General features: G+C 68.2%; 49 protein-coding genes and 1 riboswitch (2 of these 50 only partly in view). Of the genes, 15 read left to right on the forward strand and 34 right to left on the reverse strand.

What is annotated here, in order from left to right:
* A protein-coding gene (gene tsaE, locus BM198_RS13435; protein WP_074970538.1) for a tRNA (adenosine(37)-N6)-threonylcarbamoyltransferase complex ATPase subunit type 1 TsaE crosses the window boundary here: on the reverse strand, positions 1–282 show its 5' portion. It extends 186 nt beyond the left edge of the window; 282 of the gene's 468 nt are visible here — the first part of the coding sequence; it begins with the start codon at positions 280–282; its stop codon lies beyond the left edge, outside the window.
* Entirely contained in the window at positions 270–1769 is a 1500-nt protein-coding gene (locus BM198_RS13440; RefSeq protein WP_074970541.1) for an NAD(P)H-hydrate dehydratase, read from the reverse strand. Before BM198_RS13440 ends, tsaE begins: the two co-directional genes overlap by 13 nt.
* Before the next feature lie 69 nt (positions 1770–1838).
* Here BM198_RS13440 and queG point away from each other — a divergent pair, with 69 nt between their 5' ends.
* The gene (queG, locus tag BM198_RS13445) at positions 1839–2909 is read left to right on the forward strand and encodes a tRNA epoxyqueuosine(34) reductase QueG (protein ID WP_074970543.1); all 1071 of its coding nucleotides are present in this window, start codon (positions 1839–1841) and stop codon (positions 2907–2909) included.
* Between the two features lie 4 nt (positions 2910–2913).
* Here the strand turns inward: queG and orn are convergent, their stop codons facing one another.
* Together orn and BM198_RS13455 are read right to left on the reverse strand one after the other, a co-directional pair.
* Positions 2914–3456 carry an oligoribonuclease gene (gene orn, locus BM198_RS13450; RefSeq protein ID WP_044401136.1) on the reverse strand — a complete coding sequence of 181 codons (543 nt, stop codon included), beginning with the start codon at positions 3454–3456 and terminating at the stop codon, positions 2914–2916.
* Between the two features lie 41 nt (positions 3457–3497).
* A complete protein-coding gene (locus BM198_RS13455; RefSeq protein WP_074970546.1) occupies positions 3498–4280 on the reverse strand; it encodes a class I SAM-dependent methyltransferase in 783 nt (260 codons plus the stop codon).
* Positions 4281–4365: 85 nt separating this feature from the next.
* Between BM198_RS13455 and rsgA the strand changes: the two genes are divergently transcribed.
* Positions 4366–5397 carry a small ribosomal subunit biogenesis GTPase RsgA gene (gene rsgA / locus BM198_RS13460; protein WP_044401129.1) on the forward strand — a complete coding sequence of 344 codons (1032 nt, stop codon included), beginning with the start codon at positions 4366–4368 and terminating at the stop codon, positions 5395–5397.
* Positions 5398–5449: 52 nt separating this feature from the next.
* Here rsgA and motB read toward each other — a convergent pair whose 3' ends face one another.
* Together motB and motA are read right to left on the reverse strand one after the other, a co-directional pair.
* Entirely contained in the window at positions 5450–6511 is a 1062-nt protein-coding gene (gene motB / locus BM198_RS13465; RefSeq protein ID WP_074970548.1) for a flagellar motor protein MotB, read from the reverse strand.
* 13 nt (positions 6512–6524) lie between these two features.
* Positions 6525–7376: a flagellar motor stator protein MotA gene (gene motA, locus BM198_RS13470; protein ID WP_074970550.1), complete on the reverse strand. Its 852-nt coding sequence runs from the start codon at positions 7374–7376 to the stop codon at positions 6525–6527.
* A gap of 117 nt (positions 7377–7493) precedes the next feature.
* Between motA and BM198_RS13475 the strand changes: the two genes are divergently transcribed.
* The 5 genes from BM198_RS13475 (at position 7494) to BM198_RS13495 (ending at position 14907) form a co-directional block, all read left to right on the forward strand.
* Positions 7494–9017, forward strand: coding sequence for an HDOD domain-containing protein (locus tag BM198_RS13475; RefSeq protein ID WP_074970552.1), 1524 nt, complete (start codon positions 7494–7496; stop codon positions 9015–9017).
* Between the two features lie 46 nt (positions 9018–9063).
* Positions 9064–9879: a thiosulfate sulfurtransferase gene (gene rhdA, locus BM198_RS13480; protein ID WP_074970554.1), complete on the forward strand. Its 816-nt coding sequence runs from the start codon at positions 9064–9066 to the stop codon at positions 9877–9879.
* Positions 9880–9903: 24 nt separating this feature from the next.
* Positions 9904–10767 (forward strand): archaetidylserine decarboxylase, encoded by an 864-nt coding sequence (gene asd / locus BM198_RS13485; protein ID WP_074970556.1) that lies wholly within the window; start codon positions 9904–9906, stop codon positions 10765–10767.
* A gap of 192 nt (positions 10768–10959) precedes the next feature.
* Positions 10960–12774, forward strand: a complete 1815-nt coding sequence (locus tag BM198_RS13490; RefSeq protein ID WP_074970558.1) for a molecular chaperone — start codon at positions 10960–10962, stop codon at positions 12772–12774.
* Between the two features lie 63 nt (positions 12775–12837).
* Positions 12838–14907: an EAL domain-containing response regulator gene (locus BM198_RS13495; protein WP_074970560.1), complete on the forward strand. Its 2070-nt coding sequence runs from the start codon at positions 12838–12840 to the stop codon at positions 14905–14907.
* A gap of 62 nt (positions 14908–14969) precedes the next feature.
* Here BM198_RS13495 and serB read toward each other — a convergent pair whose 3' ends face one another.
* Positions 14970–16184, reverse strand: coding sequence for a phosphoserine phosphatase SerB (gene serB, locus BM198_RS13500; protein WP_074970562.1), 1215 nt, complete (start codon positions 16182–16184; stop codon positions 14970–14972).
* Between the two features lie 133 nt (positions 16185–16317).
* On the opposite strand from serB, the gene BM198_RS13505 reads away from it, so the two are divergent.
* On the forward strand, positions 16318–17844 hold the full coding sequence (locus BM198_RS13505; protein ID WP_074970564.1) for an AhpA/YtjB family protein: 1527 nt from the start codon (positions 16318–16320) through the stop codon (positions 17842–17844).
* 23 nt (positions 17845–17867) lie between these two features.
* Positions 17868–18416 (forward strand): metal-dependent hydrolase, encoded by a 549-nt coding sequence (locus BM198_RS13510; RefSeq protein ID WP_074970566.1) that lies wholly within the window; start codon positions 17868–17870, stop codon positions 18414–18416.
* 72 nt (positions 18417–18488) lie between these two features.
* Here BM198_RS13510 and BM198_RS13515 read toward each other — a convergent pair whose 3' ends face one another.
* The 9 genes from BM198_RS13515 to BM198_RS13555 all read right to left on the reverse strand — a co-directional run bounded on the left by BM198_RS13515 (position 18489) and on the right by BM198_RS13555 (position 27709).
* Positions 18489–19205, reverse strand: a complete 717-nt coding sequence (locus tag BM198_RS13515; protein WP_044401095.1) for a PqiC family protein — start codon at positions 19203–19205, stop codon at positions 18489–18491.
* Between the two features lie 157 nt (positions 19206–19362).
* Entirely contained in the window at positions 19363–21621 is a 2259-nt protein-coding gene (gene parC, locus BM198_RS13520) for a DNA topoisomerase IV subunit A (protein ID WP_074970568.1), read from the reverse strand.
* Positions 21622–21628: 7 nt separating this feature from the next.
* Positions 21629–22153 (reverse strand): retropepsin-like aspartic protease family protein, encoded by a 525-nt coding sequence (locus BM198_RS13525; protein ID WP_044401089.1) that lies wholly within the window; start codon positions 22151–22153, stop codon positions 21629–21631.
* Complete coding sequence (locus BM198_RS13530; RefSeq protein WP_074970570.1) at positions 22150–23133, reverse strand: esterase-like activity of phytase family protein; 984 nt, start codon at positions 23131–23133, stop codon at positions 22150–22152. The genes BM198_RS13525 and BM198_RS13530 overlap by 4 nt, the downstream gene beginning before the upstream one ends.
* Positions 23130–25019 carry a DNA topoisomerase IV subunit B gene (gene parE / locus BM198_RS13535; protein WP_074970572.1) on the reverse strand — a complete coding sequence of 630 codons (1890 nt, stop codon included), beginning with the start codon at positions 25017–25019 and terminating at the stop codon, positions 23130–23132. Before parE ends, BM198_RS13530 begins: the two co-directional genes overlap by 4 nt.
* A 14-nt stretch (positions 25020–25033) precedes the next feature.
* The gene (locus BM198_RS13540) at positions 25034–25651 is read right to left on the reverse strand and encodes a YqiA/YcfP family alpha/beta fold hydrolase (RefSeq protein ID WP_074970574.1); all 618 of its coding nucleotides are present in this window, start codon (positions 25649–25651) and stop codon (positions 25034–25036) included.
* Between the two features lie 59 nt (positions 25652–25710).
* Complete coding sequence (gene cpdA, locus BM198_RS13545; RefSeq protein ID WP_074970576.1) at positions 25711–26526, reverse strand: 3',5'-cyclic-AMP phosphodiesterase; 816 nt, start codon at positions 26524–26526, stop codon at positions 25711–25713.
* A 119-nt stretch (positions 26527–26645) separates the two neighbouring features.
* A complete protein-coding gene (locus BM198_RS13550) occupies positions 26646–27101 on the reverse strand; it encodes a DUF1249 domain-containing protein (RefSeq protein WP_069560628.1) in 456 nt (151 codons plus the stop codon).
* The gene (locus tag BM198_RS13555) at positions 27092–27709 is read right to left on the reverse strand and encodes an NUDIX domain-containing protein (protein ID WP_074970578.1); all 618 of its coding nucleotides are present in this window, start codon (positions 27707–27709) and stop codon (positions 27092–27094) included. Before BM198_RS13555 ends, BM198_RS13550 begins: the two co-directional genes overlap by 10 nt.
* Positions 27710–27889: 180 nt before the next feature.
* Here BM198_RS13555 and BM198_RS13560 point away from each other — a divergent pair, with 180 nt between their 5' ends.
* On the forward strand, positions 27890–28639 hold the full coding sequence (locus BM198_RS13560) for an RsiV family protein (protein WP_074970580.1): 750 nt from the start codon (positions 27890–27892) through the stop codon (positions 28637–28639).
* On the opposite strand, the gene cytX is transcribed toward BM198_RS13560, so the two are convergent.
* Positions 28608–29897, reverse strand: coding sequence for a putative hydroxymethylpyrimidine transporter CytX (cytX, locus tag BM198_RS13565; protein WP_074970684.1), 1290 nt, complete (start codon positions 29895–29897; stop codon positions 28608–28610). The genes BM198_RS13560 and cytX overlap by 32 nt on opposite strands.
* 131 nt (positions 29898–30028) lie before the next feature.
* Positions 30029–31912 carry a phosphomethylpyrimidine synthase ThiC gene (gene thiC / locus BM198_RS13570; protein WP_074970582.1) on the reverse strand — a complete coding sequence of 628 codons (1884 nt, stop codon included), beginning with the start codon at positions 31910–31912 and terminating at the stop codon, positions 30029–30031.
* A 90-nt stretch (positions 31913–32002) separates the two neighbouring features.
* Positions 32003–32109, reverse strand: a riboswitch (TPP riboswitch).
* 207 nt (positions 32110–32316) lie between these two features.
* Between thiC and BM198_RS13575 the strand changes: the two genes are divergently transcribed.
* Positions 32317–33753: a TolC family outer membrane protein gene (locus tag BM198_RS13575; protein ID WP_074970584.1), complete on the forward strand. Its 1437-nt coding sequence runs from the start codon at positions 32317–32319 to the stop codon at positions 33751–33753.
* A 53-nt stretch (positions 33754–33806) separates the two neighbouring features.
* Here the strand turns inward: BM198_RS13575 and BM198_RS13580 are convergent, their stop codons facing one another.
* From BM198_RS13580 to BM198_RS13635, 12 genes are all read right to left on the reverse strand, one after another.
* On the reverse strand, positions 33807–34517 hold the full coding sequence (locus tag BM198_RS13580) for an NAD(P)H-dependent oxidoreductase (RefSeq protein ID WP_074970586.1): 711 nt from the start codon (positions 34515–34517) through the stop codon (positions 33807–33809).
* The gene (locus tag BM198_RS13585; protein ID WP_074970588.1) at positions 34514–35734 is read right to left on the reverse strand and encodes a pyridoxal phosphate-dependent aminotransferase; all 1221 of its coding nucleotides are present in this window, start codon (positions 35732–35734) and stop codon (positions 34514–34516) included. The genes BM198_RS13580 and BM198_RS13585 overlap by 4 nt, the downstream gene beginning before the upstream one ends.
* A 15-nt stretch (positions 35735–35749) precedes the next feature.
* Positions 35750–37369, reverse strand: coding sequence for a 5-guanidino-2-oxopentanoate decarboxylase (locus BM198_RS13590; protein ID WP_074970590.1), 1620 nt, complete (start codon positions 37367–37369; stop codon positions 35750–35752).
* A 32-nt stretch (positions 37370–37401) separates the two neighbouring features.
* A complete protein-coding gene (locus BM198_RS13595; protein ID WP_074970592.1) occupies positions 37402–39489 on the reverse strand; it encodes an acetate--CoA ligase family protein in 2088 nt (695 codons plus the stop codon).
* A gap of 10 nt (positions 39490–39499) precedes the next feature.
* Positions 39500–40660: an acyl-CoA dehydrogenase family protein gene (locus BM198_RS13600; protein WP_074970594.1), complete on the reverse strand. Its 1161-nt coding sequence runs from the start codon at positions 40658–40660 to the stop codon at positions 39500–39502.
* A gap of 17 nt (positions 40661–40677) precedes the next feature.
* Positions 40678–41466, reverse strand: a complete 789-nt coding sequence (locus tag BM198_RS13605) for an enoyl-CoA hydratase/isomerase family protein (protein WP_074970596.1) — start codon at positions 41464–41466, stop codon at positions 40678–40680.
* Positions 41467–41718: 252 nt separating this feature from the next.
* Complete coding sequence (locus tag BM198_RS13610; protein ID WP_074970598.1) at positions 41719–43146, reverse strand: amino acid permease; 1428 nt, start codon at positions 43144–43146, stop codon at positions 41719–41721.
* A gap of 329 nt (positions 43147–43475) precedes the next feature.
* Positions 43476–45689: an ATP-binding protein gene (locus BM198_RS13615; RefSeq protein ID WP_074970600.1), complete on the reverse strand. Its 2214-nt coding sequence runs from the start codon at positions 45687–45689 to the stop codon at positions 43476–43478.
* Entirely contained in the window at positions 45686–46453 is a 768-nt protein-coding gene (locus tag BM198_RS13620) for a substrate-binding periplasmic protein (protein WP_074970602.1), read from the reverse strand. The genes BM198_RS13615 and BM198_RS13620 overlap by 4 nt, the downstream gene beginning before the upstream one ends.
* A 2-nt stretch (positions 46454–46455) precedes the next feature.
* Positions 46456–47190, reverse strand: coding sequence for a response regulator transcription factor (locus BM198_RS13625; protein WP_107331359.1), 735 nt, complete (start codon positions 47188–47190; stop codon positions 46456–46458).
* A 173-nt stretch (positions 47191–47363) separates the two neighbouring features.
* On the reverse strand, positions 47364–48761 hold the full coding sequence (locus BM198_RS13630) for an APC family permease (protein WP_074970604.1): 1398 nt from the start codon (positions 48759–48761) through the stop codon (positions 47364–47366).
* Between the two features lie 52 nt (positions 48762–48813).
* A complete protein-coding gene (locus BM198_RS13635; RefSeq protein ID WP_074970607.1) occupies positions 48814–50223 on the reverse strand; it encodes an aminotransferase in 1410 nt (469 codons plus the stop codon).
* Positions 50224–50370: 147 nt separating this feature from the next.
* Between BM198_RS13635 and BM198_RS13640 the strand changes: the two genes are divergently transcribed.
* The gene (locus tag BM198_RS13640; RefSeq protein ID WP_074970686.1) at positions 50371–51177 is read left to right on the forward strand and encodes a helix-turn-helix transcriptional regulator; all 807 of its coding nucleotides are present in this window, start codon (positions 50371–50373) and stop codon (positions 51175–51177) included.
* A 21-nt stretch (positions 51178–51198) separates the two neighbouring features.
* Here BM198_RS13640 and BM198_RS13645 read toward each other — a convergent pair whose 3' ends face one another.
* Both BM198_RS13645 and BM198_RS13650 read right to left on the reverse strand, forming a co-directional pair.
* The gene (locus BM198_RS13645; protein ID WP_074970609.1) at positions 51199–51834 is read right to left on the reverse strand and encodes a TetR family transcriptional regulator C-terminal domain-containing protein; all 636 of its coding nucleotides are present in this window, start codon (positions 51832–51834) and stop codon (positions 51199–51201) included.
* Positions 51835–51877: 43 nt separating this feature from the next.
* Positions 51878–52417, reverse strand: coding sequence for a helix-turn-helix domain-containing protein (locus BM198_RS13650; protein ID WP_044401059.1), 540 nt, complete (start codon positions 52415–52417; stop codon positions 51878–51880).
* Between the two features lie 136 nt (positions 52418–52553).
* On the opposite strand from BM198_RS13650, the gene BM198_RS13655 reads away from it, so the two are divergent.
* Both BM198_RS13655 and BM198_RS13660 read left to right on the forward strand, forming a co-directional pair.
* On the forward strand, positions 52554–53336 hold the full coding sequence (locus BM198_RS13655; protein ID WP_044401056.1) for an aldolase: 783 nt from the start codon (positions 52554–52556) through the stop codon (positions 53334–53336).
* 48 nt (positions 53337–53384) lie between these two features.
* Complete coding sequence (locus BM198_RS13660) at positions 53385–54269, forward strand: dihydrodipicolinate synthase family protein (protein WP_074970611.1); 885 nt, start codon at positions 53385–53387, stop codon at positions 54267–54269.
* A gap of 37 nt (positions 54270–54306) precedes the next feature.
* On the opposite strand, the gene BM198_RS13665 is transcribed toward BM198_RS13660, so the two are convergent.
* Both BM198_RS13665 and BM198_RS13670 read right to left on the reverse strand, forming a co-directional pair.
* Positions 54307–55098, reverse strand: coding sequence for a class II aldolase/adducin family protein (locus BM198_RS13665; RefSeq protein ID WP_069564105.1), 792 nt, complete (start codon positions 55096–55098; stop codon positions 54307–54309).
* 68 nt (positions 55099–55166) lie between these two features.
* The gene (locus tag BM198_RS13670; RefSeq protein WP_394328344.1) at positions 55167–56129 is read right to left on the reverse strand and encodes an ABC transporter substrate-binding protein; all 963 of its coding nucleotides are present in this window, start codon (positions 56127–56129) and stop codon (positions 55167–55169) included.
* Between the two features lie 261 nt (positions 56130–56390).
* Between BM198_RS13670 and BM198_RS13675 the strand changes: the two genes are divergently transcribed.
* Positions 56391–57550, forward strand: partial view of an oxidoreductase gene (locus BM198_RS13675; RefSeq protein ID WP_074970615.1) — the 5' portion only. The gene runs 790 nt beyond the window's last position; 1160 of the gene's 1950 nt are visible here — the first part of the coding sequence; its start codon is at positions 56391–56393; its stop codon lies beyond the right edge, outside the window.

Here is a 57550-nt window from a genome sequence, read left to right on the forward strand (position 1 = left end):
ACCGAGGAATTCCAGCTCCTCGGGGTCGACCAGGCGGTACAGGTCGAAGTGATAGACCGCGACCCCATCGATCTCATAGGGCTCCACCAGGGTGAAGGTCGGGCTCTTGACCGCACCGGCATGCCCAAGTCCCCGCAGCAAGCCGCGCGAAAGGGTCGTCTTGCCCGCGCCCAGGTCGCCATGAAGGTAGATCACCCCCCGCCCACCGCTGACATGCCCCAACCGGGCCCCAAGGGCGGTCATGGCGTCTTCTCCCTGGGCGAACAGCTTCAGCTCAGGCACGGCGAATACTCCTCGATCAACTGACGAATGGTAGGTATCAGATCGCTGGCCGCCAGGCCGCGTCCTTTGAGCCCCTGGCGTTCCCCGGCCACGGCATGCAGCCAGGTGGCCAGGGCAGCGGCCTCGAAGGGTGACAGGTGCTGTGCCAGCAAGGCGCCAACCAGCCCCGCCAGGACATCCCCGAGCCCGGCGGTGGCCATGGCCGGATGCCCCCGGTCACAGAGCGCCAGGCGGCCATCGGGCGAGGCCACCAGGCTGCCAGCCCCCTTGAGCACCACCACGGCGCTGTAACGCCGGGCCAACGCCAAGGCAGCGGCGGGTCGATCAGCCTGAACCTGGCCGACCTCTACACCCAGCAGGCGCGCCGCCTCGCCGGGGTGGGGCGTGATCACGCAATCGGACGGCAGTTGAACAGCACCCGCAGCCAGCAGATTCAGTGCGTCGGCATCCCAGACCTGGGGCAGTGCAGCGGCCGACGCAACGCTCAGCAAGGCCCACCCCCAGGGGCCCTGCCCGAGCCCCGGCCCCACCACCAGCACATCGGCACGTTCCACAAGCGGCCGCAGCGTACCCGTCGACTCGACGGCCACGCTCATCACTTCAGGCACCCGCGCCAGGGCAGCGGCCAGGTGTTCGCCCCGGGTCGCCAGGGAGACCATCCCCGCCCCGCTGCGCAAAGCACTCTCGGCACTGAGCAACGCTGCACCGCCGGTACCACGCTCGCCGCCCACGACCAGCACCTGCCCGTAGCGCCCCTTGTGAGCTGTGCGCGGCCTCGGCAGCAGGGATGGGAGGCCGCCGAGCGCCAGCCTGCGGGCCAGGACCGGATGAGCGGCGACCACTTCCGGATCCGCCTTGAGGTCATCGAAAACCAACGCCCCCACATGATCAGGAGCCTGGCCGGTAAACAGGCCGAGCTTGAGGCCGATGAACGTCACCGTCATCGTCGCGACAACCGCCACCCCAAGCACCTGGCCGGTGTCCGCACTGAGTCCCGAGGGAATATCAACGGCCAGCACCGGCAGGCCGCTGCCATTGATCTGGCGGATGGCTACGTCATAAGGCGCGCGCACCGGTCCGGAGAGGCCAGTGCCGAGCAACGCATCCACCAGCACGCCGCGCAGGGGCTCCTCGGCGTGCCAGGCAATGATCGGAACACCTGCTGCCTGGGCCTCATCCCGGGCCAGCGCCGCATCACCCGCCAGCGCTTGGGGCTCCCCAACCGCCAGGACGCGCACCTGCCAACCTGCACGAGCCGCCAGGGCCGCCAGCAGGTAGCCATCCCCGGCGTTGTTGCCGCGACCGGCCAGTACAGTCACTTCGCCAGCCTCTGGCCAATGGCGACGCAGGGCCCGCCAGGCGGCATGGGCAGCCCGCTGCATCAGTTCGAAGCCGGGGGTACCCGCGGCGATCAGGCGGGCATCGAGTGCGCGCACCTGCTCGGAGGAATAAAGCGACAGCGGCAGATCATCGACAGGATCGGACATGCGATTCGGTAGTTCAGGCAGGGGTCTGGCAGAATTATACGCACCTCGCCACTGTTTCCCTCTCTCCCAATGCCCCTTTCCCCGCAGCAACTCGACGAACTGGCCGACGCCATCAAGACATGGGGGCGCGAGCTCGGCTTCCAGCAAGTGGGCATCAGCGATGTCGACCTCGGCGAGCACGAGGCGCACCTGCAACGCTGGCTGGAGGCAGGCCACCACGGCGAGATGGACTACATGGCCGCCCACGGCAGCAAACGCTCGCACCCGGACGAACTGGTGCCCGGCACCCTGCGGGTGGTGTCGTTGCGCATGGACTACCTGCCCGGCGACACGCGCATGACCCAGGTACTGGCCGAGCCCGAAAAGGCCTACGTCTCCCGCTACGCCCTGGGCCGGGACTACCACAAGCTGATCCGCAAGCGCCTGCAGCAACTGGCCGACCGCATCCAGGCGGCCATCGGCCCCTTCGGTCATCGCGCCTTCGTCGACAGCGCCCCCGTGCTGGAGAAAGCCATCGCCGAGCAGGCAGGCCTCGGCTGGATCGGCAAGAACACCCTGGTGCTCAACCGCAAGGCCGGCAGCTACTTCTTTCTCGGCGAACTGTTCGTCGACCTGCCGCTGCCCGTGGACGCGCCCCACGGCAGCGAACATTGCGGTCGCTGCACGGCCTGCATGGACATCTGCCCCACCGCCGCCTTCGTCGCGCCCTACCAGCTGGACGCGCGCCGCTGCATCTCCTACCTGACCATCGAGCTGAAAGGCTCCATCCCGGAAGCGTTGCGCCCGCTGATCGGCAACCGCGTGTTCGGCTGCGACGACTGCCAGATCGTCTGCCCCTGGAACCGCTTCGCCCGCCCCAGCGACCAGGGCGACTTCCAGCCGCGGCACAACCTGGACAACACCGAACTGGCCAGCCTGTTCGCCTGGACGGAAGAGGAGTTCCTCAGCCGTACGGAAGGCTCCCCGCTACGCCGGGCCGGCTACGAGCGCTGGCTGCGCAACCTGGCCGTGGGCCTGGGCAATGCCCCGAGCACCGTGCCGGTCCTGGAGGCGTTGCGCGCCCGGCGGGATCACCCGTCCGAGCTGGTGCGCGAGCACGTGAGGTGGGCCCTCGCCCGCCACGGTGCGAGCGAGGCCTGAGGGATCACAGCTTGATGAAGTGATCGCGGTAGTGACGCAGCTCCGCGATGGAGTCGCGGATATCGTCCAGGGCCAGGTGGCTGCTGCTCTTCTTCACCCCATCGCGAACGTGAGGCGCCCAGCGCGCGGCCAGCTCCTTGAGGGTGGACACGTCGAGGTTGCGGTAGTGGAAGTAGGCCTCCAGGCTCGGCATCTGCCGATAGAGGAAGCGGCGATCCTGGCAGATGCTGTTGCCGCAGATCGGCGACTTGCCCTTGGGCACCCAGTGTTCGAGGAAGGCCAGGGTCTGCGCCTCCGCCTCGGCGGTGCTGATGCGGCTCTCGCGAACCCGCTGGGTGAGGCCGCTCTGGCCGTGCTGACGGGTGTTCCACTCGTCCATGCCGGCAAGGATCTCGTCGCTCTGGTGAATGGCCAGCACCGGCCCCTCGGCCAGCACATTGAGGTGGCTGTCGGTGACGATGGTGGCCATTTCGATGATGACGTCGTTGTCCGGATCCAGCCCGGTCATTTCCAGGTCGATCCAGATGAGGTTCTGAGGGTTCTGCATGTCGGAAATGCTCTCTAGGGACAGAGCGCAATTCTAGCGGATTACGCACGCCCCATCGGCCAGAAAAGCAGCGCCGTCTGGCGCCCGACCATCACGGGCAGGGAATGCTGCGGCGCCACGCCCGGCACCTCGAAGGTGTTGCTGACCAGCCAGCTGCCACTGCGCATCTCCCCAAGGGCCTTCTCCCACAGACGTGGCATGGGCTCTGGCGAGAGAAAGCAGTAGGCCAGGTCAAATGCCGCCAGGTCGATGCGCCACAGGCTCTGGTAGCGCACGCTGCAATTGCGCAGCGGCAGGCAGCGCAGCCAGGCGAGCAGGAACAGCAGCGGCGCGGTCTCCACGCCGACGAAGTGCCGCTCCGGGAAGCGCTGCGCCAAGCGCACCAGCAGGCCGCCGGTGCCACAGCCCAGGTCGACGAAGCGCAGTGCCTGTGGCTGCCCATCCAGCCAATCGCCCAACAGCTGAACAGCCCGGTCGCCACTGAGGTAGAGCGGCACGCGCTCGAACACGCTATTCCAGTTCACCAGCGCCACCAGAACGAAACCCAGCAGGAACAGCCAGGGCGGCAGCGCCAGGTGCTGGACCAGCAACAGCGCCGGCAGGAACGCCAGATTGATCCACACCCACCAGCGGGACAACCCGAGCCTTTGGCCAATGCCCGCCGCCAGGCCACCTTCCAGCAGCGCCAGCGCCCACAAAGGCAGGCGCTGCCCCAACAGCCAGGCGAGCGCATACACCAGCAGCGCCAGCAGCATGACCGCCGCCCCGTGTGCCAGGAGCGCACGCCCCAACGGCCGACCGAACAGGCCCAACCCCGACTTCATCCACCTCTCCCAACCGTGTTCAGCAGCCGCCCATGCTAGACTCGCCGCGCCCAACCCGCACGAAACTCTACCGACCCGGAAGCCCATGGCCAAACGCCACCTCAGCCGCCGTCAAAGCTGGCGCATCGAAAAAATCCAGGAAGAACGCGCCGCCCGCGCTGCCAAGCGCGAATCGCGCCTGGTCGATGAATTGGAAGGCGGCGACCTCGGCCCCGAGCAGACCGGATTGGTCATCGCCCACTTCGGCGTCCAGGTAGAAGTCGAAGCCCTGGAAGGCGAACTCGCCGGCCAGGTCGTCCGCTGCCACCTGCGCGCCAACCTGCCCGCTCTGGTTACCGGCGACCGCGTGGTCTGGCGCCCCGGCAACCAGGGCAGCGGTGTGATCGTCGCGCAACTGCCGCGCACCAGCGAGCTGTGCCGTCCGGATATGCGTGGCCTGCTCAAACCGGTGGCGGCCAACGTCGACCTGATCGTCATCGTCTTCGCACCGCTGCCCACGCCCCACGCCAATCTGATCGACCGCTACCTGGTGGCTGCCGAGCACGCCGGCATCCAGCCGCTGCTGCTGCTGAACAAGTGCGACCTGGTGGATGACCAGAACGGCGCGATGCTCGACAGCCTGCTGGAGGCCTATCGGCAACTGGGCTATGCGTTGCTGGAGGTCTCGGCCCATGGCGGAGGCGGCATGGATGACCTGCGTGCGCGCCTGGATGGCCACACCAGCGTCTTCGTCGGCCAGTCCGGCGTGGGTAAATCGTCCCTGGTGAACAGCCTGCTGCCCGGCGTGGATACCCGCGTCGGCGCGCTGTCGGAACTCACCGGCAAGGGCACCCACACCACCACCACCGCCCGGCTGTTCCACTTCCCCGGAGGCGGCAACCTCATCGACTCCCCCGGCATCCGCGAGTTCGGCCTCGGCCATGTCAGCCGTGATGACGTGGAAGCCGGCTTCATCGAATTCCGCGACCTGCTCGGCCATTGCCGCTTCCGTGACTGCAAGCACGACCGCGAGCCGGGCTGCGCCCTGCTCCAGGCACTGGAGGAAGGCCGCATCCATCCACAGCGGATGGGCAGCTACCGGCACATCATCGCCAGCCTCCCCGAGCCGGAGTACTGATGCAGAAAGGCCACGCAATGCGTGGCCTTTCTCATTCAAGCGGCGAGCCCAGTCAGGGCTGCTTCTGCGAGTCCATCTTCAGCACCCCATCCTCGAAGATGTTCAGCTTCTGCTGCAGCTCCTTGGGCTGCATGGGTTCCGTCCCTGAAGCCGGCTGCCCACCGGCGGGTGCAGCAGCGCCGGGCGCTGATGTCGGGGCATTGGCGGGCGCGCCCTCCTTGCTTTGCTGGGGTTCGCCCTCGATGTCGCGCTGTGCACGCTTGGTCAGGACGATGATGTCGATGCGACGGTTCACCGGGTTGAGCGGGTCCTTGCGGTCGAACAGGGCCGACGAGGCATAGCCCACCACGCGCGCCACCTGCTCATCCGGGTAACCGCCCGCAACCAGAGTGCGCCGCGCCGCATTGGCACGGTTGGCGGACAGCTCCCAGTTGCCGAACTCGCCATTGCCGGCGAACGGCTTGGCGTCGGTGTGGCCGCTGACGCTGATCTTGTTCGGCACGGCCTTGATGGTCTCGGCCAGGATCAACAGGATGTCCTCGAAATACGGCTGCAACCGCGCGCTGCCCAGGTCGAACATCGGCCGGTTGGCGGCGTCCATGATCTGGATGCGCAGGCCGTCCTGGGTGATCTCGAAGAGGATCTGGTCCTTGAACTTGCGCAGTTCGGGGTTCTCCTCGACCTTGTTCTGCAGCTCCTGCAGCAGCATCTCGAGGCGCTCGCGCTCAACCTGCTCGGCCAGGTTCTCTGCCTGGGTCGGGTCGACCTGGCGGGTCTGGATCTGCTCGTTGCTGGAGGAGTCGACGGACTGTTCCTGGGCGTCGGGGGCGTCCTTCAGCTCGGGGTTCAGGGTGCGGTCGGGTGCGGGAGTCGGGGTACCGCCCAGATCGATGACATAGGGGCTGGCGCTCTCAGTGAAACCGATCGGGTCCTGGAAGTAGCCGGAGATCGCCTTCTTCTGTTCAGGCGTGGCTGACGACATCAGCCAGAGCACCAGGAAGAACGCCATCATCGCCGTGGCGAAGTCGGCGAAGGCGATCTTCCAGGCGCCCCCATGGTGGCCGGCTGCGCTCTTCTTGACGCGCTTGACGATGATCGGCTGGTTGTTGTCCATGCTCGGTCTTCAATCAGCTGCCGCGGACGGCCTGTTCGAGCTCGCTGAAGCTCGGGCGGTGCGCCGGGAACAGGACCTTGCGCCCGAACTCGACAGCCAGGGACGGCGGCATCCCCGACGCGGAAGCCACCAGGGTGGCCTTGATGGCCTCGTACAGGTTCAGCTCTTCCTTCGCGTCGTGCTCAAGGCTGACCGCCAGCGGACCGAAGAAGCCGTACGCCGCGAGAATACCGAGGAAGGTCCCCACCAGGGCCGCCGCCACGTGCTTACCGAGTTCTGCCTGGGCAACCTGCCCCAACAACGCCATGGTCACCACGATGCCGAGCACCGCCGCCACGATGCCGAAGCCCGGGAGGCCGTCGGCGATCCGGTTGACAGCATGGGCCGGATGCTCCAGCTCTTCCTTGAGGCTGTTCAGTTCCATGTCGAATAGGCCTTCCAGCTCGTGGGGCGCCATGTTCCCGGAAGACATGATGCGCAGGTAGTCGCTGATGTAGGCCACCATCCCCGCATCCTTGAGGATGGCCGGGTACTTGCTGAAGATCGGGCTCGCGTTGGGGTCTTCGATGTCGGCCTCGATGGCCATCATCCCTTCACGGCGGCTCTTGTTGAGGATTTCGTAGAGCAGGCGCAACACTTCGAGGTAGAACGCATGGGTGAAGCGCGAGCTGAACATCTTCAGCGACTTCTTCAGCACGTGCATGAAGGTGCTGCCAGGGTTGGCCTGGAGGAAAGCCCCCAGCGCCGCACCGCCGATGATCAGCACCTCGAACGGCTGGATCAACGCGGCGATCTGGCCGTGTGAAAGGACATAGCCACCGAGCACGGCGGCGAAGACGACGATGATGCCGATTATCTTTGCCATAGAGAGAAGGGAGTTTCCGGGTGAAAACAGGGCCGCGAATACAGCCCTTCTAATTATCGGAACTTATGCGCCAGACTATAGCCAGTTAAGGCGAAAAGCCAGTTCGGCACAAACCTCATGAAGACCTCAAAGCCCGTCCCCACAAGCCTCGAAGGCTGGATCAAGCAGCTCGACGGTGTTCGCCTGCCGATCCCTGCCGCCAGCCACGAGCGGGTGCGTCGGGCCCTGGGGGACAGCCGCCGTTCGTTGCGCGACATCGCCGACATGATCCAGGACAGCCCCGCCCTTGCCCTCAGCCTGATGCGCGAGGCGAACCGCACGGCGACAGCACTGGGCGGCCCGGCGGAAAGCCTCGAGGTAGCCCTGACCCGCCTCGGCCTGAAGCGCTCCGAAGAGTTGCTCAATCGCCTGCCCGCCGTTGCCGAACACGACATTCCCCTGCCCCTCCGCCAGATCCTGTTGATCAGTCAGCACGCATCCCAGCAGGCCAACGGCCTGTTCGCCGCCCGACTGGCCAGGCTGTGGCAGGAGATCCACTGGAACAGCCTGCTCTTCCTCTCGCCGCTCTGGCCGCTGCTGGCGCTCTATCCCGAGCTGTTCAGCGCCTGGGAAAAGCGCGTACTGGTGCGCGGCGAACCCGCCCGCAAGGTCGAGCGCGACCTGCTAGGCGTTCCCGTCCTGCGCCTGTGCCAGGCCCTTGCAGAGCATTGGCGACTGCCCGAGTGGATCACTGAAGGCTACCGCCTGCTGAATGCTCAGCAGAGAATGCTGGTCAAAGCACTGCACATTGCCCGCGACAACGAACATCCGCTGCACCAGCAACAGCTGCTGGATGCCGATACCGACCTGCGCCGCTGGCTGACCCAGCCCGCCAACACCGTGCTGCTGGCCAACGGTCTGGCCATCTCGGCCCACAACTCCTGGACCTGCGACCACAGCCTGCGCTGGCAGCGCCTGACAGGGCTCTACATGCAACTGCCCCTGGCAGACGTGCAGCAGCTCGTCCACCAGCAGGCCGTGGAAAGCGCCCGCCACCACGCCACGCCCGAGCTCTGGCATCCGGCGCAAGGCCTCATCTGGCCGTGGGGCACCAGCCGCTGGCCGGCCGACGCGGCCAAACCGGCACCGCCGCCCCCGGCCGCCCTGCAGGAATGGCGCACCCTCTGCACCCAGCTGCTGCAAGAGCCGAGTACCTTCGCCAATATCGTCCAGCTCACCGCCTGTGCCCGCGATGCGCTTGCCGCCTGCGGCATGCGCCGCAGCCTGCTCCTGCTGGTGGACAAGACCCAGACGCGCCTGATGGTCCAGCAGAGCGGCGGCCTGCCCAAGGAGGCAGCCGGCCTGCAGCTGGACCCGGCCCAGAGCCAGGTCCTCAAGCGCCTGCTTGCCCAGCCGGGTCAGCTGCGCCTGAGCCCGGAGAACGCGGCGCAGTACTCCGCCTTCATCCCCGGCAACCTCAAGGCCCTGTTCCCGGCCGATCACCTGTTGCTGCGCTCCGTGGCGGCCAATGGCCGGGTGGTGCTGCTGGTGGTCGCCGACCAGGGCGGCCAGCCGTTCTCCGACATCGGGTTGCAGGCCTTCGGAAAGACCATGCAATGCATCGAGCGCGCCCTGCTTGGCTTTGCCAGTCGCGGGCGCTGACCTTTCCGCTACAATCTCCCGCTTTCCGCCCTTACCGGAGCCCGTCATGCCTGCCTTTGCCGGCCTGCCATTGGTCATCGAGCCCGCCGACCTGGCCGCACGCCTGGATGCCCCTGAACTGATCCTGGTGGACCTCACCAGCGCCGCTCGCTATGCCGAGGGCCACATCCCCGGCGCCCGCTTCGTCGACCCCAAGCGCACCCAGTTGGGCCAGCCACCTGCCCCCGGCCTGCTGCCGGCCAAGGCTGACCTCGAGGCACTGTTCGGTGAACTGGGCCATCGTCCCGACGCGGTCTACGTGGTCTATGACGACGAAGGCGGCGGCTGGGCCGGGCGCTTCATCTGGTTGCTGGATGTGATCGGCCACCCGCATTACCACTACGTAGATGGTGGCCTGCATGCCTGGCTCGCCGACGGCCACGCCACATCCGGCGATACCCCCACACCCGCCGGCGGCCCGCTGCCCCTGGTGCTGCACGACGCCCCGACCGCCACCCGCGAGTACCTGCAGAGCCGCCTCGGCGCAGCCGACCTGGCGATCTGGGATGCCCGCAACCCCGCCGAGTACGCCGGCACCAAGGTGCTGGCTGCCAAGGGCGGACACATCCCCGGCGCGGTCAATTTCGAATGGACCGCCGGCATGGACCCGTCGCGCGCGCTGCGTATTCGCCGCGACATGCCTGAAATCCTCAACCGGCTGGGCATCACCCCCGACAAGGAAGTGATCACCCACTGCCAGACCCACCACCGCTCCGGCTTCACCTACCTGGTGGCCAAGGCGCTCGGCTACCCCCGCGTGAAGGGCTACGCCGGCTCCTGGTCGGAGTGGGGCAACCACCCGGACACGCCCGTCGAGGCCTGAGGCCCCGGAACCCAAGGAAAGACCATGAAAGAACGCCTGTTCATCATCAGCCAGTACCTGCTTCCCCATCACCTGCTCTCGCGCCTGGCCGGGTGCGTGGCAGAATGCCGCATCCGCTGGTTCAAGAACGCCTTCACCGCCTGGTTCGCCCGCCGCTACCAGGTGAATATGAACGAAGCGCTGGTCGAGGACCTCACCGCCTACGAGCATTTCAACGCCTTCTTCACCCGCGCACTCAAGGACGGCGCCCGCCCGCTGGACAGCACCCCCGGCGCCATCCTCTGCCCCGCCGACGGCGCGGTCAGCCAGCTCGGCCCGATTGAGCACGGCCGCATCTTCCAGGCCAAGGGCCACAGCTTCAGCGTGCTGGAGCTGCTGGGCGGCGATGCCGAACGCGCTGCGCCCTTCATGGGCGGTGACTTCGCCACCATCTACCTGTCGCCCCGCGACTACCACCGCGTGCACGCCCCGCTGGCCGGCACCCTCCGCGAAATGGTCTACGTGCCGGGGCGCCTGTTCTCTGTGAACCAGAGCACCGCCGAGAACGTGCCGGAGCTGTTCGCCCGCAACGAGCGCGTGGTCTGCCTGTTCGACACCGAGCGCGGGCCGATGGCCGTGGTACTGGTGGGCGCGATGATCGTCGCCTCCATCGAAACCGTCTGGGCCGGCCTGGTGACACCGCCCAAGCGTGAACTCAAGACCTTCCGCTACGACGAAGCCGCACGCGCCCCGATCAGCCTGGAGAAAGGCGCCGAACTGGGTCGCTTCAAGCTCGGCTCCACCGCCATCGTGCTCTTCGGGCCCGAGCAGATCCGCTGGGCCGAAGGCCTGGCCGCCGGTAGCGCGGTGAGCATGGGCCAGCTCCTGGCACTGCCGAAGGAAGCCTGACCGCAAGGCCCTGGGACGTTGAACGCGCGGCCACCCGGCCAGGTCCAACGTCCCATAAGCCCGCTCGACACGCCTGTCCGCGCGATACCGCCACCGGCCTCTCGTTAGGCTGCGGCGACCCGATGATGCTGCTAGAGTGCGAGAGACCGTTCCCACACGCCTGGCCCGTTGCTGTTGGAGTACCCGAGTTACATGGACAAGCAGAGTCCCCACCTGTTATTGCGTGTTCCGACTCCGAGCAAGCAGAGCCTGTCCCTCTGTGAAGCTACGCCCCGCGATATCAAGCGCTGGATCTCACTGCTGCCCAAGGCCAACATCGGCGAGACTGCCCGTCAGCTCTACCAGGCGCTGGTGGAGCTGAACCAGCTCATCACCCCCAGCGACAACCGCCTGCACCTGCTGGAACTGATCCGCCCCGAGGTGTACTTCGTCTGCCAGCACCTCGAACGCCACTTCCTCAACCAGGCCATCGTCCTCGACGAACGTCCGCGCAAGGTGGCCAACCTGTGCCAGGCCCTGCAGAACCACCTGGCCATCGGCTACAAGCAGATAGTCGTGCAGGAAGCCCAGCGCCAGGCCCGTGACGGCCAGCAACTGCTGACCATCGCCCTGCAGCGCGCCATGCACAGCCTCAACTCCGCCCTCATCCGCGCCAGCCAGCTGTACTGCCCGGTGCCGGAAGGCCTGTGGCTGGAACTGCACCAGCTCTACCAACTGGCTAGCAGCCGGCAGGTTCACCGCGTCGTCGTGCGCGACGGCCTAGCCCGCCACACCGAAGGCCTGAGCGTCGAACAGAACTACCTGGTCGCCCTGCTGCTGGGCTGCGCCCGCTGCAACCAGATGCGCCAGAACAACATCGCAAAGCTCGCCGAAGTGCTGGAGCCCTGGAGCGCACTGGTCCGCCTGCAAGGCGCCGAACTGGCCTCCAGCCTGTTCGCCGTCGCGCCGCAGGTCGACGGTCCGCCCCGCTACAAATCGCTGTTCCAGGCCAGTGAAATGGCAGGCCTGCTGGGCATCGACCCGCTGCCGCTGGTAGATGCGATCAAGCACTACCTGACCCTCGCCACCGAAGACCGCGCCCAGGCGCGTCTGCTGGTACCGGAAGGCATCAGCGTCGACCTCCTGCAGCACCTCAGCTCCGCCTGGGGCGACATCTCCGAGCGCACCTTCCAGCGCACGCCCGGGCGCGGCGCGCTGACCCTCTGCATCGGCATGAGCGCCCTGCACTTCTTCCTCTCCGGCAAGCAGCCGTTCGGCGCGATCCTGAAGATCAAGGAAGCTGGCCAAGCGGTCTTCAAGCCGATCAACAAGGACGAAGGTGACGTCTGGAACACCGCCTTCGACGCCCAGCCGCAGAACTGGGACGAAGGCCTGCCCTACGAGGAAATCCAGTACAGCAAGCCGGTCACGCCCGGCGATACCAGCCCCCAGCCAGAGCCCCCGGCCAGCGGCGAGAACTACCCGACCTTCGAACTGACCATCGTCAACCACAGCCCCGGCGGCTACTGCCTCAGCTGGCCCAAGGAAGTCCCCAGCCAGCTCCAGGCCGGCGAACTGCTCGGCGTGCAGGACGCCCCCAGCCAGGGCTGGAGTGTCGCCGTGGTGCGCTGGATCCGCCAGGTACGTGGCGGCGGCACCCAGATGGGCATCGAGCTGATCGCTCCCCACGCCCAGCCGTGCGGCCTGCAGCTGCTGCGCAAGGCCGACCAGCACAGCCAGTACCTGCGGGCACTGCTGCTCCCCGAGATCTCGGCCATCTCCCGCCCGGCGACCCTGATCACGCCGCGCCTGCCGTTCCAGGAAGGCAACAAGGTGCAGATCAACATCCACGGCGACGAACGCCGTGCCGTCCTCACCAGCCGACAGACCTCGACCGGCAGCTTCAGCCAATTCGAATACCGTCCGTTCGAGCAGCCGACGGAGCAGCACGGGAAGCCTGTCACAGCTTCGGGAGAGCGCGGATCGGGTGGGGACGAAGACTTTGACTCGCTCTGGAAGTCGCTGTAGATTCCCCAGCCACTCCCATTTGTCGCCATTTAGCGCCCGTTCGGCGCGGTCTAAGCACACGCCATGGCAATCGAGAAGAAAACCATCCGTCTGCTGATCCTGGAAGACTCGCAGAACGAAGCCGAGCGCCTGGTCAGCCTTTTCCGTAACGCCGGACGCGCCACCCGCGTCCATCGCCTGGTGTCCAGCGAAGACCTCGCCGAAGCCCTCCAGCAGACCTGGGACCTGCTCATCGCAGCCCCCGAGAGCGAGAACCTCTCCCCCGGCGAAGCCCTCGGCGCGATCCGCCGTCAGTCCAAGGACATCCCCTTCATCCAGCTGGTGCAGGACAACGACCCGGACCTCGTCACCGAAGCCCTGGCCCTCGGCGCCCAGGATGCGGTGCCCCAGGGCGAGGATGAGCGCCTGGTGCTGGTGGCCAATCGCGAACTGGCCAACCTCGAGGAACGTCGCGCCCGCCGCGCCGCCGAGGTGAGCCTGCGCGAAGCCGAGAAGCGCTGCCAGCTGCTGCTGGACAGCTCCGTGGACGCCATCACCTACGTCCACGACGGCATGCACATCTATGCCAACCGCGCCTACGTCGAGATGTTCGGCTATGAAGATGCCGACGAACTCGAAGGCATGCCGATGATCGACCTGATCACCGGCGACGACCAGGCCGCGTTCAAGGACTTCCTCAAGAACTACCGAGACGGCGAAGGCAACAGCGAACTCACCTGCTCCGGCTGCAAGGTCGACGGCCAGGCGTTCCAGGCCCGCATGAGCTTCTCCCCCGCCACATACGATGGTGAGCCCTGCATCCAGGTGGTGATCCGCGCTGAAGTCGCCAGCGCCGAACTGGAAGAGAAGCTGCGCGAGATCAGCAGCCAGGACCTGGTCACCGGCCTGTTCAACCGCAACCACTTCACCGAGCTGATGGATGCCGCCGCCGAGCGCGCCGTCAACGCCGGGCAGCCCGCGAGCCTCGCCTACATCCGTGTCGACCGCTACTCCGCCCTGCAGGCGGACATCGGCATCGGCGGCAGCGACCTGGTGCTGACCGACCTGGCCAACCTGCTGCGCACCCACTTCCCCGCCGACGCCCAGCTCGCCCGCTTCAGCGACGACGTCTTCAGCGTGCTTCAACCCGGCCTCAACCCGGAGCAGGCTCGCGATGGCCTCCAGGCCTTGCGCAAGAAGGTCGAAGGCCACCTGTTCGACGTGAGCGGCCGCACCGCCCAGCTGACCCTGTCCATCGGCGTCGCCGGCCTCAACGAGACCACGCCACGGGCGGAAGAAGTCATCGACCGCGCCCACCGGTGTGCCGACGAGATCACCGACGGCAACGACGTGCGCCTGTACGACCCCGCCAGCGAACTGGCCGCCGCCGCCAGCCGCGGCAACCTGGTGGCCATGGTCCAGCAGGCGCTGGAAACCAACAGCTTCCGCCTGCTGTTCCAGCCCATCATCAGCCTGCGTGGCGACAGCCACGAGCACTACGAAGTGCTGCTGCGCCTGCTCAGCCCCCAGGGCGAGGAAGTGCCGCCGGCCGAGTTCCTCGGCGCCGCGCGGGAAGCCGGCCTGGCCGAGAAGATCGACCGCTGGGTGATCCTCAACTCGGTCAAGCTGCTGTCCGAGCACCGCGCCAAGGGTCACAGCACCCGCCTGTTCGTGCACCTGTCCGGCTCCAGCCTGCAGGACCAGACCCTGCTCCCCTGGCTGAGCGTCGCCCTCAAGGCCGCGCGCCTGCCTTCCGACGCGCTGATCTTCCAGTTCAGCGAGCCCGACGCCATCGCCTACCTGAAGCAGGCCAAGGCCCTTACCCAGGGTCTGGCAGAGCTGCACTGCAAGGTGGCGCTAAGCCAGTTCGGCTGTGCGCTGAACCCCTTCAACACCCTCAAGCACCTGAACATCGACTTCGTGAAGGTCGACGGCTCCTTCACCCAGGACCTGGGCAAGGCCGAGAACCAGGAAGCGCTGAAGACCCTGCTGGCCAGCCTGCACGCCCAGGCCAAGCTGACCATCGTGCCCTTCGTCGAGAGCGCCAGCGTGCTGGCCACCCTCTGGCAGGCCGGGGTCAACTACATCCAGGGCTACTACCTGCAGGGCCCCAGCCAGTCGATGGACTACGACTTCTCCTCTGGAGACGAGTAAGCCTTCAGCCACACACGAAAAAGCCGCCCTCGGGCGGCTTTTTCATGCCTGGATAGCGAGGCTCAGTCCTGGCCGTCGCGGTCGCGGAACCCCAGCAGGTAGAGGATGCCGTCCAGCCCCAGGGTGGAGATGGCCTGCTTGGCCGACTGCTTGACCAGCGGCTTGGCACGGAAGGCCACGCCCAGGCCGGCCAGGCCCAGCATCGGCAGGTCGTTGGCGCCGTCGCCCACGGCGATGGTCTGCTCCAGGCGCAACCCCTCGCGCTCGGCCAGCTCGCGCAGCAGGTCGGCCTTGCGCTGGGCGTCGACGATGGGCTCCACCGCCATGCCGGTCAGCTTGCCGTCGACGATCTGCAGCTCGTTGGCGAACACGTAGTCGATGCCCAGCTTGGCCTGCAGCTGCTTGGCGAAATAGGTGAAGCCCCCGGAGAGGATCGCGGTCTTGTAGCCCAGGCGCTTGAGCTCGGCGAACAGCGTCTCGGCCCCCTCGGTCAGTCGCAGGGAGGCACCGATTTCCTGCAGCACGTCTTCGGAAAGCCCCTTGAGCAGCCCCAGGCGTTCCTTGAAGCTGGCGCGGAAATCCAGCTCGCCGCGCATCGCACGCTCGGTGATCTCGGCCACCTGATCGCCCACCCCGGCCGCCTTGGCCAGTTCGTCGATGACCTCCGCCTCGATCAGCGTCGAGTCCATGTCGAACACCGCCAGGCGGCGGTTGCGGCGGAACACCGAATCCCGCTGGAAGGCGATGTCGACGTTCAGCTCCTGGGCCACGCTGAGGAACTCGGCCCGCAGCGCTGCCGGGTCGGCCGGCTCACCGCGCACGGAGAACTCGATGCAGCCCTTGCCCTGGCTGTCGGGCATGTCCAGCGGCATGCGCCCGGACAGGCGGTCGATGTGGTCGATGTTCAGGCCGTACTTCGCGGTGATGGCGCTGACACGCTGCAGCTGTTCGGCGGTGACCTTGCGGGTCAGCAGGGTGACGATGTGGCGGGCCTTGCCCTGGCCTCCGACCCAGGTCTGGTAGTCGGCTTCCGACACCGGCGTGAAGCGCACCTGCTGGTCCAGCTTGTAGGCGGTGAACAGCACGTCCTTCAGCACCGACGAGCCCTGCTCGGTACCGGGGATCTCCACCAGGATGCCGAACGACAGGGTGTCGTGGATGACGGCCTGGCCGATGTCGAGGATGTTGACGCCGCCCTGCGCCAGGACGCCGGTGATCGCCGCGGTCAGACCGGGCCGATCCTCACCGGTGATGTTGATCAGGACTATTTCGCGCAAGGCGCACCTCCTGCAGTGGAAAAGGCGCACATTCTACCCACTTTCCCGGCCCGGCGAGCATGCCGGCCGCTTTGCCCTGCGGGGGGCGCTCGCTATACTGCGCCCCAATTCCGTCCGAGAAGAGCCGAGCTCTGTGAACCGGCCCACGTCCGTCAAACCCGACAACTTCTTCCTGCTGATCTTCAACGCCCTGCGCCAGCGCCGTGTGCCGATCGCCTTGCGCATCGCCAGCCACAGCCTGCTCCTGGTTGCCCTGGCGCTGGTGATCTACGCCTGGGTGATGGGCATGCAGTTCCGCCAGGCCATGCAGCAGCAGGCCGACGCCCTCGGCCAGAGCCTCACCGCGCAGACGGCCGCGTCCGCCACCGAGCTGCTGGTGTCCAACGACATCCTCAGCCTCAACGTCCTGCTCAACAACCTGGTGAAGAACCCGCTGGTGGCCCATGCCGCCATCTACAGCGTGGACAACCGCATCCTCGCCGAGGCCGGCTCGCGGCCCAAGCAGGGCCTGCTGGGCGAAACCACCGGGCTGTACTCCACCCCCATCACCTTCCAGGAAGTCATCGCCGGGCACCTGCGCCTGAGCCTGGACATGCAGCAGTTCCAGCAGCCGATGACCATCAGCCTGCAGAGCATGGGCCTGTTGAGCCTCATCCTGCTGGCCCTGACGCTGTCCCTCAGCCTGCGCCTGGGTCGCCACCTATCCACGCCGCTGCTGCAACTGCGGGTATGGCTGCGTGACCCGGACGACCCCGCCCCCGGTGCCGGCCGCCAGGATGAGCTGGGCGACCTCGCCCGCCAGCTCCAGGCCCGCCTGGTGCCGGAGAAGCCCGAGCCGGAACCCGAGCCCGAACCGGACTACCCGGAACTCGAAGACGACGACCTCCAGCCCGAACCGGGCCTGGAAGACGAAGAAGACGTCTTCGAAGTCCGCGACCTGCGCGACACCCGTTACGACGTCGAGGATGAGCTGCCCAGCCGCCTGTTCACCCCGGACGATGACGACCCCTTCGCCGAGCTGCGTCCGGTGGAGGAGCCGCCCCGTGCGCCGGCCATTGAGCCCCCAGCACCGGTCCAACCCAGCGTGCCCCAGCGCAGCGCCGTGCTCGCCGTGCAACTGGGCGCCCAGGACCAGCTGCGCCGCCTGCCGCGCTCGCGCCTGCTGGACCTGCTGCAACGCTACCGCGACTGCCTCGACCAAGCCGCCACCCTCTACCAGGGCGAGCTGCACACCCTCAACGACGGCAGCAGCCTGATGCTGTTCCACAGCCTCGACAGCGGCGAGGACCACCTCACCCATGCGCTGTGCTGCGGCGAGCTGCTGCGTGCCCTGGGCCACGCCCTGCAGATCGAGGTGGCCGACAGCGGCATCACCCTCCAGCTGCAGCTGGGCCTGACCCTCGGCGACAGCCTGGCCGGCATGAGCCAAGGCGACCTGCTGCTGGACGACGTGACCCAGGCCGCCCTCGCGCTCAGCCAGCACAGCCGCAACCTGCTGCTGGTGGACCGCGCCATCGCCGATGACCCGCTGGTGCGCCAGCGGGCGCGTGTGCGTGCCATCGCCAGCCCCGAAGGCGCCTGCTGCGTTGAACGCCTGCTGGAACCCTACCCCTCGCTGCTGGAACGCCAGCTGGCCCGCATGCACGAAGCCCGGCACTGAGCCGGGCGCCACGGAACGGCGACATGACCACACTGATCACCCATCCCCTGCCGGTGCTTGCCGTGGGCATCGCCCTGGGCAGCCGGGTCATTCCCCCGCGCCTGCTGCTAGCCGGCCTGATTGCCGCCTGCCTGCCGGACGCCGACGTGCTCGCCTTCAAGCTGGGCATCGCCTATGCCGATGCCTTCGGCCACCGGGGATTCAGCCATTCGCTGCTGTTCGCCGCGCTCTGCGCCGCACTGGCCGCCCTGCTCTGTCGCCCGCTGCGCTGCGGCCCTCTGAAGGCGGGCCTGTTCGTCGGCCTGGCGGCCCTCAGCCACAGCGCCCTGGACGCACTCACCAACGGCGGCCTGGGTGTCGCCTGGTTCTGGCCATGGAGCCAGGAGCGCTACTTCCTGCCCTGGCGCCCCATCGAGGTCTCGCCCTTCATCAAGGGCTTCTTCAGCGCCCGCGGCCTGGCCGTGCTGGCTTCGGAAGCCCGCTGGGTCTGGTTGCCCTGCCTGGCTGTCGCGCTGTCCGGCTTCACCCTGCGCCACCTGCTGCTGCGCTCGCCGCAACGAGACCACGCCTGAACGCCTGGCTGAAATGAAAACGCCGCGCTCCCTGGGGATGCGCGGCGTTTTCACAGGTGGAACGGCACACCGCTAGAAGCGGAACACCTCCACATCGGTACGCACCGGAGCCGCCATCGGGATCTTCGGTTGCGCCGGCTCCCGGCTGTTGCGCGCGGGCGCGGGACTGGGCTTGCGCGTCTCCCCGGCAGCGGGCGCGGAGGCCTGGCCCTCCAGGGGTTTCACGGCGCCCGCGAGTTGCTCGGCCAGTTGCTGCAGCAACTGGCTCTGGGCGCGAACCTGATCGCCCGCCGAACCGTCATGGGGCTGCTCCAGGCGCACCAAGCGGCTGTCACGCAGTTGGCCGGCCTTGTCCAGCACCCGCCACTGGGCTTCCAGCACCGCCGGGCGCTGGGGGCCGGAGTCCAGGCGGTTGATGCTCAGCAGCACCTGGGCGTCCGGGGTGAAACCCGGGTTGGCAGGGGCCAGCACCAGGCGCTGACTGTCCAGGCGCCAGGCCAGTTGGCGCAGCAGGAGCTGGTCGATGTCGCCGGCCAGGCTGCCGGCCCAGCGCCCCTCGGTGGAGGCGGTCAGGCTGCCGTCGGGCTGGCGTTGCAAGAGGGTTTCGCGCTGCAGGTAGTCCGCCACGGACACTGGGCCCAGCAGCACGGCCATGCCGGCAGCCTGGGAGGGCAGCTCGGAGTTGCCGGTCTCCAGCTGGTAGAGCGGCGCGGGTGGGGTGTGGACGCAACCCGCCAGCCCCAGGAGGCTGGTCAGCAGCGCCAGGAGTGGAAGTCGTACGACGTTCATCTGTCTGCTCTTCCGGGCCACACGCGGCGGCCCTGTTCGAATTCATCTCGGGGCGCCCGCCATGGCGGGGCCGTCAGGGGGCACTATCATCCGCCAATGCGGCGGACGACTCCAGCCTCGCGCGTCGAATGGCAGGCGCCAAGGCGCCGCCGGGCGGTCAACCCGGCAGCTCCACCTGCAGTGCATCGACCCGCTGGAATCCACGGGGCAGCTTGTTGCCACGCCGTCCGCGCTCGCCCTTGTAGTGCTCAAGGTCGTCAGCCTTGAGCGACAGCGTGCGCTTGCCGGCCTGCAACACCAGGGTGGCGCCGGCGGGCAGCACGGCCAGGTCGGCCAGGTATTCCTCGCGGCTGGCAACGCGCTCGCCGGGGATGCCGATGATCTTGTTGCCCTTGCCCTTGGCCAGCTGCGGCAGGTCCGCAACCTTGAACAGCAACAGGCGCCCTTCGGTGGTCACAGCGGCGAGGCAGTCCTCCTCCAGGCTGCCGAGGGGACGCGGCGCCATCACCCGCGAACCTTCCGGCAGGCTGACCAACGCCTTGCCGGCCTTGTTCTTGGCCTGCAGGTCGGCGCCCTTGACCACGAAGCCGTAGCCCGCGTCCGAGGCGATCACGTAGAGCGCGTCGTCGTCCGGCAGCAGCACGCATTCGAAGGTGGCCCCCGGCGGCGGCGTCAGGCGGCCGGTGAGCGGCTCGCCCTGGCCACGGGCGGACGGCAGCGAATGGGCCGCCAGGGAGTAGCTGCGGCCGGTGGAGTCGATGAACACCGCGAACTGGTTGGAGCGGCCCGGCGCAGAGGCCTTGAAGCCGTCGCCCGCCTTGTAGGAAAGCCCAGTGGCGTCGATGTCGTGGCCCTTGGCGCAGCGCACCCAGCCCTTCTCCGAGAGCACCACGGTGACCGGCTCGGTGGGCATCAGCTCGGTTTCCGACAGGGCACGGGCCTCGGCGCGGGCGACGATCGGCGAGCGGCGCGCATCGCCGTAGGTCTCGGCATCCTTGATCAGCTCCTCGCGCACCAGCTTCTTCAGCTTGGCGTCGCTGCCCAGCAGGGCCAGCAGCTTCTTCTGTTCCTTCAGCAGCTCGTCCTGTTCGCCACGGATCTTCATCTCTTCCAGGCGGGCCAGTTGGCGCAGGCGAGTGTCGAGGATGTAGTCGGCCTGGGCTTCGCTGAGCTGGAAGCGCTCCATCAGTACCGGCTTGGGCTGGTCCTCGGTGCGGATGATGTGGATCACCTCGTCGAGGTTGAGGAAGGCGATCAGCAAGCCATCCAACAGGTGCAGGCGCTTCTCCACCTTGTCCAGGCGAAACTGCAGGCGGCGGCGCACGGTACCGACGCGGTAGGTCAGCCACTCGGTGAGCAGGGTGCGCAGGTCCTTGACCTGGGGACGCCCGTCGAGGCCGATGACGTTCATGTTGACCCGGTAGCTGGACTCCAGGTCGGTGGTGGCGAACAGGTGCTGCATCAGCTCGTCGGCATCCACGCGGTTGGAGCGCGGGATGATGACGATGCGGGTGGGGTTCTCGTGGTCCGACTCGTCGCGCAGGTCGGCCACCATGGGCAGCTTCTTGGCCTGCATCTGGGCAGCGATCTGCTCCAGCACCTTGGCGCCGGAGACCTGGTGGGGCAGCGCGGTGACGACGATGTCGCCGTCCTCGACGCGGTACACGGCGCGCATGCGCACCGAGCCACGGCCCGTTTCGTAGATCTTCAGCAGGTCGGCACGCGGGGTGATGACCTCCGCCTCGGTGGGGAAGTCCGGGCCGAGCACGTGTTCGCAGAGCTGCTCGACCGTGGCCGAGGGCTCGTCCAGCAGGTGCACGCAGGCACTGGCCACTTCCCGCAGGTTATGCGGCGGCACGTCGGTGGCCATGCCCACGGCGATGCCGGTGGTGCCGTTGAGCAGCAGGTTGGGCAGGCGCGCCGGCAGGGTCAGGGGCTCCTGCATGGTGCCGTCGAAGTTGGGGCCCCAGTCCACGGTGCCCTGGCCCAGTTCGGAGAGCAGCACCTCGGCATAACGGGACAGCCGCGCTTCGGTGTAGCGCATGGCGGCGAAGGACTTGGGATCGTCCGGCGCACCCCAGTTGCCCTGGCCGTCCACCAGCGTGTAGCGGTAGCTGAAGGGCTGTGCCATCAGCACCATGGCTTCGTAGCAGGCGGAGTCGCCGTGGGGGTGGTACTTGCCGAGCACGTCGCCCACGGTACGGGCGGACTTCTTGTGCTTGGAGTCGGCATCCAGGCCCAGCTCGCTCATGGCATAGATGATGCGCCGCTGCACGGGCTTCAGGCCGTCGCCGATGTGCGGCAGGGCGCGGTCCATGATCACGTACATGGAGTAGTTCAGGTAGGCCTGCTCGGTGAACTCGGCCAGGGAACGGCGTTCCACGCCTTCCAGGGAGAGATCGAGGGTTTCGCTCATGCGTGCCTCACGGTGTCAGGTGTTGGCGCAGCACCAGGGTGCCGTCGCGCTGTGTGAATTCGAGTTGCTTGAGGGCGCTCATGCCGAGCAGCACCTCGTCGCCATCCATGCCGGGAGCGATGATGGCGGGCACCTGGGCAAGGTGGATGTCGCCCAGTTGCAGCTCGTCCAGATGGGTGCGATGACCGGTGGTGCGGCCATTCGCGGTACTCAGGGTGATGGGCTCGCCGCGCTTGAGCGCCAGGCGCCGGGCCAGCGCTTCAGGCACGGCAACGGCGGTGGCGCCGGTGTCCAGCAGGAAGGTCACGGCCTGCCCATCGATACGGCCATTGGCGAGGTAATGCCCCTGGCTGCCACTGGCCAGGCGCACTTCCACATAGCCATCGCCACGGGTGGAGGTGGGCGCCTGGTTGGGATTGCGCTTGCCGTCTTCCCAGCGTCCGAAGAAGTGTGTGGCCAGGAGCATGGCAATGCCCCAGGCGAGCACCAGCATCACCCGGCCCACACGCTTGCCCGGCGCCTGCTGGGTCATGGTGCTTCCCAGCCTCCGGTCGGCTTGGCAAAGCGCCACACGATCGGGCGCGACTCGCCGTCGGCGCGCACGCTGGAGCCGTTGTCGACGCCGATCCAGGCGCCGTCGGCGTCGACCACCAGTGCCTCGGCCATGCCCCAGTCCACGTCGTAGCGACGGGGCTCGGTGAGGGCTTCGGCGGCGAACGACCAGCAACGCTCCACCAGGCCCTTGGCCGGATCGCGGCGACAGACCTTGTGGGCATGGCGCTCCAGGGTGAACAGCTTGCCCTTGTACAACGACAGGTCGGCGAAATCCTTGGCCATCGGCACCGCACGCCCCAGGGTCGGCGGCGGGGTGTCCTCGCCGGCCTCGCTGAAGATCACGCAGCCCCCGGAGCACGACCAGGTGGACTGCTTGCGGTGCACCACCATCAGCCCACGGCGCTCGCGTTCGGCGGCCAGCCACAGGCGCTCCCCGGCGGGGTCGATGGCGATCCCTTCGAGCAGCGCATTGAAGTGCAGCAGCATGCCGCTGGCGCGGGCCTGGCGGACCAGGCTGTCCGGCAGGCGCAGCCAGTCGGCGGTGCCCTCCGGGCGAACCTGCAGCACGGCGGCATGGGCTTCGCTGAGCAGGTAGCGGTTGCCGGCGGCATCACAGGTGATGCCTTCCAGGTCCAGTTCATTGCCACGGAACAGGTTCATGAACCAGGTGCGCGTGCGCACGCCCCAGGGCAGGCCGCTGGGCGGCGGCGGCGGTGCCTCGAAGGCTTCCGCACGCGCCTGCAGGACGCCATCCACCGGCTCCAGCACGAACAGACGGTCATCGACCCGGTCGGACACGCTCTGCAGCGCCTTGCCGCACAGCGCCAGGCCGGACAGGTTGCCGCCGTCCATGCCCGCCACAGGGTACTCGGCCACCAGCCGCAGTTCTTCCACCAGGGCAGCAGCCCATAGCGACGGGGCGGACAGCAGCAGGGCGAGGAACAGGCCCGCCCTCACACCTGGACCTCGACCAGGTTGCCCTTGGATTCGAGCCAGCTCTTGCGGTCGCTGGCGCGTTTCTTGGCCAGCAGCATGTCCATCATCTCGTGGGTCAGGCTGCCGTCATCGAGGGTCAGCTGCACCAGGCGCCGGGTGTTCGGGTCCATAGTGGTCTCGCGCAGCTGCAGCGGGTTCATCTCGCCCAGGCCCTTGAAGCGGGTGACCTGGGGCTTGCCGCGCTTCTTCTCGGCCGCCATGCGGTCGAGGATGCCGTCGCGCTCGGCGTCGTCGAGGGCGTAGTGGACCTCCTTGCCCAGGTCGATGCGGTACAGCGGCGGCATGGCGACGTAGACATGGCCGGCTTCCACCAGCGGGCGGAAGTGACGCACGAACAGGGCGCAGAGCAGCGTGGCGATGTGCAGGCCATCGGAGTCGGCGTCTGCGAGGATGCAGATCTTGCCGTAGCGCAGCTGGGACAGGTCGCTGGAGCCGGGGTCGATGCCGATGGCCACGGCAATGTCGTGGACCTCCTGGCTGGCGAGCACTTCGCCGCCGTCGACTTCCCAGGTGTTCAGGATCTTCCCGCGCAGCGGCATGATCGCCTGGAATTCCTTGTCCCGTGCCTGCTTGGCGGAGCCGCCGGCGGAGTCACCTTCCACCAGGAACAGCTCGGCGCGCATCGGGTCCTGGCCGGCGCAGTCGGCCAGCTTGCCGGGCAGCGCCGGGCCCTGGGTGATCTTCTTGCGCTCGACCTTCTTGCCCGCCTTGAGGCGGCGGCCGGCGTTGCTGATGGCCAGTTCGGCCAGTTGCAGGCCCAGCTCGGGGTGGGCGTTGAGCCAGAGGCTGAAGGCATCCTTGGCGACGCCGGAGACGAAGGCGGCCGCCTCGCGGGAAGACAGGCGCTCCTTGGTCTGCCCGGAGAACTGCGGGTCCTGCATCTTCATCGAGAGGACGAAGGCGATGCGCTCCCAGATGTCCTCGGGGGCCAGCTTGACCCCGCGCGGCAGCAGGTTGCGGAATTCGCAGAACTCGCGCATGGCGTCCAGCAGGCCCTGGCGCAGGCCGTTGACGTGGGTGCCGCCCTGGGCCGTGGGGATCAGGTTGACGTAGCTCTCCTGCAGCGACTCGCCGCCCTCGGGCAGCCACAGCAGGGCCCAGTCCACCGCCTCCTTGTCACCGGCCAGGCTGCCGACGAACGGCTCGTCGGGCAGGCGCAGGTATTCGCTGACGGCGTCCACCAGGTAGGAGCGCAGGCCGTCCTCGTAGTGCCATTCGACGCGCTCGCCAGCGGCCTTGTCCTCGAAGGTGACCAACAGGCCCGGGCAGAGCACGGCCTTGGCCTTGAGCACGTGCTTCAGCCGGCTGACGGAGAAGCGGTGGGAGTCGAAGTACTTGGCGTCCGGCCAGAAGTGCACGCTGGTGCCGGTGTTGCGCTTGCCGACGGTGCCAATGACTTCCAGGTCGCTGGCCTTGAAGCCATCGGCGAAGGCCATGCGGTATTCGTTGCCCTCGCGCTTGACGCGCACCTCCACACGGGTGGACAGGGCGTTCACCACCGAGATGCCCACGCCGTGGAGGCCGCCGGAGAACTGGTAGTTCTTGTTGCTGAACTTGCCGCCGGCATGGAGCTTGGTGAGGATCAGCTCGACGCCGGGCACCCCTTCCTCGGGGTGGATGTCGACGGGCATGCCGCGGCCGTCGTCGATCACTTCCAGGGAGTTGTCCTCGTGGAGGATCACCTGGACGCTCTTGGCATGGCCGGCCAGGGCTTCGTCGACGCTGTTGTCGATGACTTCCTGGGCCAGGTGGTTGGGCCGGCTGGTGTCGGTGTACATGCCCGGGCGCTTGCGCACCGGGTCCAGGCCGGAGAGGACTTCAATGGCATCCGCGTTGTAAGTGGCCATGGATTCCCTTTCGTTCAAAGGTCGGAAAAATCGATGTCCCGCCACTGCTGGGCGGGGAAACCGGCATACGCCAGCAGGGCCGGCAAATGGGCGGGGAAGCGCTGGAACCCGTGGTCGCCGCCGGCCTCGATGCGCAGGGCACAGGCACGGTAGAAGCGCTCGGCTTCGCGGTAGTCCAGGGTTTCGTCGGCGGTCTGCAGCCAGACCTGGTAGCGGCTGGCGTCCTGCGGGGGTGCCACTTCCAGCGCTGCCAGGGCGTCCACATGGGCCTGGGTCAGCTCCCATTCCTCGCCGCTGTAATAGTTCTTCTGCGGCCCGAGGCGGCCCTCGAACAGCCGGTGCGGGTTCACCGCCGGGTTGATCAGGATGGCCTTGAGCCCGTGCCGCTCCGCAAGGTGGGTCGCATAGTAGCCGCCCAGTGAGCTGCCGACCAGCACCGGCCGGCCCAGCTCGGCGAGGGCCGCCTCCAGCTGCTCAATGGCCTGGCGCGGGTCATGGTGCAGGGCCGGCACGCGCAGCCGCTCGGCCTGCCCCATGCGCTGCATCAGGGCAGTGAGCTGGAGGGCCTTGCGGGAGTCGGGTGAGCTGTTGAAGCCGTGGATATAGAGGATGGCGGGGGCGGCGGTGGGCACGTGGCGTCCTGGGGTGTGTGGCTGGCAGTCGTACTTCTTGCCGTGCCTCGGCGCCAAGGTCAATAACCTTTGACGCTGTAGTCCACTTCGAAATCGATTCCGGTGACCCGCGACACGCCGGTCTCCAGGCGGCCATCGCCGTGCAGCCTGAGCCAGCGGTAGCCCGGGGCCTCGCCGCCGACCTGGAACTCCTCGCTCCCCGGCGCGAACTGCACGCAGGTGGAGGGCGAGGCCAGCAGGCGCACACCGTCGCGCAGCTGGTCGAACTCCTGGTGCACATGGCCCCAGAGCACGCCGCGCACATTGCTGAAGCGCGCCAGCACCTCGAACAGGGCGTCCGGGTTACGGATGCCGATCGGGTCCATCCAGCGGCAGCCGATGGGCACCGGGTGGTGGTGGAAGCTCACCAGCACATGACGATCACCGGCTTCGCTCAGCGCCTGCTCCAGCAGGGCCAGCTGGGCGGGCGGGAAATGCCCGGGCACGGCACCGCCGATGGTGGAATCCAGCAGCACCACGCGCCAGGCGGGGAAGTCGATCACCGGTTGCAGCAGGTCGCTGTCGCGGCACACCTGCTCCATCACCTGGACCTCGTCGTGATTGCCGGGGAACCAGCGGCACGGCGCGGGAATGCGGGCACAGAGATCACGGAAATGGACGTAGGACTCGGGACTGCCGTCCTGGGACAGGTCACCCGTGGCCAGCACCAGGTCGATGGCGGGCTGCTCCTCCAGCACCTGGTCGATGACGCGGCTCAGGCTGTCGTGCGTATTCATGCCCAGCAGCCGTCCTTCTTCTTCGGCGAAGAGGTGGCTGTCGGACAACTGCACGAGCAGGACCGAAGGAGCAGCGGCGTGGCGGTTCGCGCTGGACAAGACAGTCTCCTGGGGGTGAATGCCACGAATTATGGTGGCACAAGCGTGACGCGGTAAACCCGAGAACCGGGAATGGTTCACAGTTAGCGCGCCCCGGGAGATGGGCGGAAAGAAGTTTCCTACAAGACGACGGGTTCGACTTCGTGACCACAGGCCAGGCAGTGGGACAGCCACTCACCCAGGAAGAGGTTCAGCTGGCTCTTCTCGTCCGGCTGGTGCATGTCGACATTGGGGTAGGGATAGAAGCTGCGCAGGCGCCGTGCGTTCTCGGCGGCGACCACCTCGGCCATGCGCGCATCGTGGTACACGCGGACCTCCAGCTGCGGGGACGGCAGCCAGGGCAGCGGCAGCTCCTGGCGCACCTTCAGCGTGGTGGTGTAGGGGCATGCCTCCACCACGTCCAGCGCCAGCACCCCAAGCAGGTGCTCGCCCTGGCTCAGGGCCACGCGGCGCGAGGCCTGGGCCTCACGCATCTGGGGCAGCAACCGCATCAGCCGGGCGTAGTTGGCCTCACAGGCGGCTTGCAGCCCGGCCAGGTCCACCCGGTAGCGGTCGCGCAACAGGTTCACGTCCACATCCCCCGTACTTCGTCGCGGTTCAGCGCCAGCCATTGCAGGGCAATGATGGCAGCAGCGTTGATGATGCGCCCCTCGCGCAGGGCGGCCAGAGCATCGGCGAAGGACAGCACGTGGACACGGATGTCCTCCCCCTCCTCCGCCAGCCCGTGTACGCCACCGGCGCCCTCTGCGATGCAACGGCCTACGTACAAATGCACGAATTCGTCGGAGCCACCGGGTGAAGGATAGTAGGCGGTGATGGGCCAGAGGGAAGTCAATGTCAGGTCAGCCTCTTCGACGGCTTCGCGTCGGGCCACCTCTTCCGGTTCCTCGGCCTTGTCGATGAGGCCGGCCACCAGTTCGAGCATCCAGGGATTCTGGCTCTTCTCCATGGCGCCGACACGGAACTGCTCGATGAGCACCACCTCGTCGCGTTGCGGATCGTAGGGCAGCACGCAGACGGCATCGTGGCGCACGAACAGCTCGCGGCTGAGCTCCGGGCCCATCTGCCCGGAGAACTGCCGATGACGCAGGCGCAGGCGGTCCAGGCGGTAGAAGCCGCGGAAACACACCTCGCGCTCAATCACGTCGATCGCATCTGGGCCGGGTTTGAAGGTGTCTGTCATTGCATCTCGCTCTTTCGGGTGGTTCTGCGTCCGCGCATCCTACTCCGCCGTTTCGGCTTTGCGCAGCCTCTTTGCAGGCGGGCCGGGGACTGGGATCATGCGTCCCCTCCTGCCCGGCGCCGCGAACTCATGGCGCCGGGAACAGTCGAAAACCGCACCGTCCAGCAGACAGCCGATCCGATGACCGATTCCCTCTCCCTGCGCAAAAAACTGGCGCTCGCCGCCTTCACCCTCCTGCTCGGCGCCTGCCAGAGCCTTGCGCCCGACACCGGCCTGAAGGTCGAACGCCAGGCCTGGGAACACCTCAAGCCCGGTTGCCAGGGCGAGAGCTGCCCGCTGGTGAACATCGACGTGGTGCACTTCCCCGACGCACCGGCGCTGGAAAGCCTGGTAACCCGCCGCCTGCTGCAGATGACCCAGGACGCACCCGGCACGCCGCTGCCGGCCTCGCTGGCCTCCTACGAACGGGACTTCCTCGCCCGCGCCGAGCCCGGCTGGGCCAGCTACCTGCAGGCCAAGGTACGCGAGCAGCATGACCAACTGACGATCATCGAGCTCTCCAGCTACCTGGCCACCGGCGGTGCCCATGGCATGCCGGGGCGCGGCCTCATCACCTACGACCGCAAGCGCGAGCAGGCGCTGACCCTGCGCGACATGCTGCTGCCCGGCCAGGAGGAAGCCTTCTGGAAGCTGGCGGAAGCGGCGCACCAGCGCTGGCTGGTGGCCAACAAGCTGGACCAGGATGCCGACTTCGCCAGCACCTGGCCCTTCCAGCGCACCGAGCACGTGGCCCTGGCCCGTGGCGCGATGCTGCTGAAGTACGACGTCTACAGCATCGCCCCCTACGCCAGCGGGCACCCGGAGCTGACCATCCCCTACCCGCAGCTCAACGGCATCCTCAAGCCGGAGTATTTCCCCGGCCGAGGCTGATCCGCCCGAGCCCCCACTGCAGCACGCCGGCCGCCAGCAGCGCCGGCAGGGTCGCCCCCAGCTCCGGCCAGCGGGCGGCCAGCAGGTGGTACAGCGCCACACCGCAGCCCCAGGCCACCAGGGTGTCCCAGCGCAGCACACGGCGCGGCGCCAGCTCCGCACGGCGCTGGCGCAGGATGAAGTGATCCACCAGCACCACGCCGAACAGCGGCGCGAACACCGAGCCGATCAGCAGCAGGAAGTTCTGGTACTCCGCCAGCGGCGCGAAGGCCGCGATCAGGGTGCACAGCACACCGATGGCCAGGGCTAGCTGCTCCACCTTCAGCGGCAGCAGGATGCCCGCCGAAACGGCCGCCGAATGGATATCGGCAAAGGCCTTCTCCGACTCGTCCAGCAGCACCAGCAACAGCGGAATGCCCATCCCGGCACCGGCCAGGGCCAGCAGCAGGGCGTTGGCATCGCTGCCCTCGGCGAACGCCAGGGTGTAGGCCACGCCCAGGCTCATCAGCCACAGGCAGCCGACGAAGAAGCCCAGGGCCGAACCGACAAACACCCCCGAGCCCCGCCGCCCGAAGCGCGTGTAGTCGGCTATCAGCGGCAGCCAGGAGAGCGGCATGGCGATGGCGATGTCGAAGCCCAGGGCAAAGCCCATCGAACCGTCGCCAGCCTTGGCCAGGATGGCGCCCAGGTCCGCACGACGCAGCAGGTCCCAGGTCAGCCACAGGCAGGCCCCCAGCAGCAGCCAGATGCCCCAGCGCCGCAGGATGCGCCGCACGAAAGCCAGCGGGCCGGCCACTGCCAGCAGGGTCGCCAGGCCGCCGAAGACCAGCGTCCAGAGCAGCGGCGAGGTCCAGGCGCCCTGCTCGCCGAAGCTGCGGCTGGCCAGCAGGCTCGCGGCATCGCGCATGACGATGATCTCGAAGGCACCCCAGCCCACCAGTTGCAGCAGGTTGAGCAACGCCGGCAGGGACGCGCCGGCCGAGCCGAGGCTGAGCTTCATCGCCGCCATGCTCGACAGCCCGGTGTCGCTGCCGATCAGTGCCGCAGCTCCCAGCAGCAGTACGCCGACGCCGGTGCCCAGGAGGATCGCCAGCAGCGCATCGCCCCCACCCAGGCCGGGTGCCAGCAGCGCACCGGTCTGCAGCACCATCAGGCCGAGGCCCAGGGAGAACCAGAAGGAAAACAGGTCGCGCGTGCCGAGAACGCGCTGGTCGAAAGCGACCGGGATGGACGGCGAGTAGCGAGGCGAGGTGTTCACGTGGCGGAAGCCCTGGTTGGACGGTGGCAAGGATTGGCCCACAAACCGCGAAGCCGGGCATCAGGCCCGGCTTGCGAAAGAGGGTGGATCGGGGCGCCGGCGATGCCTGGGGCACGCCGGGCCCGGCTCGGTCAGACCTGCTTGTAGATCACCGAGCCTTCTTCGCGGAACCGCCCGGACTGCTCGGCGAACCCGGCCTGGATGGCCTTCTGTTCGTCGGTCAGCCCGTTCTCCTTGGCGTAGTCGCGCACTTCCTGGGTGATCTTCATGGAACAGAACTTCGGCCCGCACATGGAGCAGAAATGCGCCACCTTGGCCGACTCCTTGGGCAGCGTCTCGTCGTGGAAGGCGCGGGCGGTGTCCGGGTCCAGGCCGAGGTTGAACTGGTCCTCCCAGCGGAACTCGAAGCGCGCCTTGCTCAGGGCGTTGTCGCGGATCTGCGCCCCGGGGTGGCCCTTGGCGAGGTCGGCGGCGTGGGCGGCGATCTTGTAGGTGATGATCCCGGTCTTCACGTCATCCTTGTTCGGCAGGCCCAGGTGCTCCTTGGGCGTGACGTAGCAGAGCATGGCGCAACCGAACCAGCCGATCATCGCGGCGCCGATGCCGCTGGTGATGTGGTCGTAGCCGGGGGCGATGTCGGTGGTCAGCGGGCCGAGGGTGTAGAACGGCGCCTCGTCGCAGCATTCCAGCTGCTTGTCCATGTTCTCCTTGATCAGGTGCATGGGCACGTGGCCGGGGCCTTCGATCATGGTCTGCACGTCGTGCTTCCAGGCCACCTTGGTCAGCTCGCCGAGGGTCTCCAGCTCACCGAACTGGGCCGCGTCGTTGGCGTCGGCGATGGAGCCGGGGCGCAGGCCGTCGCCCAGCGAGAAGGACACGTCGTAGGCCTTCATGATTTCGCAGATTTCCTCGAAGTGGGTGTAGAGGAAATTCTCCTGGTGATGCGCCAGGCACCACTTGGCCATGATCGAACCGCCACGGGAGACGATGCCAGTGACCCGCTTGGCGGTCAGCGGCACATAGCGCAGCAGCACGCCGGCGTGGATGGTGAAGTAGTCCACGCCCTGCTCCGCCTGCTCGATCAGGGTGTCGCGGAACAGCTCCCAGGTCAGGTCCTCGGCGATGCCGCCGACCTTCTCCAGGGCCTGGTAGATCGGCACGGTGCCGATGGGCACCGGCGAGTTGCGGATGATCCACTCGCGGGTCTCGTGGATGTGCTTGCCGGTGGACAGGTCCATCACCGTGTCCGAGCCCCAGCGGATGCCCCAGGTCAGCTTGGCCACCTCTTCCTCGATGGAGGAGCCCAGGGCCGAGTTGCCGATGTTGCCGTTGATCTTCACCAGGAAGTTGCGGCCGATGATCATCGGCTCCAGCTCCACGTGGTTGATGTTGGCGGGGATGATGGCGCGTCCGCGGGCGACCTCCTCGCGGACGAACTCGGGGGTGATCTCCTTCGGGATGGCGGCGCCGAAGCTGTGCCCCGGGTGCTGCTCCTTCAGCAGGCCGGCCTCGCGGGCCTCGGCCAGCTTCATGTTCTCGCGGATGGCGACGAACTCCATCTCCGGCGTGATGATGCCCTTCTTCGCGTAGTGCATCTGCGTGACGTTGTGCCCGGCCTTGGCCCGGCGCGGATTGCGCACGTGGGCGAAGCGCATGGCCGACAGCTCGGCGTCCGCCAGGCGGCGCTGGCCGAACTCGGAGGTCAGGCCCGGCAGGCGCTCGGTGTCGTTGCGGTCATCGATCCAGGGGCTGCGGATGTCCGCCAGGCCCTTGCGCACGTCGATCTGCACGGCGGGGTCGGTGTAGGGGCCGGAGGTGTCGTAGACGGTCACCGGCGCGTTGATCTCGCCACCGAAGGCGGTGGGGGTCACGTCCAGGGCGATCTCGCGCATGGGCACGCGGATATCGGGGCGCGAGCCCTGAACATAGACCTTGTGGGAACGGGGAAACGGCTGGACGGATTGCTGATCGACCTGGGCGCTCTCGCTCAGGTTTCGTTGTTGTTTTGCGGTCATCGGCAGGCTCCTGGGTGATGTCGGAGCGAACCTGAAAGGCAGAGTGCACCGGGGCCGGTGCCGAGAGGGACCTCTCCGGAGTGCAAGGCGGGAGAGGCACATCTTGTTCCCTACGCAGGCCTTAACCTGATCAGGTTCAACGGGATCCGGAACTTTCCGATCTCAGCCTCCGATTCGAGGCACCCCGACAAGAACTCGCGCAGTCTAATCAAGCCCGCCGCCACAAACCAAGCCCGCACCGGTAAATAAATGACCCGCGCGTCAGGAAATCCGCTGAAAACAGTATTGTTCCGGGCAGGCAACATAACGTCCGGCAAACTACACTCAGCCCGCCTGGCGGTTGTCTTGACCGCGTACCACGGCACCCGTAGCCTTGCCCGACCCCACTGAATCCAGGATTGATCATGCTGCGCAGACTCTCACTGGCTGTTGCCGTGGCCTCCGCATTCGCCGGAACCGCCTGGGCAGCCAACGCCCCGCTGTCAGCCAAGACGGACCTTGTAACCGTGTACAAGGATGCGGTCGACAACAACGCCGACCTCGCCGCCGCCCGCGCCAACTTCGAAGCCCAGCGCGAGGCCGTGCCCCAGGCACGTGCCGGCCTGCTGCCGCAGATCAATGGCGGCGCCAGCGCCAACGACACCCGCACCAAGCTGGACCAGCCCTCGGCCACCAGCTCGCGCAGCGGCATCGTCTACCAGGCCAGCCTCAGCCAGCCGATCTTCCGCGCTGACCGCTGGTTCCAGCTCAAGGCCGCCGAGGCCAGTACCGAGCAGGCCTCCCTGGAGTTCTCCGCGACCCAGCAGAACCTGATCCTGCAGACTGCCGAAGGCTACTTCGCCGTGCTCCGCGCCCAGGACAACCTCGCCTCCACCAAGGCCGAGGAAGCTGCCTTCAAGCGCCAGCTCGACCAGGCCAACGAGCGCTTCGACGTGGGCCTCTCGGACAAGACCGACGTGCTCGAAGCCCAGGCCGGCTACGACACCGCCCGCGCCAACCGGATGATCGCCGAGCGCAACGTGGAAGACGCCTTCCAGGCGCTGACCACCCTGACCAACCGTGAATACGGCGCCATCGAAGGCATCCAGCACACCCTGCCGGTGGTGGTGCCCAGCCCGAACGACGCCAAGGCCTGGGTCGACACCGCCGCCCAGCAGAACCTCAACCTGCAGGCCAGCAACCACGCCGTGGACGCCGCCGAGGAAACCCTGCGCCAGCGCAAGTCCGGCCACGCCCCGACCCTGGATGCCGTCGCCCAGTACCAGAAGGGTGACAACGACAGCCTCGGCTTCACCAACAGCGGCACCAGCCCCGTGCGCTACGGCAGCGATGTCGAGCAGCGCACCATCGGCCTGCAGCTGAACATCCCGATCTACAGCGGCGGCCTGACCAGCTCCCAGGTGCGCGAGTCCTACCAGCGCCTGAGCCAGACCGAGCAGCAGCGCGAAAGCCTGCGCCGCCAGGTGGTGCAGAACACCCGCAACTACCACCGCGCGGTGAACACCGACGTCGAGCAGGTCAAGGCCCGCAAGCAGTCGATCATCTCCAACCAGAGCGCCCTGGAAGCCACCGAAATCGGCTACCAGGTCGGCACCCGCAACATCGTCGACGTGCTGGACGCCCAGCGCCAGCTGTACAGCTCGGTGCGCGACTACAACAACGCCCGCTACGACTACATCCTCGACAACCTGCGCCTGAAGCAGGCCGCCGGCACCTTGAGCCCGGCCGACCTGGAAGCCCTGGCCGGCTTCCTCAAAGCGGACTACGACCCGGACAAGGACTTCCTGCCCCCGGACCTGGCCAAGGCGGCGGAAGCCAGCCTGCGCAACAAGGCCAACTGACAGGCCCCATGAAAAAGCCCGGCACATGCCGGGCTTTTTCGTTCCTGGGCCGTTCAGCCCTCTGCGGGCAACGGGTACAGCCGCGCGTCGAACTGGTCGAGACGGGGGAAGACCAGCGGTGTGTCCTGCTCGATCCCGGCGAGCCGCGCCTGGTACGCCTGCAGGTAGCCGCCCCGCACGTCGTCGCTCACATAGGGCACGTGCCAGGCGACGAACGGCGGCAGCACCGTCATGCCGGTGTAGGCCAGCGTCCCGCGCAGGACCGGTCGCAGCATGTCCTCCAGCGGGCCGTGGATCGCCCCCGGGCCGAACATGTGGTCGCGCCCGCCCAGGGTCAGGGTCAGCAAGGCGCGCTTGCCCGCCAGCCCGCCCTGGTCGTAGAAGCGCTTGCCGCCGTAGCAGATGCCGGAGACCAGCACCCGGTCGAACCAGCCCTTGAGGATGGCCGGCACGGAGAACCAGTAGACCGGGAAGTTGAAGATCACCAGGTCCGCCCACAGCAGCTTGTCCAGCTCCTCGCGGATGTCGGCGGCCAGGGTCTGGGCCGTCACCGCCTCGCGCTGCTCCAGGGCGTACACCAGGTAGTCCGGGTTGCGCCGTTCGAGGAAGTCCGCCTCGCTGGCCACCGGGTTCCAGTTCATCCCATAAAGGTCCGACACCTTCACCGCGTGCCCCTGCTCCCGCAGCGTCTGCTCGGCGAGCCGGCACAGCGCGGTGCAGAAGGAGCGCGGTTCGTTGTGGGCGTGGACGATCAATACATTCATGCGAACTCCCGTCGCGCTGGGTCATTGGAAGAGGACGCGCCCTGCTCCAGCACCTCGGCCGCGCACCGTGCGATGCGGCGGCAGGCCTCGCGCAGGGGCTCGGCGCCCAGCACCAGGCCCAGGCGGATGTGTCCGGCCGCACTGGGGCCGAAGGCTTCGCCGGCCAGCACCGAGACCCCGTGGCCGTCCAGCAGCCGGTCGGCGAAAGCCTGGGCGGAGAGCCCGGTGGCGCGGATGTCCACCATCACGAACATGCCCCCGTCCGGCCGCAGGGCGCGCACGCCGGGGCAGTCGGCCAGGCAATCGAGCACCAGGTCGCGGCGCTGGCGGTAGGCCTCGCGCATGGCCTCCAGCTCCGGCAAGCGCGCCTCAAGCGCGGTGCAGGCAGCGTCCTGGATGAAGTCCGGCGAGCCGTAGAGCATGCACAGCGCCAGATTCTCCAGGTGCCCGCAGAGCGCGCGCGGGCCCACCACCCAACCCACGCGCCAGCCGGTCATGGCGTGTGACTTAGACAGGCTGTTGAGGGTCGCCGTGCGCTCGGCCATGCCCGGCAGGCTGGCGGGGCTGATGTGCTCGCCCTCGAACAGCAGCTCGCTGTAGACCTCGTCGGAGATCATCCACAGGTCATTTTTCACGCACAGCGCGGCCAGCTTTTCCCAGGTGGCACGCGGCAGGCTGGCGCCGGAGGGGTTGTGCGGGCTGTTGATCGCCAGGGCGCGGGTACGCGGGGTGATCCGCGCGGCCACGTCCTCGGCCTGCACGCGGAAGCCGTGCTCGGAGCGCACCGGGACCGGCACGACGGTGGCGCCACAGGCCCCGAACACCGCCTCGTAGGTGACGTACATCGGCTCGGCGACGATCACTTCATCGCCGGGGTTGAGCACGCATTGCGCCACGGCGTAGAGCGCGCACTGAGCACCGGCCAGCACCACCACGTCATCGCCGGTGACGGCCTGGCCGCTGCGCTGGCTGTGACGACGGGCGATGGCTTCGCGCAGCGAACGCTTGCCGCGCACGTCGGCGTAATGGGTGTTGCCGGCCAGCAGGCTGTCGATGGCCGACTGCACGATGGGCACCGGCGTGTCGAAGTCCGGATCGCCCACCGACAGCAGCAGGATGTCGTCGCCCTGCTCCATACGCGCCAGGGCGCGGTAGTGGATGTCCCAGGCGGCAGCACCGTCGCCGGCGATGCGTTGGGTGAAGTTCGAGTAGCGCATGGGCAGCTCCTTGGGTCAGCGGGCCTGTTGGGCGCAGGCGTGTTTCAGCTCGATCAGGGTCACCCCTGGATGGCGGAAGCCCTCGCGCAGGTCCTGCTCCAGCGCATCCAGGCTCTGCGGCTGGCGCACCTCGCAGCCGTAGGCTCGGCCGAGCAAGGCGAAATCCGGGTTGCGCGGCAGCACGCCGATGGGCTCGATGTCCAGGTCGAGCATGTCGTCGCGGATCTGCCCCAGCGCATCGTTGTTCCACAGCAGCACCACCAGCGGGCTGTCCAGCTCCTCGGTGGCGGTGGCCAGCTCCTGGGCGGTGTAGAGGAAGCCGCCGTCGCCCACCAGCACCAGGCCGGGGCGCTCCGGCGCACCGAACTTGGCGCCGATGCCGGCCGGCACGCCGTAGCCGAGGGTGCCGTAGCCGGTGGGGTGCAGCCAGCTGCGCGGCGCCCGGCTGGGGAACAGGTAGTTGCCGCTGTAGGCCAGCTGGGTCATGTCGCTGGCGATGAAGGCGGTGTCCGGAAGGGCCTGGGCAATGCGTTCGAGGATCGCCTGGTGGATGCGCTGCAGCGGGGCGTGACTGGCCTCCAGTTGCTCACGCAGCCGGCCGATGCGTTCACGGGCGCTGGCCGCATCCCGCGCGGCAGCCGGCAGCGCGGCGAGCAACGCCTCGGCGGTGGCCTTCGCATCCCCCAGCAGCGCCACGGCGCAGGGGTAGAAGTCGTTGAACTTGCGCGAATCGACGTCGACGCGGATCACCTCGCCGGTGAGCGGCAAGCGCTCGCGCCAGTAATCGGTGTCGGCCATCTCGGTGCCGATGGCGAGCACCACATCGGCCTCGGCGATCATGTCCCAACCGGCCTGGGTGCACAGGGTGGCGCCAGCGGCGAGCGGCGCCTCCGGCGCCAGCAGGCCCTTGCCGGCGACGCTGGTGAACAGCGGTGCGGCCAGGCGCTCGCTCAGCGCGGCCAGGGCATCGGCGGCCTGCAGCGCGCCGCCGCCAGCGATGATCATCGGGCGCCGGGCGACCTGGAGTTTATCCACAGCCTGCCGGAGCGCGATGGCGCAGGGCTGGCCACGGCCGGCACGGCGCACCACCTCATGGGTCCAGTCGCGGGCGACCGGGTTGGCCAGCACGTCCAGCGGCACGGAGATATGCACCGGGCGCGGGCGCTCGCTGTCGAACACGGCAAAGGCGCGGGCGATCAGCTCGGGCAAATCCTCGGCACTCAGGGCGACGGCGGAAAACGCGGTGATCGGCGCGGTCATCGCGCGCTGGTCCTGGGTCTCGTGCAGGCAGCCCCAGCCTTTGCCGAGGCTGGCGGTGTGGTTGACGCTGGAGATCACCAGCAGCGGGATGGAGTCGGCGTAGGCCTGGCCGATGGCGGTGGCAGCGTTGGTCACCCCCGGCCCGGTGATGATGAAGGCCACGCCCGGCTTGCCGCTGACCCGCGCGTAACCATCGGCCATGAAGCCGGCGCCCTGCTCGTGGCGGGTCAGCACGTGGCGGATGCCGCTGCCGGGCAGGCCCCGGTACAGCTCCAGGGTGTGTACACCGGGAATGCCGAACACGGTGTCGACCCCGTAGTTGGCCAGCAGGCGGACCAGGGCCTGGCCGCCGGTGAGAGGTGTGGTCTGTTGCATGGGTCGTCTCCCCAAGGGCTGAAGCGTGACGGTCATTCGGCGAGGCGGATCAGTGCATCCACCGCCACGGCGCCTTCGGCGTCCGCAAGCAGCGGGTTCACATCAAGCTCCAGCAGGCTGTCCACGTGTTCGCAGGCGTAGTCGGCGACGGCGCGGATGGCCTCCACCAGTGCCTCCAGGTCCACCGCCGGGCGGCCACGGAAGCCGGTGAGCAGCGGCGCACTGCGCAGGCTGAGCAAGGCATCGCGGATCGCCGCATCGGTGGTGGGCAGCAGCAGGCTGCGGCTGTCCTTGAGCAACTCGACGAGGATGCCGCCGGCCCCCAGCACCAGCGCCAGGCCGAAGCCGTTCTCGCGCTTGATGCCGACGATCAGCTCGGCCAACGGCGGGTTGGCCATGCGCTCCAGCAGCACCTGCTCGAAGGGCACGCCGGGCACGTGGCGGGCGATGTTCGCGCGCATGTCGAACAGCGCCGCTTCCAGCGCCGCCTCGTTGCGCAGGTGGAGCGCCACGCCGCCGGCTTCGGTCTTGTGCGGCAGCTGCGCGCTGACCACTTTCAGCGCCAATGGAAAACCGACATCGGCGGCCGCTTCGCGGGCTTGCGCCGGCGTGCTCAACGCCGCGCGCGGCAGCGGCAGGCCGAAGGCTTTCAGCGCCTGCTTGGATTGCCACTCGTCCAGCAGGCGGCCTTCGCCTTCCAGCGCCTGCGGGCAGAGTGGCACCAGCGCCGCTTCGCCACGGGCCAGCAGCGCGTCGCGGCGCTGGCGGTAGTGGGCGATGCGCCCCCAGGCGGCGAGGCCGTCTTCCACGCCTTGCAGCGCGGCGACGCCGTGGGCATGCAGCCGTTCACGGGCCTGCCTGGGCAGCAGCTCCGGCAACGCAGAAGCAATGAAGCCCACCTTGCCGTGGCGCTCCAGCGCCGCGCAGTACAGCGCCAGCAGCAGGTCGCACTGCGGGCGCTCGCCGGTTTCCTCGCCGGGGTAGTCCAGCACCAGCAGGGCGGCATCGGCGTCGGTCTGCAGGGCGCTGTCGAGCATGCGCTCCAGCGCCGGGCCGTCGCCCCAGATGGCGGTGGTGAAGTCCAGCGGGTTGGCGATGTTGGCGTAGTCCGGCAGCACCTGGGCCAGCTCGGCGCGCTGGGCGTCGACCAGCTTGGGCAGGGCCAGACCGTTGCGTTCGGCGTAGTCGGCGATCAGCCCCGCGTCGCCACCGGAGCAGGCCAGCGCCGCCAGGCGCGGACCGGCCGGCAGGTTGCCGCAGGCGGCCGCCTTGAGGGTTTCGATGAAGCTCACCGGGCCGCTGACGCGGATCACCCCGAGGCGCTCGAACAGCGCGTCGTACAGCGCGTCGGAGCCGGCCAGGGAGCTGGTGTGGCTGAGCGCCAGTTCGGCGCCGATCTGCGACACGCCGGTCTTCAGGGCGATCACTGGGATGCCTTTCTGCAACGCCTTGTAGGCCGCGCGGGCGAAGCCGGGAACGTTCCTCAGCCCTTCCAGGTGCAGGCCGATGGCGGTCACGCGCGGCTCGTCGAGCAGCACGTCCATCAGTTCGGCCACGCCCAGCTGCGCCTGGTTGCCCACCGAGGCCATGTAGGCGATGGGCAGCGAGCGGTCGCTCATGGACAGGTTGTAGGCGAAGTTGCCGCTCTGGGTGAGCACCGCCACGCCCTTCTCCACCAGGTGCCCGCCGTGGGCCACCGGCCACAGCGCGGCGCCGTGCAGGTAGTCGAGCAGGCCGTAGCAGTTGGGGCCCAGCAGGGCCATGTCACCGGCGCTGGCAAGCAGGCGGCGTTGCAGGGCTTCGCCTTCGGCGCCGGTCTCGGCAAAGCCGGAGGCGTAGCAGATGACGCCACCGGCCTCCTTGGCGGCCAGCTCGGCGACGGCCTGCAGGGTCAGCTCGCGGTGGGTGGCGACGAATACTGCGTCCGGCCCTTCGGGCAGGTCGGCGATGGTGCGCACGCAGGGCACGCCTTCGAGTTCGTCGTATTGCGGGTTGACCAGCCACATCGGCCCGGCGAAGCCGCCTTCGGCGCAGCGCTTGAGCGCGCGCGCCATGCTGCGGCCACCGATGAAGGCCAGGTGACGGGGCGCCAGCAGGCGCTGGAGGTTTTCGCGTTTCATGGCACGGGCCTCAGCGCAGCAGCGGACGCAGCAGTTCGCGGGAAATGATGTGGCGCTGGATCTCCGAGGTGCCTTCCCAGATGCGCTCGATGCGCGCGTTGCGCCAGATGCGCTCCACCGGCCCTTCGTCCATCAGGCCCATGCCGCCGAAGATCTGCACCGTCTCGTCGGCGACCTTGCCGAGCACTTCACTGGCGAACAGCTTGGCCATGCCGGCCTCGCCGTCGCTCATGGTGCCGCGGTCCATCTTCCAGGCGGTGTGCAGGGTCATCAGCTCGGCAGCGCGGATCTGCGTGGCCATGTCGGCGAGCTTGAACGAGATGCCCTGGTAGCTGCCGATGGGCTGGCCGAACTGCTTGCGGTCGGCGGACCACTGCAGCGCCAGGTCCAGCGCGCGCTGGGCCTGGCCGACGCAGTTGGCGGCCACCATCACGCGGCCGGCGGTGAGCCAGGCGTTGGCCACTTCCCAGCCCTTGTCCACTTCACCCAGCACCTTGGAGGCCGGCACGCGGCAGTCGTCGAAGAAGATCTCGTAGGTGTGGTAGCCCTTGTTGCTCACGCACTTCGGCCCCCGGCGCACGGTCATGCCGGCGGTGCCCTTGTCCACCAGGAAGGCGGTCACGGCGTTGCGCTTCTTGCCGTTGCGCTCGAAGGTGTCAGTCACCGCGAAGACGATGGCGAAATCGGCATGCCCGGCGTGGCTGATGAAGTGCTTGGCACCGTTGATGATGAAGTCGTCACCGTCACGCACGGCGCGGGTCTTGATGGCGTTGGCGTCGGAGCCGGCGCCCGGCTCGGTGAGGGCGAAGCAATCGATCTTCTCGCCCTGCACGCACGGCAGCAGGTAATCGCCGATCTGCGCGCCGGTGCAGGCCATGAGGATCTTCGACGGGCGCGCAACGAACACGTGCAGCGCCCAGGACACCTTGGACAGCTCGCGCTCGACCAGCGCCTGGGACAGGTAGTCCAGGCCACCGCCGCCGACGTCCTCGGGCATGTTGAAGGCGTAGAAACCAGCGGCGATGGCTTTGCCGCGAATCTGCGCGGCCAGCTCCGGGGATACGGCGTCGGCGCGGTCCACTGCTTCTTCGTGGGGCAGCAGCTCTTTCTCGACGAAGGCTTTTACCGCCTCGACGAGCATGTCCTGTTCCTGGGTCAGTTGAAAATCCATGGCATCACCTGCAGCCGTCAGCGGCCGTTGAATTGGGGGGAACGTTTCTCGGCCACGGCGCGCAGCGCCTCGGCGGCATCGTCACTGCGGCCGCAGAGCAGGCCGGCGGCCTGTTCGGCCTCCAGTTGCTGGGCCAGGGTGCGGGAGGCGCCGTCGCGCATCAGGCGCTTGGTCTGGGCGAAGGCGAAGGTCGGGCCGGCGGCCAGGCGCGCGGCGAATTCTCCGACCTGTGCCAGCAGGAGTTCATCGGCAACCACCTCGCCGACCAGGCCGGCGCTCAGCGCGCGCTCGGCGTTCCAAAGCTCGTCGAGGAACAGCAGGCGCTTGGCCGCTTCGCTGCCGATCAGGCGCGGCAGGTGCCAGCTGGCGCCGGCGTCCGGGCAGTAGGCCATGCCGGTGTAGCCGGCCTTGAAGCGCGCGGAGGCGCCAGCTATGCGGAAGTCGCAGCACAGCGCCAGGTCCATCCCCGCGCCCACGGCGGTGCCGTTGACGGCGGCGATGGTCGGCTTGTCCAGGCCATGCAGGCGGCGCATCAGGGCGTGGGCGGCTTCGGTCCAGCCGTAGGTTTCCAGCTCGCCCCGGGCTTCGGCCTCGGCCCATTCGGCGAGGTCGGCACCGGCGCAGAAGCTGCGGCCTTCACCGGTGAGCACGATGACGCGCACCGCCGGGTCGGCCTCATGGGCGTCCAGCAGGGCCAGCAGGTGCTTGATCGTGGGGATGTCCAGCGCGTTGCGCTGCGCAGGGCGGTTCAGGGTGATCCAGGCGATACCGCCCTGGACCCGGCTGAGCGGGGATAGCTGTGTCATGCGGCCCTCGTTCTTGTCGTTGATTGTGCGGAGGCGAATGCGTGGCCTCATGCTAAACAGTCGTTCAACAAGACCACAATCCACCCCGGCAGCCGCCTGTAACGAAGCGTGCAAAGCCGCCGGAACGCGCCAGCCCTGGCGCCGAAGGGCGCGCAGGCGGCGCTGGCCTCCGGCAGCGTTACAACTTCGAACAAAGATCCCTACGCCATGAAAAAGGCCCCGCAGTGCGGGGCCTTGGTCGTGACACGGGGATCAGCCGATGCTGGGGACGATCTCCTCTCCCACATCACCGCCACGCCTGCGGCGGATCAGGAAGTAGGCGCCGTAGCACACAGCGATGAAGCCGAAGCCCCAGTACAGCGACGGCCGCTGGGTGGGGTCCAGGGCGAGGAAGACGAACAGCGAGCAGCAGATGGCGATGCAGGCCAGCGGCACCAGCGGGAACAACGGCGCCGAGTACTTCAGGTCGGCCCGGGTACCGCCCTTGGCCATGTGCTCGCGGCGGAAGCGGTACTGGGCGTAGGCGATGACGATCCAGGTCACGGTGCCGGCCATGCCGCTCACCGCCATCAGCACCATGAACAGGGTGTCGGCGGCGACGATGCTGGTCAGCAGCGACAGCAGGGCGAAGCACAGGGTGATCAGCAGCGCATACAGCGGCACGCCCCGGGCGCTCAGTTTCGACAGCTGGCGCGGCGCCATGCCGGTCTTGGACATGGCCCAGAGGATGCGGGTGGAGGCGTAGAGCCCGGAGTTGCCCACGGAAAGGATCGCCGTGAGGATCACGAAGTTCATCAGGTCGGCGGCATAGGGAATGCCCACCTTGTCGAACACCTGGACGAACGGGCTCTCCATCAACCCCGCCTCCCGCCAGGGGACGATGGCGGCCAGCACGCCGATGGCCAGCACGTAGAAGATCAGCACGCGGAAGACCACGTTGCGCACCGCCTGGGGGATGCTCTTCTCCGGCTGGTCGGTCTCGCCGGCGGCGACGCCCATGATCTCGCAGCCCTGGAAGGCGTAGACCACCGTCATCATCACCGCGAACACGGCGGCCAGCCCGTTGGGGAACAGGCCATCCCCAACCAGGTTGGCCAGGCCCGGCGCCGCTGACTGGCCTTCGAGGGGAATGGCGCCGAACACCGCCAGCAGCCCCACCAGGATGAACACCAGGATGGCCGCCACCTTGATGCCGGAGAACCAGTACTCGGCCTCGCCGAAAGCCCGGGTCGCCAGGGCGTTGAGGGAGAACAGCACCACCACGAACAGCCCTGACCACACCCAGATGGGGACATCCGGGAACCAGCGCGTCATCAGCATCCCGGCGGCGGTGAACTCCAGGCCCACCGTGGAGGCCCAGCTCATCCAGTAGACCCAGCCGATCATGAAGCCGGTGGCCGGGCCGATGAAGCGCGTGGCGTGGGCCTGGAACGAGCCGGAGACCGGCATCTGCACCGACAGTTCGCCGAGGCAGACCATCACCAGGTACATGAGCAAGCCGGCGACCAGGTAGGCGAGGATGGCGCCCATCGGGCCGCCGGAGCCGATGGTGACGCCCGAGCCCATGAACAGGCCGGTGCCGATCACCCCACCGAGCGAGAGCATGAAGATGTGCCGGCTCTTGAGCGCCCGGGTGAGCTGGATTTTCTCGCCGCTGCCGGCGTGATGGGTCTCAGACATGGCGCACCTCCGGAGAGCGGCGGGTGCGGGTGAGCGGAACTCTACGTTGGGTCATTGTTGTTATCTCCAATCGATCAGAGGCCGTGGCTCGAGCACGGATACCGCTGGATTATTCGAAGGAGATGTAAGGCGCCGTTGATCGCCGGGATCGAAGTTGTAAAAAGCTGTAATGAAGCTGTCTCGCTTCAGGGCGCTTTTAAAAACGTAGGCGAGGCAGTCAGCGCAAGGCAAAAACAGGCGAAAAAGCGCAGTTTACGTGCGGTAAATGAGCATTTTGAGCCTGTTTTTAACGCCGCGATGACAACGCAGGTAGTTTTTATAAGTGTCCTTCAGGCGGGCTGTTGCATCTGCGCCTCGGCCGCCGCCCATTCCCGGTCCAGGCGCTCGCTCCAGCCCTGAAGCACCTCGCCCGCCAGGGCGGCGGCTTCCAGGGCCGCCAGGCAGTTCCCCAGGCCACGCCAGCCCAGCGACCGGCAACTGCCGGCAAGGCGGTGGGCCAGGCCGGCGACTTCGTCCCGGTCGTCGGCGCGGATGGCTTCGTGCAGCAGCGGCATCTGCTCGGCCAGCAGTTGGCGCAGGGCGCCGACCAGCGCGGCGAGGCGGTTCTCCCCCAGCAGTTCGCGGTGGGTGGCCAGCAGACGGGGGTCGAGCGCGGTTCCGTCGTCCGCCTCGTCCGGCGGGGGGCTGCCGGGCACGGCCAGTGCACGACGCAGGGCGTCCAGGCGCAGGGGCTTGGCCAGCACGCCCTGCATGCCCGCCTCGAAGTAGCGGCGGACGCTGGCCGGTTCGACGCTGGCGGTGAAGGCGAGGATGGTGGTCGCCCGGTTGACCCCGTCCGCCTGCTGGCGGATCGCCCGGCACAGCTCGATGCCGTCCATTCCCGGCAGGTGCATGTCCAGCAGGATGAGGTCGAACGCCTGCTGGCGGCAGGCGTCCAGCGCGGGCTGGGCATCGTCCACGGCCTGCACGTGGTGGCCGTCCCGTTCCAGCAGCCCCAGGGCCACGTCGCGGTTCAGCGCCACGTCTTCCACCAGCAGCACCTGCAGGGCACGACCCGCAGGTGCGTTGCCCACCGGCCGGGCAGCCGGGAGCGCCGCCGGTTGCAGTTCGATGTCGAACCAGAAGCGGCTGCCCTCGCCTTCCCGGCTGTGCAGGCCGATCTGCCCGCCCATGGCGTCCACCAGCCGCTTGCTGATGGCCAGCCCCAGGCCGCTGCCGCCGTAGCGGCGGGTGACGGCGTCGCTGGCCTGGACGAAGCGCTCGAAGATCCGCGCCTGGGCCGCCTCGGGAATGCCGATGCCGTTGTCGCTGACCACGAAGCGCACGCGCTGGGCCGCGCCCTGGGCCGGGGTGGCGGTCACCTCCACCCGCACGTCGCCGTCGGCGGTGAACTTCACGGCATTGGCCACCAGGTTGCTCAGCACCTGGCGGAGGAACTGCTCGGCCCCTCGGCAGCGGCGGTTCACCGACGGGTCCAGGCGCAGCGAGAGCACGGTGCCGTTGTCCTCGGCGCGGGGCTCCAGCAGCGTCAGCACTTCGTCCAGCAGCTCGCTCAGATCGAACTCGATGGCTTCCGGCAGGCTCACCCCGTCTTCCAGCCGGGCGAACAGCAGGACTTCGTCGAGCACCGCCAGCAGGCCTTCCCCGGCCTTGTGCAGGGCGTGCAGGCGCTTGCGCTCCAGCGTGCCCAGGGCGGCGTCGCGCAGCAGTTCGGCCATGCCGAGGATGCCGTTGAGCGGGGTGCGGATCTCGTGGCTCATGGTCGCCAGGAAGCGCATCTTCGCCTCGTTCGCGGCCTCGGCCTCCTCCTTGGCCCGCTGCAGGCTGGCGGTACGCCGTTCGACCTGGCGCTGCAGCTCGCTGCGCTCGCGCCCCAGGGCCTGGCGCATGGTGTCCAGGGCCTGGGCCACGGTGTCGAGCTCGTCCGGCCGGGGCCGGGCGCGCTTGTCCAGGTGCAGCGGCTGCTGCAGGTCGCCTTCGGCCATGCGCTGGGCAAAGCCGGCCATGCGCTCCAGGTGCCGCGTCACCAGGCTGTGGAACAGCAGGCTCAGGGCCACCGCCAGGCCGCAGAGGAAGGCGCCCATCCACAGCAGGCCGTCCAGCCCGCTCTGCCAGAGGCGCCGATGAACGGCCCCGAGGTCGATGGCCAGGGTCAGTTCACCGAGGGCGCGCCGCTCGCCGTCGGGCGGCTGGTAGCCGAGGGGGAAATGCTCGACCCGCACCGGGCCGGGCACCTGGATGTCGCCCTGGACCAGGGTGAAGTCTTCGCTGGCGAGGCTCGCCCAGGCGACGTCTGGGAAGTCCACCAGGCCGTGCAGCTGCACCCGCAACTGGGCCTGGTCGAGGTCCCAGAGGCTGCGCTCGAAGCTGGCCAGGTAACCGCTGCGGATCAGCTCCAGGCGCTGTTCGATGGCCTGCATCTCGCGCCGGTACTCCAGGCCCAGCTGCACCGCGCCGGCCAGCAGGGTGACGCACAAGCTGAAGCCGAGGACCCGCTGCAGCAGGCGCCGGGCCAGTGGCCCGGGGGCGTGCAGGGCCTTCATGGTGACTCCAGGGGGCGCCCCTGGGTGCGGTAGTCGCGCTCGCTCTCCTCCAGCCAGCGCTGCAGGCTGCCGTCGGCCTGCAACGCCAGCAGGATGCGGTCGATGTCGTCGAGGCGCGCCAGGAGCGGTGAGCGCCGCGACACGGCCAGCCGCAGGGAGTCCACCGCCAGGGGTTCGGGCGCGTCGACGATGGCCTCGCCTCCCGGCATGCCCGCCACGAATAGCCGCCCGGTGCGCCGCTCGTAGGGGATGAAATCGATGCGCTGGCGGATCAGCTTGCCGAAGTTCTGCCGGCTGTCCGAGACGTATTCGATGCGCCCCTGGCGGGTGACGAAGCGGTCGAACTCGGTGCCGTAGCTTTCCCCGAACAGCAGCCCGCCACGGTAGCCGGCGAGGTCGGCCAGGTGCTTTACCGCCAGGGGCTTGTGGCGGTTGTAGAAGAGCGCGACCTCCTCCCGCAGCACCGGCGCCTCGGCGAACGCCAGGTATTGCTGGCGCTCCCCGGTGCGGTAGGCCAGCACCAGGTCGACGCGGCCGCTGGCGGCATCCATCAGGCAGCGTTTCCAGTTGCCGAGCACCACCACCTGCATCTCGTAGCCCAGCTCCTGGAGCACCCGCTTCACCACCTGGGGCGCCAGGCCGCGTACGGCCTGGCCATCGCTCCAGGACACGGGCGGGTACACCGGGTAGTCGCAATAGCGCATGGTCTCGGCCGCCAGCCCGAGGCTGCACCAGCCCCAGGCCAGGAGTGCCAGCCAGCGCATGTTCAGGCCTCGCTGGGGGTGGCGGTGAACAGGTAGCCGGCGCCGTGGATGGTGATGATCAGCTGCGGGTCGGCGGGGTCGTCGCGCAACTTGCGGCGCAGGCGCCCGACCAGCACGTCGATGGAGCGGTCGTTGGGCAGCCATTCGCGGTTGCGGATCTGGTCCATCAACTGGTCACGGCTGAGGGTGTGGCCGCTGTTGCGCAGGAAGGTGCTGAGCAACTGGAACTCGCCCTGGGTGAGCAGCGTTTCATGGCCGGTGGAATCGATGATGCGGCGCCGGTCGGTGTCCAGCAGCCAGTCGCCGAACTGCTTGAGCACCTGGCGCACGGGGCCGGGCTCGGCCTGGGCATGGCGGACCCGGCGCACCAGGTTCTTCGCCCGGGACACCAGCTCGCGGGGGTTGAGAGGCTTGATCACGTAGTCGTCGGCGCCGCATTCGAGGCCGACGATGCGGTCGATCTCGTCGTTGCGCCCGGTGATCAAGATGATCCCGATCTCGGAGCGCACCCGCAGCTCACGGGTCAGGGTCAGGCCGTCCTTGCCGGGCAGGCGGACGTCCAGCAACACCAGCTCCACGGGCTGGCCGAGGTGGGAGGTCTTGGCCAGCACGGCTTCGGCCTGCTCGGCATCGGCCGCGCAGAACACCTCGTAGCCCTCATCGCCCAGGTAGCTCTGCAGCAGCTCACGAATCACCGGATCGTCATCGACGACCAATACGCGGGGAACCATCGCCATCACCTTTCACCTCCGGCGTGCCGGGGCGTTTCTTGTTCTGGTTGTCGGACGGTGACACCCGGGCGGAGGCTCGGGTGGAAGCAGCAGCCTAGCCACTACTGAACGGCCGATCAACAAGCAGGCACGCAGGCCCGGCTGCCACCGGTCAGCCAGGCCCCGGGCCGGCGCCAGCCTCAGCGGCTGCCGAGCAAGGGACGGGGCACCAGCTGGCGCAAGGCCTGGCCACGGATCAGCACTTCGCCGATGAGCAGCGCCAGGCCGACGCCACAGAGGATCTTGCTGGCCTTGCCCCAGTCCATCGGCTCGCCTGGGGTGACCACGAAGAGCACGATGCCGGCGACCACGTGCAAGCCGACCAGGCCCGCCCAGGCGCAGGCAGCGGTATTGCCCAGCGGCAGGCGGAAGGCACGCGGCGTGGGGTCGGCCAGGCGCAGGCGGATGAAGGCCAGGCACATCAGCACGTACGGCATCATGAAAATCATTGCGAAGATGGACAGCAGGGTCCAGAACAGCTCCTCGGCGCTGTGGGCGACCAGGCCGTACACCAGCATCACCAGGATGCTCACGCCGGAGGCCAGCAACGCCGGGCCGATGGGCGTGCGGTAGCGCGGGTGGACCACGCCGAACACTGCCGGCAGTTCCCCGGCCGTGGCCGCCGCCACCGCCGCCCGGTTGGTGCCCATGCTCCAGGTGACCATGTTGGTGAACAGGGTGAAGAGCACGAAGCAGGCCACCAGGGTGGCGAAGGCGCCGCCGAGGCCTTCATGGCCGTACATCTGGTAGAGCGACTCGGAGAAGATCCGCGTGACGTCGGTCTGCTCCGGCGGCAACGCGGCCAGCACGCCAAGGGTGCCGAACACGTTGAAGGCGGCGATCAGCAGGCCCGAGACCAGTACCGCACGGGGAATGTCACGGTGCGGGTTGCGCATCTCCGGGGCGCTGCAGCAGGCCAGCTCGGTGCCCATGATGCCGTAGACCATCACCCCCAGCGCCGCGAACTGCACCCCGGAAGACGGCAGGATCGCCTCCAGGCTGAACGCGTTGGCAAAGCCGTGCTCCAGGCCGTAGCGGATGCCGCCGATGCCCAGCGCGAGCACCGCCACCAGCTTCATCAGCGCCCCCAGGTTCGGCAGCCATTTGCCGATGCGCAGGTTGATGGCGTTGAACAGCGCGGTGAGCAGCGCCAGGAACACGCCGATGGCGATCTTGCTCCACAGCCCCAGCCCGGGCAGGAAGAACTCGCTGAGCATGGCGGCGAAGAGGATGTAGACCGAGGGCATCCACAGGGCGTTGTTGGCCCAGTACATCCACGACAGCCGGGCGCCCCAGCGCGGTCCGAAGGCCAGGCGCACCCAGTGGTAGACACCGCCGCTGCCGGGGAAGGTGGTGCCCAGCTCGGCGGTCATCAGCCCCATGGGGATGAACAGCAGCAGGAGCACGTAGCCCCACCAGAACAGGCTGGTGGAACCGAGCGCCGCGGCCAGGGCGATCTGGTCCATGAACAGCATGGCCGAGACGGTGAACAGCGTGACATCACGAAAGCGCAGGACCTTGTTCTTGTTGTCGTCCATCGGGGGGCTTTCCTCTGTGGGGGAATGGGCGGCGCGGGGCGCCGCGTCGGCGCTACCAGTGACCGGCCTGCTTCAGGTCCTCCTGGGTCTCGATGATGCTTTCGCGCAGCACGCGCACGATGAAGTCGACCTGCTCGCGGGTGAGGATCAGCGGCGGCGACATGACGTTCAGGTGCACCATCGGCCGCACCAGCAGGCCGCGCTTCTGCGCCCGCAGGTGGACCCACTCGCCGATGTTCAGCGCCTCGGGGAACAGGGTCTTGCTGGCCTTGTCGGCCACGAACTCGACGCAGGCCATGAAGCGGATGCCGCGCACGTCCCCCACCATGGGCAGGTCCAGCAAGGTGCGCAGCTGCGCTTCGAAATAGCGGCCGACGTCCTCGACGTGGGCCAACAGGCCTTCCCGCTCGATGATCTCGATGTTCTTCAGCGCCGCCGCGCAGGCCACAGGGTGGCCGGAGTAGGTGAAGCCGTGGGTGAAGCAGCGGCCCTGGTCAGGCGCGGCGATCACCGACCAGATGCGCTCGGAGAACAGGCAGGCCCCCAGCGGCTGGTAGCCCGAGGTCAGGCCCTTGGCGGTGGTGATGATGTCCGGCTGGATGCCGAACACCGCCTCGCTGGCGAAGAAGTGCCCGAGGCGGCCGAAGGAGGTGACCACCTCGTCGGCGATGTAGAGGATGTCGTAGCGCTGGCACAGCGCCCAGATGCGGGCGTGGTAGCCCTCCGGCGGCACCATCACGCCGCCGGAGCCGAACACCGGCTCGGCGATGAAGGCCGCGACCTTGTCTGCCCCCACTGCACGCACGGCGTCGTCGAACTCGGCCACCAGGCTTTCCAGGTAGTCGGCCTCGCTCATGCCCTCGGGGGCGCGGTAGGGGTAGGGCCCGCTGAGGTGGTGGATGCCGTCCTGGATGAAGTCGAAGCCGCTCTCGCGGTCCACCTGCTTGCCGCCGAGGGACATGCCCAGGTAGGTGGAGCCGTGATAGGCGTGGCGACGGCTGAGGATGTGCTTCTTCTGCGGCAGGCCCCGGCAGTTCTGGTAGTAGTGCACCAGGCGGATGGCGGTATCGACGGCGGTGGAGCCGCCGGTGGTGAGGAAGACATGGTCGATGTCTCCGGGCGCCAGCTCCGCCAGCTTGGCGCACAGCTCCACCGCACGAGGGTTGGCCATGTCGCAGAAGGGGTTGGAGTAGGCGAGCTGGCGCGCCTGCTCGGCGATGGCCTCGACCATCTCCTCGCGCCCCAGGCCGATGTTGGTGCACCACATGCCGCCCACCGCATCCAGATAGCGGTTGCCGGCCAGGTCGTGGATGTAGGCGCCCTCCCCTCCGGCGATCTGCAGGGAATCGAGCACGCGGTGCTCGTCGAACAGGTGGTAACCGTGCAGGTAGTGGGCACGGTCCAGGGCCGCCAGGCGGGCCTGTTCACGGGTGGGCGGCGGCAATGGGACGGACACGGACATCGGGGTTCTCCTGCTGGTTGATGCCCGGAGCCTATGCACCCGTCCCGACCACGGACATACCCCATTTGAGGGTAGGGGCCGACGCTCGGCGTCACCTTTTCCCTGGGGTATGCTGCCGCGAACTCAGCGAGCCGGGCGGTGATACAGGTGCAGCAGGTGGAACTGGACAGGTTGCAGGACTGGCACCGACACCTCGCCGGCGCCATCGCCAGCTGCGGCACCGAGGCGTTCCCCGGCCGCCTGCTGGACGCCCTCGCCAGCCTGGTGCCGATCGAGTCGGTGATGATCAGCCTGGAGCGCATCGGCAGCGCCCCCACCCTGCTCCACGAACGCGGCATACCACCCGGCAGCCGCGAGCTGCTGCTCGAGCGCTACTTCTCCCGTGGCTACCTGCTGGACCCGTTCTGCCTGGCGGTGGACCAGGGCCTGGCCGAAGGCTTCTACACCCTCGGCGAGATCGCCCCGGACGACTTCTTCAGCAGCCAGTACTACAAGACCTACTACCTGGGCGCCGGCTCGGTGGAGGACTGCTACTTCATGCTCGAACTGGGTCCGCGGGAGCGGGTGTCCGTCAGCCTCTACAACGGCCTCAGCGCCCGCCCCTTCGAGCCCGGGCAACTGGCCCTGCTGCGCGCCCTCGCCCCCACGGTGCTGGAACTGGGCCGCCGCCACTGGGCGCAGACCGCGCCCCCGGCCCAGGCGGAGCCCAGCTTCGCTGCGCAGTTGCAGCAGGCGTTCCGACATTTCGGCGACGGCCGCCTCACGGCCCGCGAACTGGAGGTGTGCCACCTGCTGCTGCGCGGTCACTCGGCCAAGTCCAGCGCCAAGGCCCTGGCGATCTCTCCCGAGACGGTGCGCATGCACCGCAAGAACCTCTACATCAAGCTGGGGATCGGCTCCCAGGCAGAGCTGTTCTCGCTGTTCATCGAATGGCTGAGCCGAACGGGCGACTGAGGGCCTGTACAGCCGGCTCGATCACACGCCCTGAAAGCGCCGGTAGGCGCCGGCCTGCAGGCCATCGACCCAGGCTTCGCAGATCACCACGCCCTGCTCGGGGGTGAAGGTGGCGGGGTTGAGGCCGGACTCCAGCCACAGCCCGTCCAGCAGCGCGCTGAGGCTGATGGCTGCGAGGCCGGTGTCGAAGGCGACCCAGCCCTCCTCGTCCGCCAGCAGGGCGAGGGCGTCGGCCAGCAGGCTGCGGTAGTTGCCGTAGGACTGGTCATGGACCCGGCGGATGGATTCGATGTGGGTCACCGCGCCCCAGAACACCAGCCAGGCGTCGAGCAGCTGGGGGTCGAGCATCTCGGCCGAGAACGAGGCCTGGAAGAAGGCCGAGAGGCGCCGCCGGGCAGGCCCCGGGGCGGACTCCACGGCGCAGCGCAGCAGGCCCATGACCCGCTCGCTGACCGCCAGGTAGGCCTCGGCCACCAGCGCATCCTTGCCCTCGTAGTGGTGGTTGATGAGGCCGACGGAGACACCCGCCTCGGCGCAGATCTTGCGCACGGAGGCGCCCTGGAAACCGTAGCGCTTGAGGCAGACCAGGGTGGCGTCCACCAGCAGGGCCTTGCGCTGCTCCGGCTCCAGCCGGGAAAACCGCACTTCCGTATTCATCACCACGCTCCTGTTCGTTCAACCGTGGGGCCGGGAAGCGGCCTCACTCCTCGCTGTGCACCACCACCAGCAACTCGGCCTGCTCCTCGCCCAGGGAGCGCAGGCGGTGCGGCTTCTGGGCGTTGAAGTGCAGCGCGTCGCCGGTTTCCAGGGTCAGGCGCTCGGACAGGAAGTCGACCTCCACCCGCCCCCGGTGGACGAAGATGAACTCCTCGCCCAGGTGCTCCTTGAAGGTCGAATGGCTGAAGTCCCGGGGGGGATGGACGATGAACGGCAGCAGCGCGCGGTCGCCGATCTGCCGGGCGAGGGAGGCGTAGGCCGGGCCCTCGTCGTCCCGCGCCAGCGGCTGCCGCTCGTCGTGGCGCACCAGGCTGTAGCCCTCGCTGGCGGCACCCTCCTCGGCGAACAGTTCCTCCACCGGCACGCTGAGCGCCTTCGACAGCTTCAGCGCGGTGGCGATGGAGGGCGTGCTCAGGCCCCGCTCCACCTTGGACAGGTAGCTCTTGGTCATGCCGGTCTTCTCGGCCAGCGTTTCCAGGGTCATCCCCAGTTTTTTTCTCAACAATTTCAATCGCATGGACATGCAGAACGCCCCTTTGGCGTCGGTGCGGGAAACTTTTCTCTTGCCAATGACACTTTGTGTCATTTAGCTTTATTTGTGTCATTCGCTTCGACATGACCGCGAGCCCCACTCGCGTCACCCGGCTAAGGATGCTCACATGGCAACTACCATGCACCTCCCCAAGGACCAACTGATCCAGCATGCCGAACGGCAGATGCAGACCAGCCTGCTGGATAATACGTGGACGGCCCGGCAAAAACTGGCCCTGACCTGCCGAATCCTCTTCGAGGGCGGCCATGATTCCGGCCTGGCCGGGCAGATCACCTGCCGTGCCGAGGAGCCCGGCACCTACTACACCCAGCAACTGGGGCTGGGCTTCGACGAGATTTCCGCCAGCAACCTGCTGCGGGTCGACGAGGACCTCAAGGTGCTCCAGGGCCAGGGCATGGCCAACCCGGCCAACCGTTTCCACAGCTGGGTGTACCGCGCCCGCCCGGACGTGAACTGCATCATCCACACCCACCCGCTGCACGCCGCCGCCCTGTCGATGCTGGAAGTACCGCTGGCGGTCTCGCACATGGACCTCTGCCCGCTGTACGACGACTGCGCCTTCCTCAAGGAGTGGCCGGGGGTGCCGGTGGGTAACGAAGAGGGCGAGATCATCTCCGCCGCCCTGGGCGACAAGCGCGCCATCCTGCTCTCCCACCACGGCCTGCTGGTGACCGGTGCCAGCATCGAGGAAGCCTGCGTGCTGGCGCTGCTGTTCGAACGCGCCGCGAAGATGCAGCTGCTGGCCATGTCCGCCGGCGAGATCCGCCCCATCCCGCCGGCCCTCGGCCGCGAGGCCCATGACTGGATCTCCACGCCCAAGCGCCACGGCGCGGCCTTCAGCTACTACGCACGGCGCAGCCTGCGTCAGCACGGCGATTGCCTGAGCTGACCGCGCGCCACCACACAAGACCTTTCGCCCATTGCCCCAGGTGCACCCATGTCCTCTTCCATCCTCCACGGCATCATCGGCTACACCATCACCCCCTTCGGCGCGGACGGCGCCCTCGACCTGCCGGCCCTCGGCCGCTCCATCGAACGCCTGCTGGACGGCGGCGTGCACGCCATCGCGCCCCTGGGCAGCACCGGCGAAGGCGCCTACCTCAGCGACCCGGAATGGGACGCGGTGGCGGAGTTCAGCCTGAGCACCGTCGCCGGCCGCGTGCCGAGCATCGTCAGCGTGTCCGACCTGACCACCGCGCGCACCGTGCGCCGCGCCCGCCTGGCCGAGCAGTTGGGCGCCAGCGCGGTGATGGTGCTGCCGGTGTCCTACTGGAAGCTCAGCGAGGCGGAGATCCTCGCCCACTACCGCGCTGTGGGCGAGGCCATCGGCATCCCGGTGATGCTCTACAACAACCCGGGCACCAGCGGCACGGACCTGCCGGTGGAGCTGATCCTGCGGATCGTCCGGGAGGTGGAGAACGTCACGATGGTCAAGGAGAGCACCGGCGACATCCAGCGCATGCACCGGCTGCACCTGCTCTCCGACGGCCAGGTGGCCTTCTACAACGGCTGCAACCCGCTGGCGCTGGAGGCCCTGGTGGCTGGGGCGAAAGGCTGGTGCACCGCCGCGCCCAACCTCATCCCCCGGCACAACCTGGCGCTCTACGAGGCGGTGCGCGAGGGGCGCCTGGACGAGGCGCGGGAGTCCTTCTATCGCCAGCTGGCGCTGCTGGACTACATCACCCGCCGGGGCCTGCCCACCACCGTCAAGGCCGGCCTGCGCCTGACCGGGCTGGACGTGGGCGTCCCGCGCCTGCCCCTGCAGGCGCTGGATGACGAAGGGCAGCGCTACCTGAGCGGCCTGCTGGCCGAGCTGCGCTGACCGGCGGCCCCGCCCGTCGCACGGCGGGCGGGGCGGCTCAGTCGCGGTAGTCCGGTGCCACCCGGTCCAGCAGGCGCAGCAGCGCCTGCCAGGCCAGCTCGTTGGCATCCGGGTCGCTCAACTCGCCGTCCGCCAGCGGGCGCGCGGGTTCGTTGAACTGGCGCTGGGTGTGTTCGCAGACCTCGTGGGACGGCAACAGCAGCTCGCCACCGGCCTGGGCGGCCAGCTGGATGTCGCAGGCCTTCTCCAGGTAGTACATGCGCAGGAAGGCCTGGGCCACCGTCTCCCCCACCGTCAGCAGGCCGTGGTTGCGCAGGATCATCACCGGCTTGTCGGCAAGGTCGGCCACCAGGCGCTTCTGCTCGTCGAGGTTCAGCGCCACGCCCTCGTAGCCGTGGTAGGCCACGCGGCCATAGAACTCCATGGATATCTGGTTCACCGGCAGCAGCCCGGCCGGCTGGGCGGCCACCGCGCACCCGGCGCGGGTGTGGGTGTGCAGCACGCAGCGGGCGTCCTCGCGGGCGGCATGGATGGCGCTGTGGATGACGAAGCCCGCCGGGTTGACCTTGTGGCGGGTCGGCTCCACCGGGCGGCCCTGCAGGTCGATCTTCACCAGGTCGCTGGCGCGGATCTCGTCGAACATCAGCCCGTAGGGGTTGATCAGGAAATGGTGCTCGGGCCCCGGCAGGCGCACCGAAATGTGGGTGAAGATCAGGTCGGTCATGCGGAAGTGCGCCACCAGCCGGTAGCAGGCGGCCAGCTCCTGGCGCAGGGTGCGCTCCTCGGGGGAGCAGGACGAAGGGGGCAGCGGGGCGTGCAGCGGCGTCATGGAAGGCTCCGGGGTCGGTGGAAGGTGAAGGGGCCCACCACGAGGGCGGGCCGGGTAGCGGCACCCTATCAGCGCACCGCCCAGGCGTTGAAGCGCTCCTCCAGCTCCTCGCCGTGGTCGACCCAGAACTCCACGTCCATGGGCAGGGCGTCCGCCAGGGCCTGGGGCGTGGCCGGAATCCAGCGCGCCTGCTCGGCGTCCAGCGCGGCGGCAGCCTCACGGTTGGTCGGGCCGTAGGGGATGCGGCCGATGTAGTCCAGCTGCGGCGCCTTGCGGTTCATGTAGGCGATCAGCCGTTCGGCTTGGGGCAGGTGCCGGGAGCCCTTGATCACCGCCCAGTAGTCCATGCCGTAGAGGCTGCCGGGCAGCACCAGGGCGAAGTTGCGCCCGCCCTGGTGCGCGGCGGCCACGCGCCCGGAGTAGGAGGACGTCATCACCACATCGCCTGCCGCCAGCCACTGGGTGGGCTGGGCACCGGCCTCCCACCACTGGATCTGCGGCTTGATCTGGTCGAGCTTGGCGAAGGCGCGGTCCACCCCGGCCGGCGTGGCCAGCACCTTGTACACCTCGCCGACCGGCACGCCGTCGGCCAGCAGGGCGAACTCCAGGTTGTACACGGCGCGCTTGCGCAGGCCGCGCTTGCCGGGGAATTTCTCCAGGTCCCAGAAATCCGCCCAGGAGGTGGGCGCCGTCTTCAGGCGGTCGGCGTCGTAGCTCAGGGCCACACCCCACACCATCGCGGCCGAGCCGCAGTCCTGGGCGGCCTGGTCGATCAGTGCCTCGCGGCCCCCAAGGCGCGACCAGTCCAGCGTCTCGAACAGGCCGCTCTCGCAGCCGCGCACCAGGTCGGGCCCCTCGATCTGCACCAGGTCCCAGTCCACGTGGCCGGTCTCGGCCATCACCCGGATGCGCGCCATCTCGCCGTTGTATTCGGTCTGGATCAGGCGGTGGCCATCCTCGGCCGCGAAGGGTTTGAAGAAGGCTTCGTCCTGGGCCTTCTGGCCGTCGCCACCGTAGCCGACCACCACCATGTCGGGCGCCGCCTGGGCACCCAGGGCGGGCAGCAGCAGGGCCAGGCAGGTGAGCAGGCGGGGCAGGAACGGCGCGCTGCGCCGGTGGAACGGAGATGAGGTGTGGTTTCGCATGAACGTGCTCCCAGTCTTGTTGTTGTTCAGGGATGCCCCGTCGAGGGGGCTTTCACGCTAGGGCCACGCCATTAAAAAAACAAGTTGATTTTTTACTGAAAACAAACAAGTAATGAATTTATAAGAAACGACCTCGCCGAGGCCCCCATGTCTGCCTTCCCCCACCTGTTCGAGCCCCTGCACCTGCGCGGCAAGCGCCTGAAGAACCGCATCATGTCCAGCGGGCACGACACCAGCATGCCCACCGACAACCGCGTCAACGACACCCTCATCGCCTACCAGCGCGCCCGCGCCGAAGGGGGCGTGGGGCTGATCGTGCTGCAGGTGGCCGGCGTCCACGACAGCGCGCGCTACACCTCCCACGTGCTGATGGCCACGGACGACTCCTGCATCGAGGGCTACCGCGAACTGGCCGAGGCCTGCCACGCCTACGACACCCTGGTGCTGTCGCAGCTGTTCCACCCCGGGCGGGAGATCATGGAGACCGCCAACGGCCTGCTGGCGGTGGCCTACGCGCCGTCCGTCACGCCCAACGAGCGCTTCCGGGTCATGCCCCGGGCCCTTGACCAGGTCATGATCGACGAGATCGTCGCCGGCTACGGCGCCGCCACCCGGCGCCTGCGCGAGGCCGGGCTGGATGGTGTGGAGGTGGTGGCCAGCCACGGCTACCTGCCGGCGCAGTTCCTCAACCCCCGGGTCAACCTGCGCGAGGACGGCTACAACGGCGATCTCGACGCCCGCCTGCGCTTCCTCCGCGAGGTGCTCGAGGCGGTGCGCGAAGCCGGCGGCGAAGACTTCATCGTCGGCCTGCGCATCTCCGCCGACGAGCGCGATCCCCAGGGGCTGACCGAGGACGAATCCCTCAGCGCCGTGCTCGCCCTGCAGCCGCAGCTGGACTACGTGCACCTGGTGGCCGGCACCTCCGCGTCCTTCGGCGGCGCGGTGCACATCGTGCCGCCGATGGCGGTGGCGCCGGCCTACCTGGCCGAAACCGCCGGGCATTTCAAGGCCCGGCTGGGCATCCCGCTGTTCGTCACCGGGCGCATCAACCAGCCCCAGGAAGCGGAGCAGATCATCGCCAGCGGCCAGGCGGACGTGTGCGGCATGACCCGGGCGCTGATCTGCGACCCGCAGATGCCGAAGAAGACCGCCAGCGGCCGGGTGGACGACGTGCGCGCCTGCATCGCCTGCAACCAGGCGTGCATCGGCCACTTCCACAAGGGCTACCCCATCTCCTGCATCCAGCACCCGGAAACCGGCCGCGAGCAGCAGTTCGGACGCCTCGTCCCCACCGATCGCCCGCAGCG

Source organism: Metapseudomonas otitidis (assembly GCF_900111835.1).
GTDB lineage: Bacteria > Pseudomonadota > Gammaproteobacteria > Pseudomonadales > Pseudomonadaceae > Metapseudomonas > Metapseudomonas otitidis.

Excerpts from the sequence above, each read along its gene's own strand:
- BM198_RS13440 (WP_074970541.1), bottom strand. The coding sequence starts at position 1,769 with ATGTCCGATCCTGTCGATGATCTGCCGCTGTCGCTTTATTCCTCCGAG.
- queG (WP_074970543.1), top strand. The coding sequence starts at position 1,839 with ATGCCCCTTTCCCCGCAGCAACTCGACGAACTGGCCGACGCCATCAAG.
- orn (WP_044401136.1), bottom strand. The coding sequence starts at position 3,456 with ATGCAGAACCCTCAGAACCTCATCTGGATCGACCTGGAAATGACCGGG.
- BM198_RS13455 (WP_074970546.1), bottom strand. The coding sequence starts at position 4,280 with ATGAAGTCGGGGTTGGGCCTGTTCGGTCGGCCGTTGGGGCGTGCGCTC.
- rsgA (WP_044401129.1), top strand. The coding sequence starts at position 4,366 with ATGGCCAAACGCCACCTCAGCCGCCGTCAAAGCTGGCGCATCGAAAAA.
- motB (WP_074970548.1), bottom strand. The coding sequence starts at position 6,511 with ATGGACAACAACCAGCCGATCATCGTCAAGCGCGTCAAGAAGAGCGCA.
- motA (WP_074970550.1), bottom strand. The coding sequence starts at position 7,376 with ATGGCAAAGATAATCGGCATCATCGTCGTCTTCGCCGCCGTGCTCGGT.
- BM198_RS13475 (WP_074970552.1), top strand. The coding sequence starts at position 7,494 with ATGAAGACCTCAAAGCCCGTCCCCACAAGCCTCGAAGGCTGGATCAAG.
- rhdA (WP_074970554.1), top strand. The coding sequence starts at position 9,064 with ATGCCTGCCTTTGCCGGCCTGCCATTGGTCATCGAGCCCGCCGACCTG.
- asd (WP_074970556.1), top strand. The coding sequence starts at position 9,904 with ATGAAAGAACGCCTGTTCATCATCAGCCAGTACCTGCTTCCCCATCAC.
- BM198_RS13490 (WP_074970558.1), top strand. The coding sequence starts at position 10,960 with ATGGACAAGCAGAGTCCCCACCTGTTATTGCGTGTTCCGACTCCGAGC.
- BM198_RS13495 (WP_074970560.1), top strand. The coding sequence starts at position 12,838 with ATGGCAATCGAGAAGAAAACCATCCGTCTGCTGATCCTGGAAGACTCG.
- BM198_RS13510 (WP_074970566.1), top strand. The coding sequence starts at position 17,868 with ATGACCACACTGATCACCCATCCCCTGCCGGTGCTTGCCGTGGGCATC.
- BM198_RS13515 (WP_044401095.1), bottom strand. The coding sequence starts at position 19,205 with ATGAACGTCGTACGACTTCCACTCCTGGCGCTGCTGACCAGCCTCCTG.
- parC (WP_074970568.1), bottom strand. The coding sequence starts at position 21,621 with ATGAGCGAAACCCTCGATCTCTCCCTGGAAGGCGTGGAACGCCGTTCC.
- BM198_RS13525 (WP_044401089.1), bottom strand. The coding sequence starts at position 22,153 with ATGACCCAGCAGGCGCCGGGCAAGCGTGTGGGCCGGGTGATGCTGGTG.
- parE (WP_074970572.1), bottom strand. The coding sequence starts at position 25,019 with ATGGCCACTTACAACGCGGATGCCATTGAAGTCCTCTCCGGCCTGGAC.
- BM198_RS13555 (WP_074970578.1), bottom strand. The coding sequence starts at position 27,709 with ATGACAGACACCTTCAAACCCGGCCCAGATGCGATCGACGTGATTGAG.
- BM198_RS13560 (WP_074970580.1), top strand. The coding sequence starts at position 27,890 with ATGACCGATTCCCTCTCCCTGCGCAAAAAACTGGCGCTCGCCGCCTTC.
- thiC (WP_074970582.1), bottom strand. The coding sequence starts at position 31,912 with ATGACCGCAAAACAACAACGAAACCTGAGCGAGAGCGCCCAGGTCGAT.
- BM198_RS13575 (WP_074970584.1), top strand. The coding sequence starts at position 32,317 with ATGCTGCGCAGACTCTCACTGGCTGTTGCCGTGGCCTCCGCATTCGCC.
- BM198_RS13580 (WP_074970586.1), bottom strand. The coding sequence starts at position 34,517 with ATGAATGTATTGATCGTCCACGCCCACAACGAACCGCGCTCCTTCTGC.
- BM198_RS13585 (WP_074970588.1), bottom strand. The coding sequence starts at position 35,734 with ATGCGCTACTCGAACTTCACCCAACGCATCGCCGGCGACGGTGCTGCC.
- BM198_RS13590 (WP_074970590.1), bottom strand. The coding sequence starts at position 37,369 with ATGCAACAGACCACACCTCTCACCGGCGGCCAGGCCCTGGTCCGCCTG.
- BM198_RS13595 (WP_074970592.1), bottom strand. The coding sequence starts at position 39,489 with ATGAAACGCGAAAACCTCCAGCGCCTGCTGGCGCCCCGTCACCTGGCC.
- BM198_RS13600 (WP_074970594.1), bottom strand. The coding sequence starts at position 40,660 with ATGGATTTTCAACTGACCCAGGAACAGGACATGCTCGTCGAGGCGGTA.
- BM198_RS13605 (WP_074970596.1), bottom strand. The coding sequence starts at position 41,466 with ATGACACAGCTATCCCCGCTCAGCCGGGTCCAGGGCGGTATCGCCTGG.
- BM198_RS13610 (WP_074970598.1), bottom strand. The coding sequence starts at position 43,146 with ATGTCTGAGACCCATCACGCCGGCAGCGGCGAGAAAATCCAGCTCACC.
- BM198_RS13615 (WP_074970600.1), bottom strand. The coding sequence starts at position 45,689 with ATGAAGGCCCTGCACGCCCCCGGGCCACTGGCCCGGCGCCTGCTGCAG.
- BM198_RS13620 (WP_074970602.1), bottom strand. The coding sequence starts at position 46,453 with ATGCGCTGGCTGGCACTCCTGGCCTGGGGCTGGTGCAGCCTCGGGCTG.
- BM198_RS13625 (WP_107331359.1), bottom strand. The coding sequence starts at position 47,190 with ATGGCGATGGTTCCCCGCGTATTGGTCGTCGATGACGATCCGGTGATT.
- BM198_RS13630 (WP_074970604.1), bottom strand. The coding sequence starts at position 48,761 with ATGGACGACAACAAGAACAAGGTCCTGCGCTTTCGTGATGTCACGCTG.
- BM198_RS13635 (WP_074970607.1), bottom strand. The coding sequence starts at position 50,223 with ATGTCCGTGTCCGTCCCATTGCCGCCGCCCACCCGTGAACAGGCCCGC.
- BM198_RS13645 (WP_074970609.1), bottom strand. The coding sequence starts at position 51,834 with ATGAATACGGAAGTGCGGTTTTCCCGGCTGGAGCCGGAGCAGCGCAAG.
- BM198_RS13650 (WP_044401059.1), bottom strand. The coding sequence starts at position 52,417 with ATGTCCATGCGATTGAAATTGTTGAGAAAAAAACTGGGGATGACCCTG.
- BM198_RS13655 (WP_044401056.1), top strand. The coding sequence starts at position 52,554 with ATGGCAACTACCATGCACCTCCCCAAGGACCAACTGATCCAGCATGCC.
- BM198_RS13660 (WP_074970611.1), top strand. The coding sequence starts at position 53,385 with ATGTCCTCTTCCATCCTCCACGGCATCATCGGCTACACCATCACCCCC.
- BM198_RS13665 (WP_069564105.1), bottom strand. The coding sequence starts at position 55,098 with ATGACGCCGCTGCACGCCCCGCTGCCCCCTTCGTCCTGCTCCCCCGAG.
- BM198_RS13670 (WP_394328344.1), bottom strand. The coding sequence starts at position 56,129 with ATGGTGGTGGTCGGCTACGGTGGCGACGGCCAGAAGGCCCAGGACGAA.